This window comes from Shinella sp. 20P9.1.1, from assembly GCF_057798995.1.
In genome coordinates, this window is sequence record NZ_JBYOLC010000002.1 from 54,500 (window position 1) to 110,102 (window position 55,603).

Below are 55,603 nucleotides of genomic sequence, written 5' to 3' on the forward strand. Positions count from 1 at the left end.
CGACCTGATCACCTGCCGGATCGACGGCTTCTCCTGAAAGATGACCGATGCTTAAAATGCGACGGATTGTTTGAACGGCGCCGTTACCGGTTTCGCGTAAGGCTTCCTCCTAAGATGTAAGGGGGATGAAATGGTCCTGAAACTGATGCTTCTCACCATGGTCGGTGCCGCCATGCGCTCGCGCACCTTCGAAGAGAAGGCGCCGCGTCCGCTGATCGCCGCCGCGCTCGATAATCTCGAAATGGTACCGAAGCCGATCGAGCCGTCGTGGGTACTCGCCGGCAATCCGCAGGCGCGGCTCTCGCTGCATTCGCGCGCCTATGACGACCAAGCCACCACGGCGATCTGGGATTGCACGGCCGGCACCTTCCGCTGGTATTTCGGCTGGGACGAAACGGTAATGATCCTCGAAGGCGAGGTCCACATCACCGCCGAAGACGGCAGCCAGCGCACGCTGAAGGCCGGCGACATCGCCTATTTCCCCGGCAAGAGCTGGGCGACGTGGCACATCGATACCTATGTGCGCAAGATCGCCTTCTGCCGCAAGGAATTCCCCGCGCCCGTCAATCTGGCGCTGAAGCTGCGCGACCGCCTGCGCGGCACTCAATCCTCCGGCGGCCTCGCGGCCTGATCCCGCAGATACGGAATTCATCGACGGGCGTCGCGTGAAAGCGCGGCGCCCGTTGTCGTTGAGCCCGTTGCCATTGCGCGTGGCGCATCCTACATGTGTCGGGCATTCCTGAGGGGACTTTCATGGCTAAGATCAAGAACGTCGCGGTCCAGATGGACCACGTGTCGACCATCAACATCGCGGGCGATTCCACCTTCGCCATGAGCCTCGAGGCACAAAGCCGCGGCTACAAGCTCTTTCATTATACGCCGGATCGCCTGAGCCTGCGCGACGGCACGGTCTATGCCTCCGTCGAGCCGATGGAGCTGCGCGACGTCAAGGGCGATCACTACACGCTGGGTGCGCCCGAGCGCGTCGATCTCTCGACGATGGACGTGGTGCTGCTGCGCCAGGATCCGCCCTTCGACATGTCCTACATCACCTCCACGCATCTTCTGGAGCGCATTCATCCCAAGACCCTCGTCGTCAACGATCCGGCCTGGGTGCGCAATTCGCCGGAAAAGATCTTCGTCACCGAATTCGCCGATCTGATGCCGAAGACGTTGATCACCCGCGATCCCGCTGAAATCCGCCGCTTCCGCGACGAGATGGGCGACATGATCCTGAAGCCGCTCTACGGCAATGGCGGTGCCGGCGTCTTCCATTCCACCAAGGACGACCGCAACCTTTCCTCGCTTCTGGAAATGTTCGGCCAGATGTTCCGCGAGCCCTTTATCGCCCAGCAATACCTGCCTGACGTCCGCAAGGGCGACAAGCGCATCCTGCTGGTCGACGGCGATCCGGTCGGCGCGATCAACCGCGTGCCGGCCGAACACGATGCCCGCTCCAACATGCATGCCGGTGGCCGCCCGGAGCCGACGGAGCTGACGGCGCGCGAAAAGGAGATTTGCGCTCGCATCGGCCCGGCACTCCGCGAACGCGGCTTCCTGCTCGTCGGCATCGACGTCATCGGCGACTACATGACCGAGATCAACGTGACCTCGCCGACCGGCCTGCGCGAGGTGAAGAAATTCGGCGGCGCCGACATCGCAGCCCTGCTGTGGGACGCGATCGAACGCAAGCGCTGACGCCGTTTCCGGCCTTGCCGGGGCGTTCCGTTCGCGAACGTCCCGGCTTCGTTCCGCAAATACAACCCGATGCAACCGGCGCGCGGAAAATCGTGCGGCGAGTTCTATAATTGTTCTTGTTTCATTCCATGTTTCATGCCAGATTTGCAGCTGCAACCCAAGGGCGGGTGAGCGGACTGTTTTCGGCATAAAAGTGTTGCGGCATCATCGTGCTTTGAGCGCGTCGCCGCAGGACAGGCGGGGCGATCATGGTGGCACGCGTTGGTACGATTGCGTTTCAAGGCATCGAGGGCGTGCCTGTCGATGTGCAGGTCATGGTGGCGCCCGGCAAGATGGGCATGCAGATCGTCGGTCTGGCCGACAAGGCCGTAGCGGAAAGCCGCGAGCGGGTGCAGGCCGCTCTTCACGCCTCCGGCCTTTCGCTGCCGCCCAAGCGCGTGACAGTCAATCTCGCACCGGCAGACCTGCCCAAGGAAGGATCCCGGAAGCCACATTGGCGATCATATTCGTGGTAAATCGACAAAACTTTACAACACGTTATCGTCACTGTTTTTACGAATATGGATATTGGTAACCGAGCGCGGGAGATGCCCGAGGCTGGTCGAACCGCGGATGTCCATAGACCCGCATCCCGATACCGCAATCAGCCTCTTGTGTCGGTGAGCTTCGTAGCGTTCGAACCTGCTGATCGATGCCATCTGCGATACAATCCGTAACGGTGCCTGCAGGATCGCCGTCAGGGCTGTTTTTGCAAATCTGTCGTCGTCTGCAGTCGCGGGCCCTCGGCTTGCCTGCCTAGCGCGATGGCGTACTGTATGCTTCCACCATCATCAGGTCGCTGCGCGGCCGGCAACTAACCGACGGCGAGTTGGCACTGTCTCTCGACGCCGGCTGGGAGCATTTGCGCATCCTGCCGATTGGCGACGTCGCAATCGCTAACCGCGACGTTGCCGTACAGTCGATCAGGAAAGTCTTCCTCAGCCAAATCTCGAGCGGTGCAACTTGCCCTCAGCGCCCCATCGCGAAACACAAGTACATCTCGTCGATCAAAAATTTACCGATCGACAAATTGACTCTGTTTGTATAAGAGAATCAATAATTCTCACAACCAGGCAGAGGATAATGCATTGTCACACTTCGTAGAGTCTTGAATTATTCTGAAGATAAAAGTCTTGTTGTTCAATTGATAGTCGAAAAGTCGCTTAAAAGCAAGACTTCAACTTAATAATTATTTCTGAAAATCAAGACGCCAGATCGCTATTTATTCAGACTGGTGGGGAGCCGTCGTTGATTGAAATTGAAGACTTCGGGATCACCGAATATAGCTTCTCGATAAGCGGGCATCGCAAGCGCTATAATTTGACCACAGTGCTGCATCTGTTCGGTGAAAAGTTTTGTAGAGGCTTAGAAGCGGCATGGCGCAGGGCCGCCACCTTTAAGGCCGGTGATACGGCGCACGGGTACTTCAAGAAGCTCCGTCTTCTCCTGCAGGGTCTTGGGGCAGCAGGATCGCTAGGAAAGGACGAGGTCGCCACGCGGGTATTTCAAACCCTTCAGGGCGGCAGGACGCCGACACAAAAAGACTGGCAACACGTCACTAACGAGTTTCTTCGTGTGATGGGCGATGTCGACGACCGATCGCTCACCATCTCCACGAAACGCAAGGTACGTGACAAGTATGTCGAGGCCGCCCGCAGTGCGCTCAATTGGCTGGTCGATGCAGGGTTTCTCCCCGCCGTTCAGATGAGGCAGAGAACAGCGTCAAAATTCAGTACTGAATCCGGTACGGACTCGCTCGCGAGCCTTCTCTACAAAGCGGGACGGCTTGACCTCACAAACAAAACCGAACTCGAAGCTTCGAATGAGTTCATCGCAACGAACGCAAAGGCCCTGGCGGAGCTACGCAGTTGCTACGTTGCAGAATTCCTATCCGAATATGAGAACTTTCAGAGTGGTCAGGTATTCCTGGGCGAGCAGTATAAGATGTCTATCGATAAGTTTGAAGAAATAATATTGCGCAGACCCGGCGACCGGATTGGAAATCCGATATTTGGCGTCGAAATCGGCCTAAGTGACGGCGATTTATTCTCAGTTATCATCAGATATTACAAAGATGTATATCACAATAGTCGTGATATTGTGTTTGGCTTGAAAAAATTTCAAAAGCTCGTCGCGTGGGCGGGCGGTCACGCACACCTCCAATCCTTCATTGAAGCCACGACCAAAGCGCTCAATGCCGCATTTCATATTGTCTTGATCGACACGGGATTGAATGCGCAGCCGACAAAGGACCTCGGGGAGGACCCATACGTCGGGACTTCTAGGCGTGGAAGGCGACAGATCGCCACGATTGCCGAAAAGAAGAACCGAGCCGGCGGCAAGGAGGTTAAGGGGCGATTGCGTGAAGACGAAGTCGGCGAAGTCTCCGTAAAAGTAAAGGGTGAGGTTTCCGGTTTCCGCGTCATCGAGATGTTTAGGGAAATGTCCAAACCGATGAGGCCTGTAGACGGCCCATTGGCCGAAAGGCTGTGGATATACAGGCGTCCAGGTGAATACACCGTGAGGCACAACTTAGGTCAGATCGACAGAGACTGGCACTATGGTTTTTTGGATCGCCATAAAGACAATGCCCTGTTCGGAGGTTTGAGTGTCACGAAAAGGGTTATTCGTCGAAGCTTCATGAACGCCAAACGGGCCGATGGTTCCTTCGATGTGAACTTGGCTATGGCGATCGCGGGGCAATCGACACCCGAGATGGCGTATCACTATCTCGACTTGCAGGGTGTCAAAGCCATCCTGCAGGAGATGATCCGGAAATTCCTCAACGCTTGGGAGGCGGTATCGGCCTCTTCGCTTGACGACGCCGCAGCAAAAATCGGTGTCGATCCATCAGACTTCGAAAGAAGAAAGGAGCTTGGGCTAAAGAACGGGCTTCATTTTGCGCTTTTTGGGGATCGAAGTAAATCGAAGAAAGACACGAAGATAGAAGAGGAAGCGCTTCTGTCCAATTCTGCTCGGAGATTTACCGTACGGGAAAATACAATGCGGGATTTATGTTTGGCAAAGGTCGCCATGTACAAGCAGATGGAGAAGATTTTGTATCTGAACCCGAAGCGGTTCATCCGAAAATGGATACCTTTCCTCGGTATTGTGGAAGGATACATTATTAAGATCAAAGAAAGTAGGTTCGCTTCCCAATTCGCTATTGTCCAATCGGATGTCGAGGGGCGGATAGCTTCCGGCGACATTGCTGTCCCGGTTATTTGGTGAGGCGATGTCAGTAGCCCTACTTAACGCCAATGTTACCACACCAAGCCTCCATGACCAGATTATCGGAGCCCTTCCAGTCCGATATTGGTTCAAGGACGGTACTACCCCCCTCAGCAATAAATGGGTCATTGGCACGGAGAGTGTCGCTGTTCGGAAAAATCCGACGGTCACGATCGATTTCGATCAGTATCTGACCGCGTTTCCGAGCTCGATCAATCTGCTGGACCCTGAGTGCGAGCGCGACCTAATTACGATAAAACTCGTAGTTTACCACAGCCTCGATGACGGGCCAGTAGGGTGGAATAAATCCGCGGCAGGGGCCGCCATCACTTTTCGATTTCACTTGCTGTTCTTGAAATGGCGAATTCAAAACGGAATAGAGAGCTATGCGAAGCTCAACGCTGCCTGGCATCGGCAATTCATAAGAGCGCTCAGCTCAGGTGGCCGCGATGCACTGTTGTCGATGCCGGCGCGAGTCATATCATTGTGCGGTGCATGGGATACAGGCGACGTCGAGCCCTACTTCAACCAGCGTGGTGAGGTAGACGCCAATTTCGTTGCGCACATGTTGGGCCTGCAAGACGCGCGTTCATTAACATCATCCACGCGCGCGACGATGTTTCAGTACATCACTCAGAAGGGTCTCAGATATGCCAGAACTTACAAGATTCCCGAAAAGCCAATCTCGCAAGAAAAAATTGCCGAAGGTTCGGCGCTAGATTTTTTGAAGCCGTGGACCCAGCTTTGGAACCTGCGAGAACTTCTAAGCCACGATCCTATTGGATATCGAGCTCACTTGAACGAACGTGATAGAAGCAGTCAGGTTAAGTGGGCCAAAGCCCGGAAGCGAACCAAAGACGCTCCAGAATACCAGACCAGCTGGCTGATCGATGCTTGTTTGAAACTGGTACACGACGACCTTGTCAAAGAGCTGTTCGATATCGTTGAGAACGGACTAGATCAAACTGGACGCCCGACGGACTTGCAAAGGTTTAAGAAGGTGAACGACCGTTTGCGTCACCTCGGATTTCCAGAGCTCAAGCCGATATACAATATTTCAAGGCGCAGGGGCGACCAACCACACCATCTGGTCACTATACGTACCTTCCTACTTGTTTTTCTCCCAATCTTTTGTTCGGTCGTCATATGTGCGTTTACCGCCAGACGCGATGACGAGCGCAACTGCCTGAAGAAGGACTGCGTCGAAATCGACGCAAACGGGAACATGTGGTTGAACTGTCTTATTGCGAAGAATATCCGCGACGTGGACCGGATACCGATCCCCTCGTCCGTCAAAGCTGCAGTCGACATCGTGCGTCGTCTTCATTCTTATAACAGATTTCGCGAGGACGAGTGGCTTTTCAATATAGCCTGCCCGTTAACGGGCAGGCCAGCCTTGGTTAGTCTCGCAAAAAATCTTAAACGGTCATGTAACTGGCTAGGTGTTCCGCCGCTCGCTAACGGAGAGGCGTGGGTCTTCACCCCCCATCAGTTCCGGAAGTTCTTCGGAACGACATACTTCCATCGTTGGATGTTCCCGAACCTGACCGCGCTATCCTTCCACTACAGACACTTCAACCCGGACACCACCAGAGGATACTTGAAAATGAGGGCAGCGACGGCGTTGCGTTTGGGAGAGGATAAACTGGCAAGGGCCGAAGTCGCGAAAAGAAACATTGAGCGTGAACGCGATACAAACGATGGCAAGTGGCAACTGGTCAGGCACATCATGCAAACGGCGCTCGACGGCGCGAAGTTGGCCGGGTCGGCGGGGCAGCGGATCACCCTGCAGGTCAACGAGTTGAAAGAGAGGTTCCTTCCAGAACTCGAGATAACCAAGGGAGGCTACGACGAACCTGGTTTCGAAGCGGCGTTGGAAAAATTGGTCAGAGCAACGCCGATGCAAGTTCACCCTGAGGGTCACAGCGTATGCCTGTGCAACAACTCGAATGATGACAAGTCGAAGTCGAAGTGCCTTGCCTTGAAGCAGATGCTAACCGGCATGCTCCCAAGCGATAACGCAGAAGTCGACTTCGATTTTGCCGATGACGAGACCTGCCTGTCATGCCCGCACTCAGCTCGTGTTCCTGCCATTTCTCCGTATTGGGAAAACGCTCTGGCGGAAGTGCGGCTGATTGTCAAACTGACCACTGGCGAGCAGAGGGAAGCGATCGAAAGGCGCATCGCGGCTATCGAGGCGTATGCGTAATGGGCCGCCGCAGGAAAGTTCCGAGCGAGACCCAACCCGAGGCGGGAGCGAAGCGCCTCCGGCGAGAAGATCGATCTGATTTTGTCGCCGCCTCCTTCGACGCCAAGCTCAAGGAAATGCGAGCCATTATGAAGGGGTGGCGGAGCGATGGCCGCTCTGCGGAAGCATTTTGGCCGGACAGCAAGGTCGCTTTACGCGAGTGGCACCATCCAGAGAAGGGTATCTTCAGATGGGGCAGCCCCAACATGGACAGCCCTGGCGGCCCACATGAGGATATGGTGAAAGAATGGGTCCGCCTGCTCCAGGAAGCATCGAGTATCCAGATCGGGGTGACTGACCTCAAGGCAGAGAACGACCAGCTGAAGAAGATCAATCGAAAGCTTGGCGAACAACTCGCAACCCGAACTTATCAGGTAATGGAACTGCTGGACGCCGTTGCCACTCTCGACGGCAGCCATCACCTCCTATCAACATACAGTTTAAGAACATGAACGCGTTTGTCTCGACAACGAAGATCGACCATGCGTCGACCGATTTCACAATTGACGAGATTCCGCTTCCCAAGTTCTCCCTTCCCATGAATGATCGGATTGGATGCTCGATGTTCATCCTTCCCTTTCTCCTGGAGAAGGGCATCAGATATAACTCGAAATGGCGATCATTGGAAAAGGCCGCCCTGAATCTCGCAGTCTGGGAAGATTACCTGCATCTACAAGGCGTCGATCCGTTCGACGCAGACGAGCGCCATCTCAAACGGTTCCTTTTGCGCGGCGGCCGGCGGACCGGAAACATTATACCGTTCAACGATTCCGAGTTAACAATCGACGCGACGAACGTGCGGAAACTTTACACAATATTGGCATGCTACGACTTCTGGGAGCGCAAGCGCGGCTTTGTACTAAAAAGATACGCGGGAAGTACCTTGGGGTCGCTCGCCGACAGCCTGTTCACCCGAAAGTCGGGCACGCTCTCCACGACGCCATTCAAGTTTAGCCGGGCACAGGAGAGCAAGACCAAGAAAACGCGAAAGACACCGTCCGATCCCGAGGCGAAGCGGATCATCGCGAAGGCGAACTCGGACAGCGCAAGCGAGAACCGACGTGAAACTTGGTTCCTGATAGCGTCACTGATGCGACATTCTGGTTTACGGGCGGGTGGTTGCGCCAATCTGACCATTGCGGCAATCCTAAACGCCTTTCGTGAGGAAGGTGAGTTTCTGGAAATTCCAGAATACGAAACCGTGTTGCGACGTCACTATCTTCCCGAGAACCGCAAGCTGATCCTCAAAGCGCTCAAGAATTTGGCCGCGCGGGGCATAAAATATCTCTTCTTCGTGGTGACCGAGAAGACGGGGGCAAGGGAAGCCCCGATTTCTATAAATTTGCTCGAGGACATACTTGACTATATATGGACCACGAGAGCGGATTTCGTAAAAAAGCGTTTCAAAATTAGGCAGCACAAGGCACCCGACGAAGTCTTTTTGTCGTATAAGAACAGGGCATTCTCTCAAGAGAGCATCAGCAATAAACTAGGTAAGATTTTTGCGGATTGCTTCATTCCCGGAAGCGGGCACAAGCTGAGGGCGGCTTTTTGCCAAGCTATAGTGAAGGATGTTTACCTTCGTCATCGAAGTATACATGGAAGGGCTTGGCAGGCGAGCATGGTATTGGAAAGAGCCAGGCAGCTGATGGGGCATCGGAACGTCGAAACCCTGCAGCCATACCTCGATGACGTGCTCGCCGAAGAGGCTGAACTCGAAGGCGAGCCGGTGGTAATCCGCGATCCCTCAGACGCTGCTGACATACGGGGAATATCCGAGTCGCTCGACGAGGGTAACGAGTCGTTAAAAGCTGATTTGAAGGCAGTCATGGAAAAACACAACGTGTCTCCGATCGCCGAGCCCGCCAGCGAATATGCGGTCATTTGACTGGGTATTCGCTACGCCGAAATCGCAACCTAGACTACGTGTTCTTTGTATTGCGCGGTTTAAATGCTCAATCATCCGCCGAACCTTGTTTCCGGCAAGCCGCGCACTCCTGCTTGCGAATAGGCCTCCCGCTAAGATGTCGCCGCACTTTCATAAACGGCCACCAACGACACTTCTGGATGACTTGATTGCTCCAGAACGGACATTGAAAGGATAGCCACCTGTTGACAAAGACAATATATCCATTAGTCTGGATATATGGATAGCAATACAGCAATCGCGGCGCTTGCCGCACTCGCTCAGACCACCAGGCTGGAAACGTTCCGGCTTCTCGTCCGCCACGAGCCCGATGGGGTGCCTGCTGGGGAGCTCGCCCGGCTACTCGATGTCCCGCAGAACACCATGTCGGCGCACCTTGCGACGCTGTCACGTGCGGGCTTGGTTTCAAGCGAGCGGCAGAGCCGTTCGATCATCTACCGGGCGGACCTTCAAGGGCTGCGCGACCTGACTCTTTTCATGCTGAAAGACTGCTGCGGCGGCTCGGCGGAACTCTGCGCGCCGCTCATCGCAGAACTCACACCCTGCTGTGCTCCCGAGGTGAAGCTGTCATGAGCGACATCAGGCTGGAGCCAATCCCGGGGAGCGATCCCGAACTGAAACTGGCGCTATCGGTTTCCGGTCTTCCAACCGAAGACCTCGAAGACGCTGGGCGCTCTTTTTTCAGGGCGGTTTGCTCCGATGGCGGCACGGTTGGCTATGCTGGCATCGAGGTGTGCGGCGATGCGGTCCTCCTCCGGTCGATGATCATCTTGCCCGAGCATCGTGGCAAGGCGCTTGGAAAATCGCTGACCGGGGAAACGCTGAAGGCCGTCAATGTGAACTCTGCAGTCTTCCTGGCGACGTCCTCCGCCGCACCGTTCTTCGAAAGCCTTGGCTTCGCTGTGATCGAGCGCGCCGATGTGCCGCCCGCCGTTCTCGCGACCCGTCAGCTGTCGGGCATCTGTCCGGCATCGGCAACGATCATGAAACTCGACAGACCTCCTACCTAACCACGGAAAACGACCATGGCCGACAAGACCTACAACGTGCTCTTCTTGTGCACGGGCAACTCCGCACGTTCTATTCTCGCCGAATCCATCCTCAACAAGGAGGGCGGCGGACGCTTCCGGGCCTTCTCCGCGGGCAGCCAGCCCAAGGGTGACGTCAATCCACATGCCCTGAAGGAATTGGACGTTCTCGGCTATCCGGCATCTGGTTTCTCGTCGAAGAGCTGGGATGTCTTTGCCGAACCGGGCGCGCCCGAAATGGATTTCATCTTTACCGTCTGTGACAGCGCGCACGGCGAAGCCTGCCCGGTATGGATCGGTCATCCGATGACGGCGCATTGGGGTGTCGAAGACCCGGCCGGGGTCGTTGGCTCCGACACTGAAATCCAGCGCGCGTTCGCGACGGCCGCCCGTTTCCTCAAGAACCGCATCATGGCCTTCGTTAGCCTTCCGCTGTCATCGATCGACCGTCTGGCGCTCGAAACGAAGCTCAGCCAGATCGGTGCGATGGAAGGCTCGACGGGAACTCAGGGAAAGACGGCCTGATGTCCACGTTTGAACGCTACCTCACCATCTGGGTCTTCCTTTGCATCGTCGTCGGCGTGGCCCTCGGCCATCTGATGCCCGGCGTTTTCCAGGTCATCGGCGCGGCGGAGGTCGCGAAGGTGAACCTGCCCGTCGCCATCCTGATCTGGCTGATGATCATACCGATGCTCGTCAAGATCGACTTCCGTTCGCTGGCGCAGGTGAGCACCTACTGGCGTGGCATTGGCGTGACCCTGTTCATCAACTGGGCCGTCAAGCCGTTCTCGATGGCGCTGCTCGGATGGCTGTTCGTTGGCTGGCTGTTCCGCCCCTATCTGCCGGCCGACCAGATCGACTCCTACATTGCAGGCCTGATCATCCTGGCCGCTGCGCCATGTACTGCGATGGTGTTCGTCTGGAGCAACCTGACCCGCGGCGAGCCGTTGTTCACGCTTTCCCAGGTCGCCCTCAACGATGCGATCATGGTCGTTGCCTTCGCTCCGATCGTCGCGCTGTTGCTTGGGCTGTCGGCCATCACAGTGCCGTGGGACACCCTCGTACTGTCAGTCGTCCTCTATATCGTCGTCCCGGTCATCATCGCCCAGGTCCTGAGGGGGCGGCTTACCGCGGACGGAACGACAGGGGCGCTGGACGCCATGCTGGCGAGACTTCAGCCGCTTTCGCTGGTCGCGCTGCTCGCGACGCTCGTCCTTCTCTTCGGCTTCCAGGGCGACCAGATCATCGCGCAGCCGACGATCATTGCCCTGTTAGCCGTCCCCATCCTGATCCAGGTCTATTTCAATTCAGGGCTGGCCTATCTTTTGAACCGGATGTCGGGGGAGCGCCATTGCGTCGCCGGGCCTTCGGCGCTGATCGGGGCCAGCAACTTCTTCGAACTCGCGGTCGCGGCCGCCATCAGCCTCTTCGGCTTCCAGTCCGGCGCGGCTCTGGCGACGGTCGTCGGCGTGCTCATCGAAGTCCCGGTGATGCTGTCGGTCGTCTGGATCGTGAACCGTAGCAAGGGCTGGTACGAGGCCGCGCCCGCCGTCTCCCGAAATACTATTACTGAAAGGACATGAGAATGGACGTCACCATCTATCACAACCCCGCCTGCGGCACCTCCCGCAACACTCTGGAGATGATCCGTGCCGCTGGGATCGAACCGACCGTCATCGAGTACGTACAGTCCCCGCCGTCGCGGGACGAGTTGGCAAGGATGATCAATGACGCCGGATTGACCGTCCGCCAGGCGATCCGCAATAAGGGCACGCCTTACGCGGAGTTGAGCCTCGACGATCCGAAGCTGACGGACGACCAGTTGCTCGACGCCATGCTGAAGGACCCGATCCTCATCAACCGTCCGTTCGTCGTCACGCCGCTCGGCACCAGGCTCGCCCGGCCCTCCGAAGTCGTGCTCGACATCTTGCCGGATGCTTTCAAGGGAGAGTTCTTCAAGGAAGACGGCGAGCAGGTTCTCGATGAGGAGGGCAAGCGCATTGTCTGAGACCTTCCCCGCCTTGCAGGAACGGCATCTTCGTCAGCCTGACCTCGACGCGTTGCGTCCAGCGTTCTCGACGCACAAGCCGCGCATCCTGATCCTATACGGCTCGCTCCGGGAGGTGTCCTACAGCCGCCTGTTGGCGCACGAAGCCAGACGTCTTCTCGAGCGCATGGGGTGCGAGGTGCGGATGTTCGATCCGAAGGGGCTGCCGCTTCCTGACGAGGCTCCGGCCAGCGATCCGAAAGTGCAGGAACTGCGCGACCTCTCCCAGTGGTCGGAGGGCCAGGTGTGGGTCAGCCCAGAGCGCCACGGTGCAATGACCGGGATCATGAAATCCCAGATCGACTGGATTCCTCTGTCGCTCGGATCGATCCGCCCGACGCAAGGAAAGACACTGGCGATCATGGAAGTTTCCGGTGGCAGCCAGTCCTTCAACGCCCTGAACCAGATGCGCGTGCTCGGCCGCTGGATGCGGATGATCACCATCCCGAACCAGTCGTCGGTCGCCAAGGCCTACCAGGAGTTCGACGCCGTCGGCAGGATGAAACCGTCATCCTACTACGACCGCGTTGTGGACGTCTGCGAGGAACTGGTGAAGTTCACGCTACTGACACGAGACGCCTCGGCTCATCTGACGGATCGCTACGGCGAGCGGAAGGAACAGGCGGCCGAACTCGAAAAGCGGGTGTCGCTGAGGTCGATTTAGTCACGCCTTTGGCCTTCTGATCGCCAACTATTTGGATGAATGAACCAAGCCCGTCAATGATTTGCCAATAGCGGTCATCGCGCAATCGCAAAGGTCGCTATTGGCAAAAATAACATTCCAAATCCTAGTCCGTTCTTGGACCCTTTGCGGACGTGGCGTAGGCTCACCACGTGTCGTGGCGACTACTTAGATCGTGTTTCCTAAATGGTCTCCGCCTTGGGAGGCTTTTCGAACGCAGCGCGCCTCTCTTCGTTTGCTTTCCTGCGTTTGGCCACTTCCGTACGGAACTCCTCAATCGCGTCGAGATCGCTCTTCATTTCGAGAAGCGTTGGAGCCTGGAGAACTTTCCCGGCGGCCATGTCGTGCCCCGAACGTTCGGAAACGCGCTTCATAGCCCAATACACGCGTTTATAATCCTCGTCCTCCACTGAGACGACCTTTAGGCTTTGGGTTCTCACGTCAGTGTTGAACCGTTCGACGACCTTACCGAGAAGTACTTCCTCCACGAGGCGTTCCCAGCTCTCGCGAAGGTCGGTGTAGAAATCCTTTGCCAGCCGCCTCCATGACTCGTCCGTCTGGTTGTCAATGTCATTGAATGTCTTCAAGCGGTCCCGGAGATTCGCGATCCGCTTGGTGACAGGCTGTGCGATCCATGGTTCGTCGGTCTCACTGATAATCCCGAATCCCGACGCTTCGTTCTTGCTTATATAGTTCCGCACGATCGGAACCGGGGGCATGCTCTGAGCGGCCGCATCCACGATCTCGTTGAAAAAGAGAAGGTTATGCGTAAAAATGATCACCTGTCTTCCGTTTGCGGCTTCACCCACCAATCGGGAAGCCACCTTTCGCACACGCAAGTGGTCTAGCGAAGAGACCGGGTCGTCGATGATCAGACCATGGTGAGATGCATCGCCACCTGCCTCGGCAAGGAAGCAGGCCAAAGCCAGGGCTCGCTGCTCGCCTTCGCTTAGCACGCGGTTGTTTGCCGTGGCCTTCGGTGCCGCAAGCCCAACCTCGAAGTAGCTTTGGCCATCCTGACTACGGTCATTCACCGAGAACGGGATGTGCGAGAGGCCTAGCGCCTGAATCTCATCGAGGATTCTCTTTTCGAGGTCTTCCATAACCAGACTCCGTCGAAGCGCGGTCATCTGCCGCGAGACTGAGCCTGTCTCGACGGCCTCACAACACTTCAAAAGCTTGAGCCGCTCTTCCAGATCGTCCAAACGAAGAAGGACAATGGCCAAATCAGCGGCAAGTTTCTTTCGGTCAGTCAGTTCGTCGCGCCGTTTCCTCGTTGCGGCGCGAGTGGTGTCGTCTTTTGCTGCGTTGTCATCATCGCTGGCTTCAGCAGCCAATTGAGCACATTGCTCGTTGATTGCCGCGGCAAGGGAGGGGGCGAGCGGCACTTCCGGAGCAGCCGAAGCGATAAACGACGATCGGCGGTTCGCCGCTATGGCAAAGTAATCGATGACAACACCAATCACCTCTTTCCTTGCAGGTGAGAGATCGCCGAACTCGCCCAACGCTGCCCGGATTTCGTCGCCATTGGGAATGTTGAGGTCAACAATGGCCTTCTGCGATGCGTTGAGCGTTGTCGCTGCCTGTTGGGCTGCCAAATTCGCCGCTCCTGTCACGAAGGCATTAAAGGACGATATCCGCTCGGCTGCCTTTGCAGTCAAGGGTTCCTGGCAGAGCAGGCAGAGGTCGCCTTCCTTGGATGGTACGTGTTCGTGGTCACCCCCGAGAGTCGCGGCATAGGCACGGGCATAATCGAACATTAGTCGCCACGGTGCTTGCCCCACGTCGGCAAGCGGTAACTTCTCGAACGCCGATGCTGCGGCAAGCTTGGCTGCAGATGCCGTTGATCCCGCCGCCGCGATCTGTTCTGTCAACATCGCCCAAGCACTGTCCGAGAGGCGCGCTTCGACTAGAAGAGCAACGACAGCTATCTTTTCTAACGCGGCCTTCGCTCGACGACGCTTGGCAGCCATTGTAGATGGGTCGCTGGCCAACAGAATTGCCAGCTGTCCGAGTTCCATATTGTCGGCGTCTGAAAATTCGGCTTGAGCTTCGATTTGAGATTTGGAAGGTAGCGCCATCTTCGACTTGGGATCAAGACGTGCGAGGAGAGCGGCCACCGTTCCCGTTGGCGAATATCCTCCAGGTAGCGGGGTCTTTAGTTTGGCTTCGAGCGCCTTTATCTCGGTACGAAACTCGGCCTCCAATTCGCCGCGGTGAGTGCCATGCCGCTCAAGAATAGCGATGTCAGCGGGAAGAAACCCTATCCGGTTCTGTTTGTCGACGTACAAACGTGCGTTAGCGGAGTCGAACACTGATATTCGTGAAATAGGCTGCGGCGTTGGCGTGCCGTCGATCCAGTCGACTTCCTGTGGTTCTGCAGCGCCTTCTTCGATGAATCGGACCTGAACCTCAGCCGGCGGCTTCGTGCCGGCTTCGAATACGTTTCCTAACAGTTCGTCCGACGTCAGACTCCGACAGAGTTTTTTAGTTATCCGGCAGTACCCGCTCTTGCCGCTTCCATTGTCACCGTAAATTAAAGTCAAGCCGTTCAGCGCAAACTTTAGCTTCTGCCCGTCTGCAAGGCGGTTTAAATTTCGGACCGGCCCTAAGGAGCAAAGGATTGCGCGCGATTCCTTCGCAGCTGCCGATTTCAGATGGCTGGAATCAAGCGCTTCATAATCTGGAACAGGGTCCAAAGCGTATCCTGAAGCGAGACGAACGCCTGTGCGGACGTGCTTTTTGTATTCATCATTCAACGAGAACCCTGCTTGTTGAGCATGTCTTCTGAGCGCGTCACGAACCCATGCGGCCTGCTTGTCCGCCCAATCCAACAATCCGTCCGCCATGTCCCCTCCCGATCTTTCGCAACTCCTGCCCCCTTGAGCTGCAATTGCACGCATTGGTTTTGATTATCAGGCGAATCGCGGCATCGCCATACGCTCGTCTCGGGTAGCGGTAGGGATAGTGTGATTGTCAACAGAAGCATTGCTCTAGCCAACATGAGATCGGCAATGTCTGTGTGACCAGCCTCGGTTCACTACTCAGACTTTGTAGCGCTCCGTGTAGACGCAGCCACTGCGATGAACGCACCGATGCCGACTATGCCAAGAAGTGCATTGACGAACAGAGCCGTGGCGATGCCGAGATTCTCCATCGCCGTGGCAAACACGAATGGTGCGGCGGCACCAATCGCCAGCCTTGCCGCAGCCATCTTGCCCGTGATCGCGCCGTAGCCAGCCGACCCGAAGAGATAGAGCGGGAGGCTCCCCTGAGCGACGCTGTTGATCCCTGACCCAAGGCCAAGACAGATGGCGAAAGCCACCGCACCGGGCAGCCAATCACCCGACACCCCGAGTATCACCGCACCGGCGACCATGAGAGCGGCAGAGACAATCGCAAGCGCGGGCACTTCTTCCTAGTGACTACGGACGTGGCAGCCGACCAGTTGCATCGTATTACCCAGCCTAATCGCCCGACGGGACTTTTCGTAGAACTCGAAAGAGGGAAGGTTTGGGTGAAAAGATGGGGCGAAGTCCTTCGAGAAGCCGAAGGACGCCTGAAATTCGTCGGAGACATTCTTGATGTCGAAGTCTCCGACGAGGAGATTGATCAGCGCTTTGCGACCCTCAAAGCATCTATTCTGCGACAAAGGAAAGACCCGGAAACCGATGCCGTGTGATGGCTGCATTGGCTTGGCATGAAGTAAGTATTGAAAACGTCCTTTAGCGTTTTCGCCGGTGGGTAGAGTTCATTGCAGCCACGCAGTCCCCCAACCACCATCCATTCCACAAAATGTCAGGGCCCCAGCAACCAATCGCTCATGGCATTCTGATCCATTGCAACGGCACGGTATAATGCCTTGGACCACCCGTTGATTGGTTCTCCAACCAAAGAACTCTGAATTTTGTGATCGAGCGTTCTTCTGACAGTTACCACGTTATGCCCAGCCAAGTCCTCCTTTAGAGCAGTCAGACTATTCTGCGCGCGCGTAGCATATCGTTCGGGGAGTCCCAATCTAACAAAGTGGCGTTTCAATTGCGCCTTCTCATCGTCTGGGACATCTGCATTGTCGTCTATCGAATACTTTGCAACCACGGCCCGGGGCGCGTAGCGAAGAGTTACCGTGAGAACCGAATGAAGCGAAGTCGGTTCGTGTGCAGGGTGCATAAAGAGTCTGTGTCCTTCAGGAACTGATTTAAAGTACTTCGACTTCTTGCGGTTACACGTTGTGCAGATGTAAATCAGGTTTCGACCATGCAACGCGAACTCGGGGAACTCCTCTTTTGGGAGATAGTGGTCGAGATCAGGATTAGTGTCCAAGGTGCAGTATGGGCACAGATCGGCGTGTCGGCGTGGTAGCGAGTTCGTCATCTCCGCAAGAAGGCGGTTCATGGCGACGGTGCGGTTTTCGAAGGCGTCGATCAACGCATCCTTCGCGGCCTCCGCAAGGCCGATAGGCGCGCGAGCATGAACGTCTGGGGAAGCTTGGTCATAGGCTTCGCACGCAGGAACTATCGTTGCCGAAAGAGGAGTTAGCGTTTGCCGCCTACTAGGTGTGGTCGCGGCAACAAGTCGGTCGTACGATGGCACTCGCTCAGCCACGTAATGTCCAGTTTTCCGCACTTAGTTTGCCTCGTCTTCTTGCTCGATCTCGCGGGCAAACAGATGAGATTGCGCTGGAATGCCTAGCGGATATGGGAAAAGGTCGGCGACGCCCTGCGCGGAGTTGTGGACGTCGAATAAATCATCCAGTACGTGCTTGAAGTCGCGTTCCGCGCCCGACAAATCAAGAACCTTGCGGGTAAGCTCCCCCAAGTCTTCTCCGAAACTTTCGAAAGAAAGAGGATTAACGGCTGGTCTGTTGAGGTTGTCGCGCGTAACTACCCTTACATATCGACTTGGTATTTGCTGCAGCAGAATGGGAGAATGCGTCGCTATGATCGCATAGGAGTCGTATTCCTCCAGTACCCGGGTAAGCGCATCGACGACACTGCTGAGCAGGCCGGGATGTAGGTTCGTTTCAGGCTCGTCAATGAGAAGAAGCGATCCTTCTTCTATGAAGCCGACGATATTGCTAAAAATCGCCGCGACAAGGCGCTGCCCAGCACTCAGCTGCTTTACCGCCTGTTTGCGAGTTTGATCATCCTCCGAAGTCAAGGCCACTGCTTGTTGCTCGTCGAACAATGTCGCGAGCACCAATTCAAGGCGTTCCATGCGATCCGATGCAGCTACTGGCTCTAGCGCCTCGGCCAGCATTTTGTCGACCTCGTTGGCATTAATCGTGCCATCGCGCGTTCGCAGCCCGCAGTACTTGTAGGACGCTCGCGATCGGTACGCGACACCACGCGGTCGTCGTGTCCTTGTCTCTTTGGGAAGAGGAAACTCGTCGAATACATTATAAGAGATTGTGATTACGCGACTGAGCTTGAGATCAGCTGATATCTCCGCCTTAGGCATCGATTTGATCGTTTCTTCATCAAAGACTTCCGCCGCCATGCTTTCGAAAGCCACGCTAGAGAGCAACTGTGTCTTTCCGGTACCGTTGCGGCCAACGAGAAGCATCGTACGATTCGGAAGACCGCCTTGCCCGGTGAAGTCGAAGGTAACTTCGTGCCGACCTGCTGCTCCCGGGAGCTGCATACTAAAGTCGAAATTTGGCGGCTCGACCTCCACAAAGGGAGCTCCAACGTAATAGCCGCCGCGATCCAAGGCATGCCGGGACGATACCTCGCGCATGAAGCTTTTTTCCCAGAGCTCCTGGTTGGTGATAAGAAAGCGGCGCTCCGGGTCGTAGACAATGTCCCCGACCGCCGTCAGATACGCCAGCTGAAGTTCAGGGCTAAGGTCCTCAATGCGGCGGTAATATGCGATTGACTCTCCAAGAGACGCAACGTTGTTGGGTAAAATTTCGAAGAAAGCAGGAGTACTCGCGCGAAATCCGTCGTTGTCCTGCGCAATCTTTACCGGACCTAAATCTACCGCCTCATCGGCGCTGATATGCAGAGTTGCGACGAACCGACAGCGCCATCCGAAGTCGTTCCAGTTATCTTGGTAGAGACCTGCGAACGGATAGTTAATTCTGGCCGATACAGGAGGCTTGGCGGCTTTGTGTACGACGAATTGCATCAAAGACTCGTTTTAAACATTCCTGGTGGGCACGATAGCAGCGCCCAACTCAGATCAATAGCCGCGTGAGTCGTTCTCCACTGTGATTGTATGTTCGCAAACACAGAACTCACGAGAAGATACAGCTTTTGCCCCGACATATTTGACGACCTTGCCCGATAGTTTTCCATCCACGATACGAGCAGGATCGGACTCGAGTAGCGCTTGTCGTCTCATTTCGAAGAGGACAGCCATAACGCGCGGTGTGATTGCCCGTTGATAGAGTTCACAACGGGTCGTCCGATGACGTGACATAGACGGGCGTCTCCGCTTCTCCGTTGTCGGGAGCGCAACTGCCATCTGTGTTTCCTCGAACAATCCCCCCGCCAACGATTATTCGGCGGCCCAACGGCTTAAAACCGACTTCGTCGAGCGCCGCGCCAACAGATTTTCTTGCCTCCCTGGCGGCTACAGATTCCGCTGGTGGTAGCCGTCGGGGACCTGAAGTCTTTCGGCGTCGGTGTCTTTTGACCATCACATCCCCGCTCGCCGAGGCATCTTGGCGAGGCTGACCCAAGATGTCCGATGCCTCTTAACGATATCCCTTACCTCTTCCCCCGACAGTTCCTTGGCGAGCATTAACTGCTCGACGAGCTGGTCCAGTACGGCGCGCTGTCTCCGAACAATGGACCGCGCTCTCTCGAATTGCTGCTCAATGACATCATGAATTCTTTTCCGAAGTTCCGGATTTGAATCGCGCAGCTGTTCAAGCCGTCGCGGTCGGCAATCTTCAACCGCCAGCGTGTGTCCCATTCCAAGGCCGCTCTCGAGGATGGTTGCCAACCGCGTGACTATACTTAGATCAGCGGCCTCGGGACCGGCCGCACCGCAATCGAAAGAATCGAAGACCTCAGTCTCCGCCGCGACCCCGCCGAGAAACACAGCAATCTCATCCAGGAATTCCGAACGCGTTCTTCGTCTCACCGAAGGAAATGCGTAGCGAGTGTACCCAAGTTGAGACTGACCATTGAAGACCCCATGAGACGTGACGGAAACCTTAACCAATTCCCCAAACTTCAACTCCGCTGCGACCAGTGAATGCCCTGCCTCATGGACCGCCGTCGCATAGATATGCTCCTCAGGCAGCGCTACCACAGGGCGCAGATGCTCCATTATGTGCGACGCGGCTAAATTTGCGCATTGTCGCCGTGCCGTCCTCTCCGCGTCATTTATGAGCAGCTTGATGTCGGCTCCTGCAAACCCTTCCGTGGCCAGATCGAACACGATCGCCTGTTCTGCGTCGAGTTCGACGCCGCTGTAATATCGGACGATTGATCGCCTAGCCGGGGCGTCGGGAAGCGGAACCTGGAGGTGTCTATTAAGGCGTCCCGCGCGACGTATGGCAGGGTCGACACGGTCAGGATAATTGCACGCCCCCAGCACGACCACACCGACACGTCGTTCGAAACCGTCAAGCAATTGCAGGAGACCGGTGATGACACCCGTCATGTAACTCTGGTGGTGATCCCCGGTGTTTCGATCACCGAACGCATCGAGTTCGTCTAAGAACAGGATGGACGGTGCCTTGGAAGCGGCATCGTCAAACGCATTACGCATCTCTTTCAAGAGCGCATCCATGGAGCCTTTCTCCTGCCATGAGGCAAAGGAGCCATAAACGATTGGCACATCGCAAGTGTTCGCCAGCGCGCGCGCGAATAGCGTCTTACCGGTGCCCGGCGGTCCTGACAGCAAAGCGCCGCTATCGACGCGATCCCAAGCGATATTGCCGGCCTTGTAGTCGGCGAGATCGGTTGCCAATTCCGTCCCCCACGCGACCGCGGGACCGAGACCGTGCAAATCCGAAAGCTTGGACCCGCCCGTATTGGGCGTGGGAGTGGCACCCGATGTCGATATCGTCGAAACGCGCTGCAGTCTATCGAATGCGATCAACGGCGATCGACGCAATTGGAACGCTCTCTCTAGCCGCGTCCAAGACTCAGTGAGAAGCAGATCGACGTACCTGTTATCGAGAGGCACGTTGAACCGGCGAAGCGCCGCCTCCGCGTGCCTCCGGGTCCTGATGGGCACGTCTAAGATGGCATCGGCGGAAAGCTTTTCCTCATCGGTAGCCTTGTACCCAACAGGTTTGAAATAAACGACTCGCTCGCGTTCGGACACCAGTCCTTGTTGTCGTTGCCAGCGTTTCGATAGCTCGTGCACAAAGGGGCGATCCTCGTCGCCCAAACGTCCGACGAAAATTCTGCCCGCAGTTTGAAAGACCTCAAAGTCGTAGTCTTCATGCGGACACAGTATGACGTTGAAACCCGCACAGTCCCTATTCCATGGCCGGAGGACAGCCGCAATCGCGCAGTACGCCATATAGACGGGTATGGTAATTTCCGAGGCGTCGGTCCACGGTACGCGATGCGATTTTCCGGAGCGCTTTGTCATTTATCATTCCAGTGTGGCAACACCGAGCCCAGCAACATTGTTCGATCGATAATCGCTGGCGTTACGCTTTCACTAAAGCTCCGGATTTCATCGACCTGTGCGTCCCGAGGCGATACCAGCGCGATCTAGTGCGCGCGAACTCACCGCACTCATCAATGTGGAAAAGCTCGCTCGTGTGAATCAGGCTGTGATCTTCGAGTTTCGGGTGGCCGAGAACTCTTCCAACTAGGCACGGCACTTCTCGTGTGGTGCGCATCCATGAATTTATCATGACAGCGGGTGAGCTCTCCGCTGGGGCAGGAGCGGCATCTTCGAGATCGTCCGCGAGACGCCGAAGGTCTGCAGCGAGCTTTAGACGGGACATTACCCGCCATGCCGAATCATCGTAGCTCATTGACCCTCCGAATCATTCTGGATCGTTTTTGATCCATCAAGGTATTTATAGAAGCCTCCTTGGAATATGGAAGACCCCAGAGGGTATATCGTTGACATTTTTTTCGGTGACCGGCTTGTCGGACCGATGAGAATTCCAGCCCCAGCTGACGCACTACGAGCTGCCCGCGCACTCCTGAACCTGACGCAGGAATCTGCGGCTGACCGCGCTGGCGTTTTGCGACGGTCACTTTCAACGGTCGAGACGTCCGAGCGGATGCCGGAAACGAACCTCAAAATGGTTGATTTCTACGTTGCGCAAGGAATCGAGTTCCTCGGAGATGCAAAGATCGGGGGGGAGATCACCCGATCGGGCGCGAAGTGGTCTGCTCCGACCACTACCGACTTGTCAGGTAGAGCCATGACTGGTGATTTCCATACAGAGACAATTCCCGTTTCCTTGAGAGCAGCTCGCGCCCTTTGCAACAAAGAGCAGGCCGAGATTGCTGAACAGGCTAAAATGGCTCGGGAAACAGTGAAAGCGGCGGAGAAAGGGAATTGGTGGACCCCATCTCATCGAGCGCTCCAAGATTACTACGAAAGCGAGGGTATTGAATTTACCGGTTGGGGGGAAACAGCCACTGGGAAGTTCTATGGGGTCGGCGTGCGATGGAAATCGGCCGGGTCAAGTCCGGAAGACGAGCATGCTGCACTACCGTCAGACCCCGGCCTAAGTCGCCCTTAGAGAGCTCGACTGACAGTAATCGCGTGGCGGAGTAGCCTTGCTGCGTGATTGGAGTGGCTATCTCTCCCTCGATAGCCAACCGCTGATGTGGCATGCTGTCTCCTCCAAACACAAAAAACGGAGTGCATGGAAGCCGGTCTTATGACCGTCTTCCATGCACACTTTTGTTTGTTTTCCGCCCGGTGGTTCCATGGTGCCATGAACGGGATCGCTGTCAACAGGTGAGCCGAGACGAGCTCGGTTCACCTGTCCTTCGCATTCGCTACGGCCTCCGGTGACAACAATACCTTATCATGGCTATCCGGAAGCATCGGGACGGGGAACATCGCTCCGTGCGGATGTTCGATCCTCCAGAAGGATCGAACAGGGAACTGAGGGATATCGGTCGACAAATGCATCTCGATCGCGAATGCTCGTTTATCTACGAATAAGCTTTTAGGAATGTGGCAGACGCAGCCACTACGATCTCGCCATCGCGCTCGGCCTGATGATGGCGCTCGGTGCCGTGCCGGCGGATGCGCTGGAGGATTTCCTCGTCATCGGCGAGCTCAATCTCGACGGCACGATCGCTGCCGTCGCCGGTGCGCTTCCCGCCGCCATGGGCGCCAATGCGCTCGGCAAGGGCCTCATTTGCCCGGCGGAAAATGGCGCGGAAGCGGCTTGGGCCGGCGGTGGGCTCGAAATCCTTGCTCCGCGCAGCCTGATCGCACTCGCCAACCATTTCAAAGGGACACAAGCCTTGGGTCGCCCGGTGCCGGCGATCCGCGCAACGCCGGGAGACCTGCCCGATCTCGCGGATATCCGTGGACAGGAGAGCGCCAAGCGCGCGCTGGAAGTGGCAGCCGCGGGCAGCCACAATCTCCTGATGGTCGGCCCGCCCGGCTCGGGAAAGTCCATGCTCGCCGCGCGTCTGGCGGCCATCCTGCCGCCGCTCGCTCCGGCCGAACTGCTGGAAGTGTCGATGATCCATTCCATTGCCGGCCAGCTTTCCGGCGGGCGCCTTTCGGATCGCCGCCCGTTCCGCACGCCGCACCATTCCGCCACCATGGCAGCCCTGGTGGGCGGTGGGCCGCGGGCGCGGCCCGGTGAAGTGTCGCTCGCCCATAACGGCGTGCTCTTCCTCGATGAATTGCCCGAATTCACGCCACAGGCGCTCGACGCGCTGCGCCAGCCGCTCGAAACCGGCGAGTGCATCATTGCGCGCGCCAACCACCGTGTCAGCTATCCCGCCGCCGTCCAGCTCGTCGCGGCCATGAATCCGTGCCGCTGTGGCATGGCGGGTGAGCCCGGCCGCAGCTGCGCGCGCGGTCCCCGCTGCATGAGCGACTACCAGGCCCGCGTCTCCGGCCCGCTGATGGATCGCATCGATATCCGCATCGACGTGCCCGCCGTCTCCGCGACGGACCTTATCCGCCCGATGGCCGGAGAACCGAGTGCCGTGGTGGCAAAGCGTGTCGCCCAAGCGCGCGCCCTGCAGGCCGATCGCTTCGCCCGCCTCGGCATGGCTTCGGTGACCAGCAATGCACGGGCCTCGACCGCCCTCGTGGAGAAAGTCGCCGAACCCGACCCCGCCGGTCTCCAGTTGCTGCGTGACGCTGCGGAGAAGATGCGCTTTTCCGCCCGCGGCTATCACCGCGTCCTCAAGGTTGCCCGCACCCTTGCCGATCTCGACGAAACCGCTATCGTCGGTCGCATCCACCTCGCGGAAGCGATTTCCTACCGGATCGCCGGCGAGCGCCTCGTCACCACCTGATTGATCGGCGCGGCCGCGACAAGGCGGGCGCGGGGGCCGGCCGGTGGTCCCTTGAGGCTTGCAGACCAATCGAACCATGCCGGAAGCCACGGCTATCGCGCGCGCCGAAACGCGGCGTGTTTTTGAGTGTGTGATCCCCGGGGCGGCGAGAGGCGTCCTTTGCGGGCCGCCATGGCTGGACTGTTGGGCCGGTCTGGCGCATGCAGCTCGTGCTCTGTTTAAGCGTACCGCCTCGCGTCTTCGAGAGACCGATTCCGCCGATTCAGCGGTACCGCACGGTTATCTGTTTGGTGAAGGTGCCCGCCGGTCCGCTGCCTCTGGCATCACGCCGGTCCTTTGAAGACCGCCTCGATATGGCCCGTCCGGATCGATGACGAAGGCCGCATAATAATGCTGGCCGTAATTCAGGCGAAGGCCGGGTGGGCCGTTATCGACGCCGCCGGCGGTGATTGCTGCCGCGTGGAAGGCATCGACGGCCACGCGGCTCGGTGCGGCAAACGCGATGTGGAAGCCGGGGCCGGGCGCGCGGGCATCGGCATAGGCCTTGATGGCGAGCTTGTCACCGCCGCCGGGCGGCCCGTAACCGATGGCCTGACCCGTTTCGCCGGGGCGGAGGTCGGACCAGACGCGTGTATAGCCGAGCGGTGCGAGCGCGGCATCGTAGAAGGCGGCTGCACGGTCGATGGCGCGAGCGCCGAGGGAGAGGTGGTGGAGCATGGCGCGAGGGAGAGCCGGTCCGGTGGGGAGATGCCGCATGGCCGGGCCATGCGGCGGTCACGTCTCAGCTTGCGAGTCCTTCGAAGAGCGCGGTCGAGAGATAACGCTCGGCGAAGGAGGGGATGATGACGACGATGGTCTTGCCGGCGTTTTCCGGGCGGCTGCCGACCTTCGCGGCGGCGGTGAGGGCAGCACCGGAGGAAATGCCGACCGGTACGCCTTCGAGCCGTGCGACGAGGCGGGCATTGGCGAAGGCTTCGTCATTGCTGACGGTCACGACCTCGTCATAGACGTCCTTGTCGAGGATGGCGGGTGCAAAGCCGGCACCGATGCCCTGGATCTTGTGCGGGCCGGGATTGCCGCCCGAGAGAACCGGGCTGTCGGCGGGTTCCACCGCTACGACCTGGAAGCCGGACTTGCGTGCCTTCAGCACCTGGCCCACGCCGGTGATGGTGCCGCCCGTGCCGATGCCGGAGACGAGGATGTCGACCGCGCCGTCGGTGTCGTTCCAGATTTCCTCGGCCGTCGTCTTGCGATGGATCTCGGGGTTGGCCGGGTTTTCAAACTGCTGCGGAATGACGGCGCCGGGAATGGTGCTGGCCAGTTCCTCGGCCATGGCGATGGCGCCCTTCATGCCCTTCGGCCCCTCGGTCAGCACCAGCTCAGCGCCCAGCAGGGCGAGCATCTTGCGCCGCTCGATCGACATGGTTTCCGGCATGGTCAGGATGAGGCGATAACCCTTGGCGGCGGCGGCGAAGGCGAGCGCGATGCCGGTATTGCCCGAAGTCGGCTCGACCAGCGTCGATTTGCCGGGCGTGATCTTGCCGTCGGCCTCCAGCGCTTCGATCATCGCCACCCCGATGCGGTCCTTCACCGAGGCGATCGGATTGAAGAATTCGAGCTTGGCCAGAAGGTTGGCGACGACGCCCTTTTCCTTGGCAAACTTGTCGAGCCGCACGATCGGCGTGTCGCCGATGGTCTCGGTGATGGAGGCGTAGATACGGCCGCGGCCGGGTTTGCGGGGTTCGCTCATCGGGGTCTCCTCGTTATTATCGCAGAGAAGATAGGAGGGAACGCGGCGGGAGACGAGTCCGGATTTCGCGGTAAAACGGTTTCAAACGGAATAATCGGGTTGCCGGTAGCCTAAAGCCTAAGAAATCGTCATGCCGCGCGGGTGGCGATATAGGCCGCAGTGCCCGCGAGAATGCCGGCGGCAACGCGGTTCAGCCGCTGCAAGGCTTTCGGCTGCCTGAGCAGGATGCGGGCGCGCGAGGCGAGCGCGATATAGGGCACGACCACGATGAGCAGCACCACGAAGGTGGCGGCCAGCAGCACGCCGTAATCTTTCAGGCCGATCGAGCCGAGATCGACCAGCGTCGGCACGAGCGCGACATAGAACAGCATGGTCTTCGGATTGCCGAGCGTCACGAACAGGCCGGACAGGAACGACATGGTCATGCTGGTGGAGCGCTGCTCCTCGATGTTCTGCGGCAGCAGCCCGCCCGTCCAGAGCTTCCAGGCGATGTAGCCAAGATAGAGCGCCCCGGCGATCTTGATCAGCATGAAGGCTGTGGTGAAGGTCTGGGCGATGAAGGCGAGGCCGAGGATGACCGCTGTCAGATAGACCATGTCGCCGAGGATAAGGCCAAGTCCCATGAAAAAGGTCGGCCGGAAACCGGAGCCGAGCGCGCGCGCAACGATTGCCGTGATGCCGGGACCGGGAATGATGGCGGCAATGAACAAGGCACCGCTATAGGCGATGAGGACGGCGAGGGTCATCGGGAAACTCCTTGGATGCCTCTCTTTTACGCCCGGCGGTGTTTTCCGGCAATGGCCGGCCTCGCAGCGGACAGCGGGTACTCTTGTCACCGGGACAAGTGCGATCCTTGCGGCGGCAGGGGGCGAGGAATACTCCTCTTTCGTCCATCCAGGGGAGATGCATCCGTGCCCGAATTGACCAGCCTTGCCGCTTTCGCCCTCATTGCGCTCGGCATGGTGCTGACGCCGGGGCCGAACATGCTCTATCTCGTCTCCCGTTCGATCTGCCAGGGGCCGGCGGCGGGGCTCATCTCGCTCGGCGGCGTGGCGCTCGGTTTCGTGTTCTATCTGTTTGCCGCAGCCCTCGGCATCACCGCGCTTTTGATGGCGGTGCCCTATGCCTATGATGCGCTGCGTTTTGCCGGCGCGCTCTATCTCGCCTGGCTGGCCTGGCAGGCGCTGCGTCCCGGCGGGCGTTCGCCCTTCGCGGTGAAGACCCTGCCGCGCGACGGCAACCGCAAACTCTTCCTCATGGGGCTTCTGACCAATCTGCTGAACCCCAAGGTGGCCGTGCTCTATCTCTCGCTGCTGCCGCAGTTCATCGATCCGGCAAGGGGCCATGTCTTCCTGCAGGCGCTGGTGCTGGGCGGCACGCAGATCGTCATCGCCGTCAGCATCAACGGGCTGATCGCCGTGTCCGCGGGCTCCGTGGCCGCCCTTCTCGCCACCCGCCCGCGCTGGGCGCTCGTGCAGCGTTGGCTGATGGGCACCATGCTGGCGGGGCTGGCGCTGCGCATGGCGACGGACGCGGGACGCTGATCAGAACTCTGCCATCGGCGGCAGCGCGAAGGGTTTTTGCGGCAGCAGGCCTTCCGCCCCGCGGAGCATGAGCGCCATATCGCCTTCGTCGGCGATGGCCTCGCCGGTCCAGTCCAGATGATCGGGCGCAAAGTGCACGCGGATTTTTGACGGCGTGATCTGCAGGCTTGCTAGGATATCGGTAAGAGCAGGGATTTGCGCGCCAGCCACATCGAACAGTTCGAAGGTTCCGTCTTCACCCTGTTGCCAGGCAATGACGGCGCCGTCTTCTTCCATGACGTCGAGCCGGAGATCCGGCATCAGCGCGGCGTTGAACAGAAACATCTCGACCTGCCGCAGCGGTGCAAAACGATCGGAAACCGGGCGACGACCATTCAAGAGTCGGCGAAGCAACGTCACATCCGCATCGTTGGCCATATCGAGCTGCCGTGTTGCGCCAGCCCGGCCGCCTGTCGGTGCCGGGCCTGCAAAACGATGCTGCGCCAGCGCCCGGAAGCCGTAACGCTCGTAGAGGGTGGGCTTGTCGGTCAGCAGCGCCACGGCTTCAAAACCCTCGCCGTCGCAATAGTCGAGGGCTGCCTCCATGACGGAGCGGAACAGGCCGCGCTTGCGAAAATCCGGCCGCACCGCGCCCGATTGCAGCGCCGCGGCGCGCGTGAAATTGCCGTTGATGACCAGCGGCATCGAGAAGGCGCTGATATTGGCGATGCAGGTGCCGGATGCGTCGAACCAGGCGAAGGGCACGCCGGTCGGGTCCGGCCCGCCAAGCCGGTCGAGGATCGTCACATCGATGCCGAACGTGTCGTCGAGCAGGGCAGCAAGTGCCTGCGAGGCTACTGGATCGCCGAAATAGTTCGCGCCGAAAACGAGTTCGGGGTGGCCCGTCATCGTCTCAGCGCACGCCGGTCGAGCCGAAGCCGCCGGCGCCGCGCGCGGTCTCGCTGGCGTCCGTCGCCTCGCGCACGGCGACCTGCGTGACGGGAGCGATCACCATCTGGGCGATGCGCATGCCGCGCTCGATGGTGAACGGCTCTTCGCCGAGATTGACGAGCAGCACCTTCACCTCGCCGCGATAATCGCTGTCAATGGTGCCGGGCGTGTTGAGGCAGGTGACGCCGTTCTTGAAGGCAAGGCCGGAGCGCGGACGGATCTGCGCCTCATAGCCGAAGGGCACTTCGAAGACGAAGCCGGTCGGCACCAGCGTGCGCTTGCCCGGTGCGAGCGTCAGCGGTGCATCGGCTTCCACGGCGGCGCGCAGGTCCATGCCGGCGGCGCCCGGCGTCTCATAGGCGGGAAGCTCGATGCCCTCGCCATGCGGCAGGCGGACGAGCGAAAGCTGAGCGGGGGCGTGTGCGGTCATGCGGCCATAAGCCGGCCGTGGCGGCAGCGCGTCAATTGCATCTTTGAGGCGGAGCCTGTAAAGACGCCGGCAACTCACAGGATATTGCAGAAAATGGCTGAAACCCTCGCCGAGGCGGTCTCCCGCCGCCGCACCTTCGCGATCATCGCGCACCCGGACGCCGGTAAAACCACGCTCACCGAAAAGCTGCTGCTGTTCGGCGGCGCCATCCAGCTCGCCGGTGAAGTGAAAGCCAAGAAGGACCGCATCCAGACCCGGTCGGACTGGATGAAGATCGAGCGTGAACGCGGCATCTCCGTCGTGACCTCGGTCATGACCTTCGAATATGACGGCAACGTCTTCAACATCCTCGATACGCCCGGCCACGAGGATTTCGCCGACGATACCTACCGCACGCTGACGGCCGTCGATGCGGCCATCATGGTCATCGATGCCGCCAAGGGTATCGAGCCGCGCACGCTGAAACTCTTCGAAGTCTGCCGCCTGCGCGATATCCCGATCATCACCTTCGTCAACAAGATGGACCGCGAAAGCCGCGACCCCTTCGAGATTCTCGATGAGGTGGAAGAGAAGCTGGCGCTCGATACCGCGCCGGTCACCTGGCCCGTCGGCCGCTCCAAGTCCTTCTGCGGCTCCTATCACCTTGCCGACCGCACCTATCGCGGCTCGGATACGCAGGTGCAGCCGACGAAAATGGACGATATCGCCGAAGTCGCCAAAAACCTGCCGGAAAACGAGCGCGAAGCCTTCACCGAGGAGCTGGAGCTGGCCCGCGAGGCCTGCCGTCCGTTCGACCGCGAAGCCTTCCTCGAAGGCCATATGACGCCGGTCTTCTTCGGTTCGGCATTGCGCAATTTCGGTGTGCGCGATCTCATCAACGCGCTCGGCGCCTTCGCGCCGCCGCCGCGTGACCAGATCGCCGATGTGCGCAAGGTCCATGCCGCCGAAGACAAAATGACGGCCTTCGTCTTCAAGATCCAGGCCAACATGGATCCGAACCATCGCGACCGCATCGCCTTTGCTCGCGTCTGCTCGGGCATGCTGGAGCGCGGCATGAAGGTGCGCCTTGCCCGCACCGGCAAGACCATCGGCCTCTCGGCGCCGCAGTTCTTCTTCGCCTCGCAGCGCCAGCTCGCCGACACGGCCTATGCCGGCGATGTGGTGGGCATCCCCAACCACGGCACGCTCCGCATCGGCGATACGCTGACGGAAGGCGAGGCGCTGGTCTTCGAGGGCGTGCCGAACTTCGCGCCGGAAATCCTGCGCCGCGTGCGGCTCGAAGATGCCATGAAGGCCAAGAAGCTAAAGGAAGCCCTGCAGCAGATGGCGGAAGAGGGCGTCGTGCAGCTCTTCTCGCCGGAAGACGGCTCGCCCGCCATCGTCGGCGTCGTCGGCGCGCTGCAGCTCGACGTTCTGAAGGAGCGGCTGCAGGGGGAATACGGTCTGCCGGTCTCCTTCGAAATGTCGCGCTTCTCCGTCTGCCGCTGGGTTTCCTCCGACAATGCGGCGGAGCTCGAAAAATTCGTCACCCAGCGCCGCGGCGATATCGCCCGCGACCTCGATGGCGATCCGGTGTTTTTGGCGCAGGACAGCTTCTCTCTGCGCTACGAGGCGGAGCGCTATCCCGCGATCAAGATGGTCGCCATCAAGGAATATCACGTCACCAAGGCGTAACGCACGCCTGCCATTTTGCCGCCTGTCACTTTCAAGATGACAGGCGGCTTTTCATTTGCGAAAAGCACTGCCTGGACAGGGGCGTCCGCCGCAAGGCGGGCTGAGAAGCACCCTTTGAACCTGAACCGGATCATGCCGGCGGAGGGAGTCGAACGGGCGCCGTATCGCTGCGCGTCCCACGGCCGCCTCCGTCGCAAGGAGGCTTAATGGCCGAGACGACCATCGCAAACATCCTTTCCATCGCGGGTTCCGACCCCTCGGGCGGCGCCGGCATCCAGGCCGATCTCAAGACCTTCGCGGCGCGCGGCACCTATGGCATGGCGGTGCTGACGGCGCTGACGGCGCAGAACACGCAAGGCGTGTCCGGCGTGCATCTCGTGCCGCCGGCCTTCGTGGCGGCGCAGATCCGGGAGGTGTTGGCCGATGTGCGGGTCCATGCGGTGAAGATCGGCATGATCGCTTCGGCTGACATTGCCGAAGCGGTGGCCAATGCGCTCGCCACCCATCGGAGCACGCCGCTCGTGCTCGATCCCGTCATGGTGGCCAAGGGTGGCGCCTCGCTTCTGGCGCGCGAGGCCGTCGAGGCCCTGACCTGCCGCCTGCTGCCGCTCGCCACCGTGCTGACGCCGAACCTGCCGGAGGCGGCCGCCCTGCTCGGGGAGGCGGAGGCGACCGACCGGGAGACGATGGCGGATCAGGCGAACCGCCTGCTGGCGCTTGGCCCCAGGGCGGTGCTGCTGAAGGGCGGGCATCTGCCTGGCAACCAGAGCCCGGATGTCCTGGCGACGCGGGATCGGCTGCGCTGGTTCGAGGGCGTGCGCGTCCTGACGCGCAACACCCATGGCACGGGCTGCTCGCTGTCGAGCGCCATTGCGGCCGAACTCGGCAAGGGCAAGGCGTTGCCGGATGCCGTGGCGGCGGCAAAGAGCTACATTGCCGGCGCCGTGCGCGGCTCGGATGCGCTGGCCGTCGGCTCCGGTCACGGCCCGCTGCATCATTTTCACGCGCTCTGGAACTAGAGTATTTCCGCTTTTCTTCGAAACGCGAAAACGCTCTAGCTCTTTGTTTCTAGGCAATTCCGGACGCAAAACCGCTTCGCACTTTTGCTGGAATTGCTCTAGCGATCCGCGAGCGCCAGCCGCAGACCCATCAGACCGAGCGCGGCGGCAAAACTGCGCTGTGTCCAGACCATGATCTTCGGACGGCTCAGCACCTGCTGGCGCAGGCCTGCGGCAAGGGCTGCATAGAGCGCGAAGAGGAGGAAGGTCATGATCATGAAGACGGCGCCGAGGATGAGCATGCGCGCGGTCACGTCAGGCGCCTGCGCCGGCACGAATTGCGGCAGAAAAGCCAGGAAGAACAGCGAGAGTTTCGGGTTGAAGATATTGGTGAGGATGCCTTTCCGCACGATGCGTGGCGCCCGTTCTGCCGGCTGATCCGGCCCGAGATCGAGCGCGCGCGAATCTTTCAAAAGGCTCCAGGCGATGAAGAGCAGATAGGCGACGCCGACATACCGCAGCACCTCGAACGCGAGCGCGCTGGCATGCAGCACGGCGGCAAGGCCGACGACGCTGGCGAGGATGTGCGGGATGATGCCGAGCGTGCAGCCGAAGGCGGCAAGCAGACCGGCGCGAAAACCGCCGCTGATACCGAGCGCCAGCGTATAGATGACGCCCGTACCCGGCAGCAGGATGACGACGAGTGAGGTGATGAGGAATTCGGTGGTCATGTGATGTTCCCATGCTGAGGAGCGGGCAGGAAACACCGGAGCGGCAAGCGTGGTCTTGAACGAAATTGCGAGGTCAGGCGAGGGCGGCGTGGTAGGCGCCGGGCGTATAGCCGTAGCGGCGGGTGAAATTGCGCGTCATATGGCTCTGGTCGGCAAAGCCTGCTTCCGCCGCGGCTTCGGCGAGCGGCTTTCCCGTCGCGATCAATCGACGGGAAAGCTCGGTGCGGCGCTGGAGCAGGTAGGCGTGCGGTGTCAGCCCGGTCACGCGGGCGAAGTCACGCACCAGCCGGAAACGGCCAAGCCCGCTTTCTTCCGCAAGGTCTTCAAGGGTGATGGCGGCATCGGGCATGCTGTCGAGTTTTTCACGGGCACGGGCGACGCCCGATGTTGCGATGCCGGAACGTTTTGCCGGCCGTTCGCGCAGCACGGCCGCCAGCAACAGCAGCAGCCGTTCCTCGTGGCCAAGCTGTGTGGCCTGGGCGTCCAGCAAGGCCGCAAGGGCCGCTGACGCGAGAGCACTGACGCGCCTATCCGCCAGAACAGGCGCATAAAACTCGTCGCGCGGCCGGCCCTCGAAAATATCCTCCGCGGCAGACGCGACGATCTTCGGCTGCAGATACAGCATGCGCCAGGCGCGCGGCGTATCACCGATCGGTACACCGTCATGCACTTCGCCGGGATTGACCGTGATGGTGTTGCCGGCCTCCGCCTCGACCCGGCCACGTCCGCTCGCCGAGGTTTGCGCACCGCGCTCGATCATGCCGATGCCATAGGTGTCGTGGCTGTGGCGCGCGAAGGTGTGGCTGCTGTCGGCGACGACGGCCTCGATGCCGTCGATGGCCGTGCGCAGGATCTGGAAGCGCCCGGCGGCCATGCCTCTACTCCTGCGGCGTGCCGGGAAGGGCGGTCGTTTCGCCGAACCAGTCGGTGGCGGAGGAACACCAGATTTGCCGCGCCGGTCTCAGGTCGGCGCGCTGGTTGATGCTGCCCCAGCGGATGCCCCAGGTCGCCGCGGCCTCTCCCGTTCCCGTCGAGAAAAGCGGTGTGCCGCATTCTGGGCAGAAGGACAGCATGCGTGGGCGGCCGCTTCCGGCGATCTTGGTGTAGATTTTCGGCGAATTGCCGGTCAGGCGCACGGCCTCGCGTGCTGCCCGCACGGTGACGCGATAGGGCGAGCCAGTCAGCCGCTGGCAATCCGTGCAATGGCAGATCAGCACCGCGCCGGGATCGATCTCGGCCTCATAGGTCACGAAGCCGCAATGGCATTGCCCGTCGATGCGCATGAACAATCCTTCCGCCGTGGTACGACGGAAGGATAGGGTTTCACGGGCCGGCGTCAATGCGCCGGCTTGATGAAGGTGCCGTTGCGCAGCTCGCGCATCGCCTGTTCCAGCTCGGCCTGCGTGTTCATCACGATCGGGCCGTGCCAGGCGACGGGCTCCTGGATCGGCTTGCCCGAGACGAGCAGGAAGCGGATGCCCTTCTCGCCAGCCTGCACCGTCACCTCGTCGCCGGTATCGAACACGACGAGCGTGCGGTTGCCGGAGAGGTCGCGGATGTTCAGTTCTTCGCCCTGGAACTCCTTCTCCACCTTCACGCCGAAGGGTTTGGAGGCATCGCGGAACGTGCCGGAACCGGCAAAGATATAGGCGAAGGCCGAGCGGTAGGTATCGACCGGCAGGCGCTTCGTCTGGCCCGGAGGTACGGAGATGTCGAGATAGACGGGCTCGGCGGCGATGCCGTCGACCGGGCCGGTCTTGCCCCAGAAGCTGCCGGCGATGACGCGGGCCACCGTGCCGTCGTCATCGACGACGACGGGGATGTCGCCGGACTTGATGTCCTGGTAGCGCGGCGCGGTCATCTTCAGCGACGAGGGCAGGTTGGCCCAGAGCTGGAAGCCGTGCATCTTGCCGGCGAAATCGCCGCGCGGCATTTCCTGGTGCAGGATGCCGCTGCCGGCGGTCATCCACTGAACGTCGCCCGCACCCATCACGCCGTGATTGCCGAGGCTGTCGCCGTGTTCGACGGAGCCGGCGAGCACATAGGTGATGGTCTCGATGCCGCGATGCGGATGCCAGGGGAAGCCGCGGATATAATCCTGCGGATCGTCGTTGCGGAAATCGTCCATCATCAGGAAGGGATCGGTCATCGACGGATCACCGAAACCGAAGACGCGGTGCAGTTTCACGCCGGCGCCTTCCATGGCGGGGCGGCCGATGCTTTCGTGTTTGACGGGGCGTATGGACATGGGGAAGTCCTTTCGTTTGGGGTGTTGAAGCCTTTATACGCCGCACCCATCGTTCACGAAATCTGGCGGGCGCAGAACGGACTGTTCACAAAATCCTGTTCCTCCGGAAACTGCCGCTTGAGACGCCTGTCATCACAATGACACGCATGGTTTCGCCCCGTTTACATTCGTTAACGCATTTTTACCCATTTGCGTTGAAAATCCGGGCAGTGCCATGGTTAATGCGTCGTATCTCACACCGGTTCGCACCGGTCCAAACAAGCGGGAAATGTCATGTGCCGTTGGGCAGCCTATCGCGGAGAGCCGCTTTTCCTTGAGGAACTGGTGTCCTCGCCCGCGCACTCGCTGATCGAGCAATCCCACTGCGCCACCCGCGCCAAGACGGCCACCAATGGCGACGGCTTCGGCATCGCCTGGTATGGCGAGCGTCCGGAGCCCGGCCGTTACCGCGATATCCTGCCGGCGTGGTCGGACTGCAACCTGCGCAGCATCGCAAGTCAGGTCCGCTCGCCGCTGTTCCTCGCCCATGTGCGCGCGGCGACCGGCGGCGGCACGCGGCGCGACAATTGCCATCCCTTCGTGCACGGCATCTGGTCCTTCATGCACAATGGCCAGATCGCCGATTTCGAGTATCTGCGCCGGCCGCTCGAAACCATGCTTGACAACGACCTTTACCATGCCCGCACCGGCTCGACGGATTCCGAGCTGCTGTTCCTGCTGGCGCTGCAATTCGGCCTGGCGCGCGATCCGCTCGGCGCCATGGCCGAGACTATCGCCTTCGTCGAGCGTCTCGCGGCGCATCTGGAACGTCACGTGCTCGTGCGCTTCACTGCCGCCTTCACGGATGGCAAGCAGCTCTATGCCGTGCGCTACGCGACGGACTACAAGGCCCCGACGCTGTATGCCGCGCCGATGGGCGAGACGGGCGGCTACTGCCTCGTCTCCGAGCCCTTGAACGACGACACGGAAGCCTGGGTGGAAATCCCCGATGGCAGCGCCGTCGTGCTCGGCGAAAACGGCGTCGATGTGCGCATTTTCTCGCCCGCCGGCCGCCCGGCAAGCGCCATGGAAGCGAAACTCAGCCTCGTCAGGTAAGCCGCGCGGCGATCCAGCCGGCGAGGCGGTCCGCGACATCGTCCTTGGACAGTTCCGGCCAGGCCTCGATGCCATCGCTGGTGATCAGCTTTACGCTGTTCCTCGTGCCGCCCATGATACCGGTCTCCGGCGAGACGTCATTGGCGACGATCAGATCGGTACCCTTCTTCTGAAGCTTGACGCGGCCGTTGCTTTCCACGTCCTGCGTTTCGGCCGCAAAGCCGACGACGACCTTCGGGCGCTTGTCACTGTGGCCGACGGTCTTCAGGATATCGGGGTTTTCCGCCAGCATCAGCGGCGGCGGGCCTTCGCCCGGCTGTTTCTTGATCTTTTCATTGTTCGGCGTGGCCACGCGCCAGTCGGCGACGGCGGCGACCATCACGGCGATATCGGCGGGCAGTCTGGCCAGCACGGCGTCCAGCATCTCGGCTGCCTGCTCGACATGGATAACCTTCACGCCCTTGGGATCGGGAATCGTGACCGGGCCGGAAACGAGCGTCACGTCCGCACCAAGCCGGGCAAGGGCTGCGGCAATGGCATGGCCCTGCCGGCCGGAGGAGCGGTTGGCGATGTAGCGCACGGGGTCGATCGGCTCATGCGTCGGGCCCGATGTGACCACGGCCGTGCGACCGGCGAGCGGCTTTGCGCCGCCGTCGAGCAGGCGCTCTACCGCCGCGACGATCTCCAGCGGCTCCGCCATGCGCCCGAAGCCGGCTTCACCGCTTTCGGCCATTTCGCCGGCATTGGGGCCGATGAAGGCGATGCCATCTTTGCGTAGGGTCTCGACATTGCGGCGCGTTGCGGCATGTATCCACATTTTCGGGTTCATGGCCGGCGCCACCAGTACGGGGCGATCGGTGGCCAGAAGCACGGTGGAGGCAAGGTCGTCGGCAAGGCCGTTCGCCATCTTTGCCATCAGGTCGGCGGTGGCCGGCGCGACGACGATCAGGTCGCAATCGCGCGCCAGCCGGATATGCCCGATATCCTGCTCGTCCTCGCGGGAAAACAGCTCCGTATAGACACGGCCCGACGACAGCGCGCCGACGGCAAGCGGCGTCACGAATTGCTGCGCCCCCGCCGTCATGACCGGCCGCACCTCCGCGCCACGCTCGCGCAGGCGACGGATGAGGTCGAGGCTCTTATAGGCGGCGATGCCGCCGGAGATGACGAGAAGGATGCGTTTTCCTGCAAGCGGCATGGCGGGTCCCGGGCTCAAGAGGCGCAAGACCGCCCCCGGAGAGGACGGTCATCCCGTCCTACCCCGTTGCCGCGGCATTTCCAAGTCTTGGCAGGTGACTGACGCCCTAATGGCAGACCTTCACCTTCTTGATGATGAGGTTGCCGTAATAGTCGTATTTCTTGATCTTCTTCCAGAAGCACTTCGGCTTGTGCCCGTAGTAGTGGGTGACGAGCTCGACGGCCCCGGTGGTCTGGAGACCCGATCCGTCCGGCATCCTGCCGGCAAAGGCGGGTGCGGCGAAGCTGCTGAAAGACAAGACGGCAATGGCGGAAACAAACATGATCTTGCGCATGGGACGCTCCCCTTTTGGCCCCTGGAGAATACGGTCTTGCACTGCACGGCGCCGGTTGTTCCGGTCTTGCTAAAGTAACACCTTCGCGCATTCCCGCAAGCCATCGCGACGGGCCAAGACGGGGTGCTTCCCCGCTCAGGCGCCTTCGTCGGGAATGTTGAGCACGTGGCCGCAGGCCTTGCAGTGCACGGCATCGGTATCGTGGCGCGACAGGCCACATTCGGGGCAGGGGAAGGTCACCTTGTAGGGCCGGACGATGGCCTGTGCGAGGCGCACGAAAAGCGAGATGCCGACGATCATCGTGATGATCGAGGTGAGCTTTCCAAGCGTGCCGGGCAGCGTTATGTCGCCGAAACCGGTCGTCGTAACCGTCGCGACGGAGAAGTAGAGCGCATCGACGAAACCTTCAAAACCACCGGCGCCGTAGAAGAAGTTGGCATAGACGAAGCCTGTGACGAGGAAGAGGAAGACGAGAAAATTCACGCAGGCCTGGATGACGTCTTCCAGATAGCCATAACCGGTGCGGCGCAAAAGCACCGTCACCAGCTTGCTCTGGCTGATCGCCCAGATGCGCAGGACGCGCAGGAACGCGAAATTGTGCAGATGGCTGGGAAACAGCAGCGTGCCGAGAATGACGATATCCACCCAGGTCATCGGCCGCAGCAGCCAGTAGCGCAGGTTGGGCGCAATCAGCGCCCGTGCGGCAAGCTCGAAGGCGATGACCGCCGCAATCGCATAGTCGATGATGACATAGGCCGAGCCGGTGCGCAGATAGGGCCCGGCGATGAAGAAAACCAGCACCGCGATGTCGATGAACAGCATCGCCAGCTGAAACCGCACCGCCTCCCGGTCCCGCCCGAAATAAAGCCCGCGCAACTGCCGGCGCGCCCGTTCGAGAAAGGGTCGCGGTTCGGTCACGCTCAGCGGTTCGTCGGTCATGGCGGAAAGACTAGCGCCGGGCTGGCGCCGGTCAAGCTCAGCCGAGCGTCCATGCGATATAGACCAGCGTTGCGGCAATGACCCAGAGCGCGATGCGTCCCGAGCGGCCGTGGCGAGCCTCCGAGCGGCCGATGGCTTCGGCGGTCTCGGCGTCGAAACGCAGGCCCTTTTCGGCCATGGACGTCAGGTCCTGCGAGAGCTTTTCCGTCTTGGCGGCGATCTCGGGCGCGGCTTCGGCGAGACGCAGCGCGGCGTGGGCAGCGTCGCGCAGGTCGGTCAGCAGGCGTTTCGGGCCGAGATTGTCGCGGATCCAGTCGCCGACGACGCCCTCGGAGGCCTTCCACATGTTGAAGCGGGGGTTCAGCGTGCGCGACACGCCTTCCACGACGACCATGGTCTTCTGCAACATGACGAGTTCAGTGCGGGTCTCCATGTCGAAGAGTTCCGTCACCTCGAAGAGCAGGGTGAGGAGCTTGGCCATCGAGATCGTTTCGGCCGGCTGGCCGTGGATCGGCTCGCCGATGGCGCGGATCGCCTGCGCAAAGCTCGCCGTGTCGTGGTGCGAGGGCACGTAGCCGGCTTCGAAATGCACGTCGGCGACGCGCTGGTAGTCGCGCGTGATGAAGCCGTAGAGGATTTCGGCGAGGAAGCGGCGTTCCTTCTTGCCGAGCCGCCCGACAATGCCCATGTCGACCGCGACGACGACGCCCTGAGGATCGACGAAAAGGTTGCCCTGGTGCATGTCGGCATGGAAGAAGCCGTCGCGCAGCGTGTGGCGCAGGAAGGACTGGATGAGCGTGTCGGCGAGCGCGTTCAGGTCGTGGCCGGCGGCGCGCAGGCCCTCGACATCCGACATCTTGATGCCGTCGATCCACTCCATCGTGACGACGTCGCGGCCGGTGCGCTCCCAGTCGACCTTTGGCACGCGGAAGCCGGGATCGTCCTTGGTGTTCTCGCCGAGTTCGGAAAGGGCTGCCGCCTCAAGGCGCAGATCCATCTCGATCTTGGTCGTCTGTTCCAGCGTGCGCGTCACCTCGACGGGTTTCAGCCGGCGCGTGTTGGGCAGGATCTTTTCCTGAAGGCGGGCGGCCGCATACATGGCTTCGAGGTCATGCGCGAAGCGCTGGCGCACGCCGGGACGGATGACCTTCACCGCCACCTTGCGTTCGCCATCGGCATCGCGCACCGTCGCTGGATGGACCTGTGCGATGGAGGCGGCGGCAACCGGATCGCCGAAATCCACATAGAGATCGTCGAGCGTGCGGCCGAGCGAACCCTCGACAGTCGCGACGGCCGCTTCACGCGGAAACGTCGCCATGCGGTCCTGCAAAGCGGAAAGCTCCACCGCAATCTCGGCGCCGACCACGTCGGGGCGTGTCGCCAGGAACTGACCCATCTTCACATAGGAGGGGCCTAGGCGCTCGATGGCGCGGGCCAGCCGGTCGCCGCGGTCTTCGCGCGACGCCTTGCGGCGCTCCAAAAGGCCGGCGAGTGCATGCGCAGTGCGGGCAAGCGGCGGCATGCCCTCGGTCGGCAGCGCCGAGACGACGCCCTCGCGCACGAGAACCCAGCCCACGCGGGCAAGGCGAAGATAGGCGCCGATGACACTCATGCGGAACGATACTGCTTGGAGGAGAGGCGGGCCATGCTCAGAGCTTCCAGCCCGAATGCAGCGCGGCGATGCCGCCCGTATAGTTGGTATAATTCACGCGCGAAAAACCGGCGGTGCGGATCATCGCGGCGAAGTCTTCCTGGTTGGGGAACTTGCGGATCGATTCCACGAGATACTGGTAGGGCTCGGCGTCGCCGGTGATCATCTTGCCGAATTGCGGGATCGCGTTGAACGACCAGGCGTCATAGACCTTGTCGAGCAGCGGCATCTCCACTTCGGAAAATTCCAGCACCAGAAGGCGCCCGCCGCGCTTCAGCACGCGATAGGCTTCCGACAACGCAACATCGATGCGCGGCACGTTGCGGATGCCGAAGGCGATCGTATAGGCGTCAAAGCTGTTTGCCTCGAAGGGCAGGTCTTCGGCATTGGCCTCGACGAAGTCGAGATTGGCGGATAGGCCCTTCTTCGCCGCACGGTCGGCGCCGACACCGAGCATCGAGCCGTTGATGTCGAGCACGGTGGAATGCGCCAGGCGATCGGAGGCCTCGATGATGCGGAAGGCGATGTCGCCGGTGCCACCGGCAACGTCCAATGTCTTGTAGGAGGCGTCTTTGCGCGGGTTGAGGCTTGCGATCATCGCGTCCTTCCAGGCCCGGTGCAGGCCGGCGGACATGACGTCGTTCATGATATCGTAGCGTTTGGCGACCTTGTGGAAGACGTCGTTGACGAGCGCCTGCTTTTCGCCTTCGCGAACCTCGCGAAAGCCGTAGGAGGTTGCCATGCCGCCGTCCGCGGATGTGCGCTGTTCCGTCATCGTCGTCTCCATGGGCCGGTCTGTCGCAGCTTTATCGCCACTTAGACCATAGCGAATTGGCTTTGGCCGCGCTATCTGAACGCTTCGCCGGGTATATAGGACATAGATTGCCGAGAGGGAAATGCCGGAGCGCGGCAAATGCGCCCAAGGTTAAATCCCGTTCAAGGAGACGAACATGCCGGAACTGCCGGAAGTGGAAACGGTCAAGCGCGGCCTGGCCCCCGTCATGGAAGGGTCGAAAATCCGCCGGGCGGAGCTGCGCCGTCCGGATTTGCGCTTTCCCTTTCCGCCCGCCTTCGCCGAAAAGCTGGAGGGACGGCGTGTCACCTCGCTTGGCCGGCGTGCCAAATATCTGCTGATCGATCTCGAGGGCGGCGATGTCGTCATCGCGCATCTCGGCATGTCCGGCTCGTTCCGGGTGGAGGGGGCGGAGGCCGTCGAGACACCCGGCGATTTCCACATGCCGCGCAGCAAGGACACGCGCCACGACCACGTCGTCTTCCATCTGGAGACGCCGGAGGGCGAGCGCCGCGTCGTCTATAACGACCCGCGCCGCTTCGGCTTCATGGATCTGGCAAAGCGCGAGGACATCGCCGCCCACGCCTTCTTCCGTGATCTCGGCGCCGAACCGACCGGCAACACGCTCGATGCCGATTATATCGCCGCGAAGTTTCGTGGCCGGCAGACGCCGCTGAAGGCGGCGCTGCTCGACCAGAAGAACATCGCCGGTCTCGGCAACATCTATGTCTGCGAGGCGTTGTGGCGGTCGCATCTTTCGCCGGAGCGCCATGCCGGCACGCTGGTGACGGCGGCGGGCAAGCCGAAGACGGAGCTTCTCGCGCTGACGGACGCAATCCGAAAGGTCATCGCGGACGCTATCGAAGCCGGCGGCTCGACCTTGCGCGACCATATCCGCGCCGACGGCTCGCTCGGCTACTTCCAGCATTCCTTTTCCGCCTATGATCGTGCGGGAGAGCCTTGCCGGACACCCGGCTGCGCGGGCACGATCGGCCGTATCGTGCAGAGCGGGCGATCGACGTTCTATTGTGCCGATTGCCAGAAATAGAGCCAATGCCAGGAAAAGTGTGAAGCGGTTTTCCGTTCGGCAGAGCGTAACAAAAAAGGAGAGAGACGATGGCCTATGAAACCTTGCTGGTGGAGACGCGCGGACGCGTCGGCCTCATCACGCTCAACCGGCCGCAGGCGCTGAATGCGCTGAACCGCAAGCTGCTGGAGGAGCTGAAGAGCGTGTTATCGGGCTTCGAGGCGGATGCCGGCATCGGCGCCATCGTGCTCACAGGCTCGGAAAAGGCCTTTGCCGCCGGTGCCGATATCAAGGAAATGCAGCCCTACGGCTTTGCCGAAGCGGTCGTGGAAGATCTTGCCGCCGGCTGGGACGAGGTGGCAGCCTGCCGCAAGCCGATGATCGCCGCCGTCAGCGGTTTTGCGCTGGGTGGCGGCTGCGAGGTCGCCATGATGTGCGATTTCATCATCGCCTCGGAGACGGCGAAATTCGGCCAGCCGGAAATCACGCTCGGCATCATCCCCGGCATGGGCGGCACGCAGCGCCTGACACGCGCGCTCGGCAAGTCGAAGGCGATGGACCTGATCCTGACGGGCCGAATGATGGATGCGGCAGAGGCCGAGCGCTGCGGCCTGGTGGCCCGCGTCGTCGCGCCGGAAAAGCTGATGGACGAGGCGCTGGCGGCGGCGGAAAAGATCGCGGGCTTCTCGCTGCCCTCGACCATGATGGCCAAGGAGGCGGTGAGCCGCGCCTACGAGACGGTGTTGTCGGAAGGCATGCGCGCGGAGCGCCGGCTGTTCCATGCGCTCTTCGCCACGGAAGACCAGAAGGAGGGCATGACGGCCTTCATCGAGAAGCGCAAGCCTGTGTTCGGCAACCGATGAATCATCCAGGCCGGCGTTTCTTGCAGAATCCGCGTTGACGACCCCGCGGTTTCCAGCTATACGCCGCCCACAGTTTGGAAAGCCGAATTCTGAGGTTTTCCGATATTGCTCCCGAATTGCTTGGATGACAGGTCGCAGTGACCCGGCACGGCGAAGGTGGAGTTCGTGTCAGATTTCTGAAGAGAGGCATACATGGCCAATACAAGCTCGGCAAAGAAGGCGACCCGCAAGATCGCCGCGCGCACTGCAGTCAACAAGTCGCGCCGTTCGCGCGTTCGCAACTTCATCCGCAAGGTCGAGGAAGCCATCGCTTCCGGCGACCAGGCTTCGGCCGCTGCCGCCCTCAAGGCTGCACAGCCGGAACTGATGCGCGCTGCCACCAAGGGCGTGCTTCATTCCAACACGGCTTCTCGCAAGGTTTCGCGTCTCGCAAACCGCGTCAAGACGATGACGGCAGCCTGATCAGCTCCACCTGAGCTATGCAATATTAGTAAAAGCCCGGCGCCTGCGCCGGGCTTTTTGTTTTGTTTTTCGGGCTTGCTATGGTTAACGTGCACGGCTCGATCGTGTCAAAAGAGTGACGAAGAAAACTCTTTAAATTCAGTTACTTGTGGGAGGTTATCCCGCCTCGGCACCCCTTTCGTAGCGGGAGTTTGACAGCAATTTGAGTCAAGCGAATTTTTATTTTTTTCGTTTTTCCAGCGCTGCGAAACCCACCCGAAAACAAAGCCATTGATTCCTAACGGATTCTGTTGAGAGGGGGGCTTTCCGAGTCAAAAACGCTCTTCCGAGTCAACGCCTGCCCCTTAATTTTGCGTAAAATTCGTGATTGATCTTGGGGCATGATCCTGCCTAAATGCTTTCCACAGGGGGCGCGGACATATCCCGAAAATAATCGCCGGCAAGACTGTCTTACAAGGCAGCGGTGGTTGTTTGTTCTCTGTAACGGAGCGGCCCACGCTTCGTAAAATCATCAAACCGGCAGAGCTTGCCCCAGGTGCCCCTGGCACACTGGCAGGACTTTTTGCGACTTCGGTCGCGCCGGGCGAAAGCCGCGAGGACGGCCGTGATGAACGCGGGCATGCCTGCCGGACGCTCAACGAGGGAGCGGATGGTGTGGCTCACAAACGGACCAAGCGGATCGGGCATGACGCCGGATCTTTCGAGGCCCGACTTGTGTTTGACAAACAGGACCGTGCTGAAGGTAGGGGGTCGGCACTGTCAGGGACACCATAACCCGTTCGGGCGATTGGCTCGACACGGACGGGCGATGGCAAACATGGAAGGCGTCGGCAGAACTGCCGGCGTGGCGAAGAAGCATGAAAGAAGGCGGCAAGATGCAAATGAATACGGCCAGGACGACTGGTGCATTCGCGAACGGGGAAAATGCACTCAAGGCGCTTCCGAAAGAAGAAGTGCGCGCGGCGGGGGTTCCATCCGATATGAAGCAGGACGCGATTTTCGAGCGGGTCAGCGCGCGTCTTAAAGCGCAGGTCGGTCCGGACGTCTTCGCAAGCTGGTTCGGTCGGCTGAAGATCCACTCGGTCTCCAAGAGCGTCGTGCGCCTGTCTGTGCCCACGACCTTCCTGAAGTCCTGGATCAACAACCGCTATCTCGATCTCATCACCAGCCTGTTCCAGCAGGAGGATGCCGAAATCCTCAAGGTGGAAATCCTGGTGCGCACCGCCACTCGCGGCGTGCGTCCCGGCAGCCTCGACGAGGCCGTTGCCGTTGCCGAACCCGCGCCGCAGGTCCAGCCGCGCCGCACCGCCGGCGGCCCGCAGCCCGTCGCCAATGCCATTGCTTCGATTGCGCCTGCCGCCCAGCCGCGCGCCCAGCACACCGGCCCGCTCTTCGGCTCCCCGCTCGATCAGCGCTACACGTTCGATGCCTTCGTCGAGGGCACGTCGAACCGCGTCGCCCTTGCCGCCGCCCGCACCATCGCGGAAGCCGGTGCCGGCGCCGTGCGCTTCAACCCGCTCTTCGTCCATTCCAGCGTCGGCCTCGGCAAGACGCATCTTCTGCAGGCCATCGCGCTCGGTGCGCTTTCCAGCGCCCGCAATCCGCGCGTCGTCTATCTGACGGCCGAATATTTCATGTGGCGCTTCGCGACCGCGATCCGCGACAATGACGCGCTCTCGCTGAAGGAGACGCTGCGCAACATCGATCTCCTGATCATCGACGACATGCAGTTCCTGCAGGGGAATTCGATCCAGAACGAGTTCTGCCATCTGCTCAACATGCTGCTCGATTCCGCCAAGCAGGTCGTCGTCGCCGCCGACCGCGCACCGTGGGAACTGGAATCGCTCGATCCGCGCGTGCGTTCGCGCCTCCAGGGTGGCGTCGCCATCGAGATGGAAGCGCCCGACTACGAGATGCGCCTCGAAATCCTCAAGCGCCGCCTGGCCGCAGCCCAGCAGGAAGACGGCTCGCTCGATATCTCGCCTGAAATCCTGAGCCACGTCGCCCGCAACATCACGGCCAGCGGTCGCGAGTTGGAAGGCGCCTTCAATCAGCTGCTGTTTCGCCGCTCCTTCGAGCCGAACCTGACAATCGAGCGCGTCGACGAACTGCTCGGCCATCTCGTCGCCGCCGGCGAGCCGCGCCGCGTGCGCATCGAGGACATCCAGCGCGTCGTTGCCAAGCATTACAACGTCTCGCGCCAGGAACTGGTCTCGAACCGACGCACCCGCGTCATCGTCAAGCCGCGCCAGATCGCCATGTATCTGTCGAAGACGCTGACGCCGCGCTCCTTCCCGGAAATCGGCCGCCGTTTTGGCGGACGCGACCACACGACCGTGCTGCATGCCGTGCGCAAGATCGAGGAACTGATCTCGGGCGATACCAAGCTCAGCCACGAGATCGAGCTCCTGAAGCGCCTGATCAACGAATAGGCCCTTTGCCTTTTAGCGCGACGCCGTGCCGTCCTCTGGACGCGCACGGCGTTTCTCTTTGAGAGACCGGCATGCGACTGCTCGTCACCTATATGGACCTGCGTGAACCGCCGGCGAACCGTCCGGCTCTGCCAGTGCCGGCCGTCAATCTCGCGTTTCAGCCGGAACGCCTCTCAATCGAAGACTATCTGGCTCTCTACCGGGAGATCGGCACGCCGCTCACCTGGGATTCCCGCCTGCACATGCCGCAGGCAGCGCTGGCGGCCTTCCTGTCCGCGCCTTCGACGGCGACCTTCGTCCTGCGCGAGGAGGGGCGGGCGATCGGCCTCTGCGAATTCGATGCCATCGATACCGAGGATATCGAACTTACGCATTTCGGTCTCATCCCGGCCGCCTATGGCCGGCGCATCGGCCCCTGGCTGCTCGACACGGCGCTGCGGGCCGTCTGGCGTGAGGGGACGCGGCGGATCTGGCTGCATACCGATACCAACGACCACCCGAAGGCGCAGGTGACCTACAGGCGGGCAGGGTTCGAGATTTACAAAGAGCAGATGGAAGATTTTCCGGATTAGCTGCCGCGCACCGCACGGGCCTCTTCCGTCAGCCATTGCCGGAGGCTGGCGACGGCCGGGCGATCCAGCGCGCCGGGCGGATAGACGATGTAGTAGGCGAGCCCTGTCGCGACCCCTCTCGAGAAGGGCGCAACCAGCCGCCGTTCCTGGATTTCCCGCGCCACCAGCGAGAGCCGCACCAGCACCACGCCATCGCCCGCCTTCGCCGCTTCGATCGCGCCGTTGCTATCGGTGAAGACGGGACCGCGCTGGGCGTCGATCTCGGTGATGCCGTTGGATTCCAGCCAGAGCCGCCAGTCCTGCCGGTGCACATCGTGGATCAGCACATGCTTGCCGAGGTCGCTAGGCTCGACGAGCGGTATCCGCTCGCGCAGGGAAGGGGCGATGACGGGCACAAGATCGTCGTCCAGCAGCCTTTCGCTCACCAAGCCCTCATAGCGGCCGAAACCGTGGCGGATCGCGATATCGACGCCGTCGCGGGCGAAATCGACGAGCCGGTTGGAGGCGCTGATGCGGATATCGGCGCCCGGCAGGCGCTCCTCGAATTTCGGCAGGCGCGGCACCAGCCATTGCGCGGCGAAGGTCGGCGTGCAGCTGATCAGCAGCGTGGACGGCGAGCGTGCGCGGATCAGCAGTTCCTCCGTCGCCTCGCGCATCAGCCGGAAGGCCGAGCGCATGGCCTTGAAGTAGCCTTCGCCATCGTCCGTCAGGAGAAGCCGGCGCGGCTTGCGCTCGAAGAGCCGAACGCCGAGCGCCTCTTCCAGGTCACGGATTTGTAGGCTGACGGCGCCGGGCGTGACCGAAAGCTCGTCGGCGGCAAGTGTGACGGAGAGGTGGCGGGCCGTCGCCTCGAAGGCGCGCAGGCCGGACAGGGAGGGGAGGCGACCGTTCATGATTTAGTTTTCCTCGCTGATATCGGGAAATATGATCGTTTGTCTCAGGCGGAAATTACCGGAATGATAGCGCAAATTCCGGTGCTTCACATCCGGCCCTTTCATCCGGTTTAGAAAAAATCTCTGAGGATACCATCATGTCAAACCGTCCCATGACGACGATCGAATGGGGCCTGCTCATTGCGCTTTCCGCGCTCTGGGGCGGCTCTTTCCTGTTCAACGGCATTCTCGTGCGCGAGCTGCCGCCGCTCACCATCGTCGCCGCCCGCGTGGCGTTGGCGGCAATCGCGCTCTGGACCATCGTGCGCCTGTCCGGCCACGCCGTTCCGCGCAGCCGCGAGGTCTGGCTCGCCTTTCTCGGTATGGGCGTGCTGAACAATGTCATCCCCTTCTCGCTGATCGTCTGGGGCCAGACGCATATTGCCAGCGGCCTCGCCTCGATCCTCAATGCCACGACGCCGCTCTTCGCCGTCATCGTTGCCCATGTGCTGACCGAGGATGAGAAGATGACGGGCGGCCGGCTGGTGGGCGTGCTCGTCGGCTTTGCCGGCGTGGCGCTGATGATCGGCCCTTCGGTACTGTCGGATCTCGGCACGAATGTGCTGGCGCAGCTGGCCGTACTGGGGGCTGCCGTGTCCTATGCCTTTGCCGGTATCTGGGGCCGTTTCCGCCGCATGGGCCTGCCGCCGCTGCTGCCGGCCGCAGGGCAGGTGACGGCCTCCGCGCTGATCATGCTGCCCGTGGCGCTGGTCGTCGATCGTCCCTGGACGCTGGCCATGCCCTCGCACGAGGCCTGGTTGGCGCTGTTCGGTCTTGCCGTGCTCGCCACAGCCCTCGCCTATGTCATTTTCTTTCGCATCCTTGCGACGGCGGGGGCGACGAACCTGATGCTGGTGACCTTCCTCATCCCCGTCAGCGCCATCCTGCTCGGCGCGCTAGTGCTCGGTGAGGTGTTGGCGCCCAAGCATTTTGCCGGCATGGCGCTGATCGCCGTCGGCCTTGCAGCCATCGACGGGCGGGTGTTCAAGATGTTTGCGGACAAGCGCCGGTCGGCAGACGCCTAACAGGCGAGGTCGGCCACCACGGCATCGAGGATCAGCATGCCCGCCGGCGTACAGCGCAGGCGGGAATTGCCGAGGCGCTCGATGAAGCCGTGCTCGATGAGGAACTGTTCGCGATCCGGGTCCGGCTCGCGGCCGGACAGGGCCTGCCAGCGCACGAGATCGATGCCTTCCTTGAGGCGCAGGCCCATCAGCAGCAACTCGTCGGCCTGCGCCTCGCGCTCCAGCAGCTCCTGGTCGACCATGCCGTGGCCCTCGGCCTCGACGAGGCTCAGCCAGCCCTCCGGCTTGCGCTCCGTCGCGGTCGCGATCTTCGCGCCGCCGGTCGTCAACCGGCCATGCGCGCCGGGGCCGATGCCGACATAGTCGCCGTAACGCCAGTAGGTGAGGTTGTGGCGGCTCTCGGAGCCGGGACGGGCATGATTGGAGACCTCGTAGGCCGGCATGCCCTCGCGCTCGGTGATCTCCTGCGTCGCTTCGTAGAGCACGGCGGATTGCTCGCCGTCCGGCACGATCAGCTTGCCGGCCTTGTGCAGGCCGTAGAAGGGCGTGCCCTCCTCGATGGTGAGCTGGTAGAGCGAGAGATGGTCGACGGCGTAGGAGACGGCCTCCCTCAGCTCGCGGTCCCATTCCTCCACGGTCTGGTTGGGGCGGGCATAGATGAGGTCGAAGGACATGCGCGGGAAGATGTCGCGTGCCAGGCGGATGGCTTTCAGCGCATCGGCAACGTCATGCAGCCGCCCGAGGAATTTCAGGTCCCGGTCGTTCAGCGCCTGAACGCCGAGCGAGACGCGGTTGACGCCGGCCGCCCGGTAGCCGCGGAAGCGCTCGGCCTCCACGCTGGAGGGGTTGGCCTCCATGGTGATCTCGATACCATCGGGCACATGCCAGTGACGGGCGATGCCGTTCAGGATCGCATCCACCGTCTCCGGCGCCATCAGCGATGGCGTGCCGCCGCCCATGAAGATGCTGGTGACGGTGCGCGAACCGGTGAGCCGGCGCATCGTCGCCATTTCCTTCAGGAAGGCCTGCACGAAGCGCGGCTGGTCGACCGGCTGGTGGCGCACATGGCTGTTGAAGTCGCAATAGGGGCATTTGGCGGCACAGAACGGCCAGTGCACATAGATGCCGAAGCCGGGATCGGAGAGATCCGCTGCCGAACTCGGCCGCATGTCGAAGGGCACTGCCGTCATGGATCGCTCAAGCCTTCAGGCAGGTTTCGACGAAGATCTTGAAGGCGCGCGCCCGGTGCGACAGCGCCGTGGCATCGCCGGGCTTCCAGCCGTGTTTTTCCTCCGCGCTCATCTCGCCAAAGGTCGTCGCGTAACCCTCGGGCTGGAACACCGGGTCATAGCCGAAACCCTTCTCGCCGCGCGGCGGCCAGACGACGGTGCCTTCGACCTCGCCACGGAAGAGTTCGGTGTGACCATCGGGCCAGGCGAGGCAGAGCACGGAAACGAAGCGCGCGGTGCGGTCCTTCGCCTCGGTCGCGCCCTTGTCGGAAAGCGCCTTCTCGACCTTCTCCATGGCCATGGCGAAATCGCGCGTGCCATCTGCCTTTTCCGCCCAATTGGCGGTGTAAACGCCCGGCGCGCCGTCGAGCGCGTCGATCACGAGGCCGGAATCGTCCGAAAGGGCGGGCAGGCCGGAGGCTTTGGCGGAGGCGAGCGCCTTGATGGCGGCATTTTCCTCGAAGGTCGTGCCGGTTTCATCCGGCTCGTCGAATTTCAGTTCGGCGGCGGATTTGGCGGAAAAGCCCAAGGGGCCGATCAGGTCCTCGATCTCGCGGATTTTTCCCGCATTGTGGCTGGCGACGACGATCGTCTTGGTGTCGAGCTTGCGCATAAGGGTTCCTAGGCGATGTTCCAGAGACCCGGCTCGGCACATTCGAGGCTGTTGCCGGCGGGGTCGCGGAAATAGATGGAGCGGGCGCCGTTCGGCCAGCAAAAGTCCGCTTCGATGGTGATGCCGGCTTCTATGAGCTTTTTTGCCCAGAAATCAAGCGCTGAGCCTGGAACACGGAAACAGGCGTGGCCGGCACCCGTCGCCCCGTGCACCGGCACGGGGAAGGCGTGCGGTGGTGGCGGCTGGACGGTCTCCTTCGGGTTGAAGATCAGGAGAACGCCCGGGCCGCAGCGGAAGAAGACGTGGCGGTCGGCCTGCCGGGTGATCTTTTCAAGCCCCAATATGCCGCCATAGAAGGCTTCCGCCGCGTCGAGGTCGTCAGCATAGAGCGCTGTTTCGAGAATGCCTTCGATCGCGGCGGTCATGGTCGGGCCTTATCCGGCGATCGCCTGCTTCTGCAGGGTGACGAGTTCGGCAATGCCGTTGCGGGCAAGCGTCATCAGGCTGGAGAATTCCTCCTCGGAGAACGGCTTGCCTTCGGCGGTGCCCTGGATTTCGACGATGCCGCCCGAGCCGGTCATGACGAAATTGGCGTCGGTCTCGGCGGCAGAATCCTCGAGATAGTCGAGGTCGATCACCGACTGGCTGGCGAAGATGCCGCAAGAGATCGCGGCGACATGATCCTTCAGGACCTTTTCGGTCTTGATCATGTTGCGCGCTTCCATCCACTTCAGGCAGTCGTGCAGGGCGATGAAGGCGCCGGTGATCGAGGCCGTGCGGGTTCCGCCATCGGCCTGGATGACGTCGCAGTCGATGGTGATCTGGCGTTCGCCGAGTGCTTCGAGATCGACGATGGCGCGGAGCGACCGGCCGATCAGGCGCTGAATTTCCTGCGTGCGACCGCCCTGCTTGCCGGTGGCGGCTTCGCGCCTCATGCGGTCGCCGGTGGCGCGCGGCAGCATGCCGTATTCGGCCGTCACCCAGCCCTTGCCGCTGTTGCGCAGCCACGGCGGCGTCTTGTCTTCCAGGCTTGCCGTGACCAGCACATGCGTATCGCCGAACTTGACGAGACAGGATCCCTCGGCATGTTTGGAAACGTTGCGCTCGAAGGAAACCTTGCGCATCTGATCGGTTTTTCTGCCGGACGGCCGCATGACGAACTCCTGTCTCATGATATATTGGAAGGTGCTTTAGACCAGTTCGCCGGATGAGGGAATGGCGCGGCGGAAAGCCAGGCGATTTCTTGGCGATGCTGCGCCGCGAAAATCCGTTTTGCGATGATCGCCTAAATCACTATATTCCCCTGAGTAACAAGGTTGTTGGCGAAAGATGGTTTTGCGATCCCCCGGTCCGGACATTCAGTCGGCGCTCGACGAGCGGTCGGGCGAAATCTTCCGTCGTATCGTGGAAAGCTATCTGGAAAGCGGCGAGCCGCTCGGCTCGCGTAACCTGTCGCGCATCCTGCCCATGTCGCTGTCGCCTGCCTCCGTGCGCAATGTGATGAGCGATCTGGAGGAGTTGGGCCTCATCTATTCGCCGCATATCAGCGCCGGCCGCCTGCCGACGCAGCTGGGGCTCCGCTTCTTCGTCGATGCCTTCATGCAGATCGGCAACATCTCGGCGGAGGACCGCGCCTCGATCGAGCGGCATGTGCGTCCGCACGGCCAGAAGCATACGGCCGTCGAGACCATGATGAACGAGGCGAGCCAGGCGCTATCAGGCATGTCGCGTGGCGCCGGCCTCGTCATCACCACGAAGAACGACGCGGTCTTGAAACATGTCGAGTTCATCCGGCTGGAGCCGACCAAAGCGCTGGTCGTGCTCGTCGGCGATCACGACCAGGTGGAAAACCGTATCATCGAGCTGCCGGCCGGCGTGACGGGCTCGCAGCTCACAGAGGCCGCGAATTTCCTCAATGCCCATCTTGCCGGCAACACGCTGGTCGAGGCGCGCTCGCAGCTGGAGCGCCTGCGCGGCGAGATCAGCGGCGAGCTGGACAAGCTGTCGCAGGATCTCGTCGAGCGTGGACTTGCCGTCTGGTCCGGCGGCTTCGAGGCGGGCAAGCCGACGCGGCTCATCGTGCGCGGCCGGGCGAACCTGCTCGAAGGCCTTGCGGGCGCCGACGATATCGACCGCCTGCGTATGCTGTTCGACGATCTTGAACGCAAGGACGGCCTGATCGAGCTCCTGAACCTTGCGGAAACCGGGCCGGGCGTGCGCATCTTCATCGGCTCGGAGAACAAGCTGTTCTCGCTGTCCGGCTCCTCGCTCATCGTCGCACCCTATCGCGACAGCGACGAGAAGATCGTCGGTGCCGTCGGCGTCATCGGCCCCACGAGGCTCAACTATTCGCGGATCGTGCCGATGGTGGACTATACGGCGCAGCTGATGTCGCGGCTTTCGCGTTGAATTGCCCATCCACCCTTGATTTTTCGGGCTCAAAGCTCGATATCGGGCCCAACCTCAGGACACATGCAATTCGGAGTACGTCATGACCGACGAGAGCAAGAAACACGGACCTGACGACGTGGTGGATATCAGTCTGGCTGCGGATGCAGCGGCAGACGCCGCCGTCGAGGCCGACACCCCGTCCGAGCCGGATCCGCTCGACGTGCTGCGCGCGGAAAATTCGGACCTGCGCGACAGGTACCTGCGCCTTGCCGCCGAGATGGACAACCTGCGCCGCCGCACCGAGCGCGACGTGAAGGATGCAAAATCCTATTCCGTTGCCGGTTTCGCCCGCGACATGCTGGCCGTCTCTGACAACCTGCGCCGCGCGCTCGATGCGATCCCGGCCGACGCGCTGGCAAACGACGAGAGCGTCAAGACGTTGGCCGAGGGCGTCGAGATGACCGAGCGCTCGATGCTCGCGGCCCTCGAACGCCACGGCGTACGCAAGCTCGAGCCCATCGGTGAGAAATTCGACCCGAATTTCCACCAGGCGATGTTCGAAGTGCCGAACGCCGAGGTTCCCAACAACACCGTGGTTCAGGTCGTACAGGACGGCTATGTCATCGGCGAGCGCGTGCTGCGCCCGGCGATGGTCGGCGTCGCCAAGGGCGGCCCGAAGGCAGCGGCCGGCGAGGCGGGCGCCACCCAGGCCTGATCGAAGGCTTTTACGAACACAGAAAAACCGGCGGTCGCAAAACCGCCGGTTTTTTCATGCGAATTCGAAAGCCTCAGGCCGCGTTCGACGCGTGTTCTTCACTGAGGCAGGCATAGATCGCGCTTTCGCTGTCGGAAGCGCGCAGCTTTGCTACCATGGCCGGATCGCGCAGCACGCGGGCGATGCGCGAAAGGGCCTTCAGGTGGTCGGCGCCAGCACCCTCGGGCGCAAGCAGCAGGAAGACGAGGTCGACCGGCTGGTCGTCCAGGGCCTCGAAGTCCACGGGGGTTTCAAGCCTCGCGAAGAGGCCGGTGATCTGCGAAAGCTCTTTCAGCTTGCCGTGCGGGATGGCGATGCCATTGCCCACGCCGGTCGAACCGAGCCGCTCGCGCTGAAGGATGACGTCGAAGATCTCGCGTTCCGGAATCCCGGTGATCTTTGCCGCTTTTACCGCCAGCTCCTGAAGCAGCTGCTTCTTGGAATTGGCCTTCATCGCCGGAATAATCGCACTCTGCTGCAGTAGACCTGCCAATGCCATGCTTTTGTCCTCGTGCGCTGGGTGAAGGGTTGAAGAAGCGTGGTGCCCGTCCCGGCACCACGCTTCCATCACTCAGCTTTTGATATTGGCTGCATCAATCCAGCCAATATTGCCGTCGTTGCGTCGGTAGACGATATTGAGCTGCTCCGACCCGGCGCTGCGGAACAGAAGAACCGGATCGTCCGTCATGTCGAGCGCCATGACGGCGCCTGCGACGGACATGGTCCGCAGTTTCTTCGTGCTTTCCGCAACGATGGTCGGTGCATAGTCCTCGGGAAGCTCGTCGTCTTCGTCGGGGACCGAATCCATCACCGTGTAGGCCACTTCTGCAAAGGCGTCGTGACCGTTGCCATTGTGGTGGGCCTTGAGTTTGCGCTTGTACCGACGCAGGCGCTTCTCGATCCGTTCCGAGGCCGATTGAAAGGCCACGAGGGGATCGTTTGCTTCGCCATTGGCTTGCAACGCCATCCCTGTATCGAGATGGACCTTGCAGTCGGCACTATACCGCGATCCCGCTTTTTCCACGGTGACCTGGCTCGAATATCCTCCGTCAAAATATTTGGTTACGGCCTCTTCCACCTGCTCTTCAATGCGTTGGCGGAAGCTGTCACCGATTTCCATATGTTTACCGGACACACGCACACTCATGGAGGCTACCTCTCTTTCATGATTTGCGCGCACCAGTCTATTCCAACCTCATCTGTGTTCCAAGCTTTTCACGCATGCGCTGTTTGCTGCACCGCACGCTAGAGAAAACCGGGGATATGTTTGGAAGTCCGGTATTTCTTCCCTTCGGAATTGGGGCGCGCATTAGCCCTTCCCGTTTGCGAAGTCAATTGGCGGATTCAGCCATTGTTAACGTCCGTCAACCGGAAGTGCCGGTTTTCCAGCGTTTTCGTCAGGAGGCGGCGGCCCTGGCGAGCGCCCGCTTTTCCCGCCGGCGCTGCACGGAGGAGGGAATGTTCATCGCCTCGCGATATTTTGCGACCGTGCGGCGGGCAAGCTCCACACCGCCCTTGCGAAGGATATCGACGATGTCGTCGTCTGAAAGGACGGCGTCCGGTAATTCCTGCGTGATCATTGTGCGGATGCGGTGGCGCACACTCTCGGCGGAATGAGAATCACCCCCCTCCGCCGAGCCGATCGAGACGGTGAAAAAATATTTGAGTTCGAACAGGCCGCGCGGCGTCAGCATGTATTTGTTCGAGGTGACGCGGCTCACCGTCGATTCATGCATCTTGATCGCCTCAGCGACCGTTTTCAGGTTCAGCGGCCGCAGGTGATCGACGCCATGCATCAGGAAAGCATCCTGCTGGCGCACGATCTCGCTCGCCACCTTCATGATGGTGCGGGCGCGCTGGTCGAGGCTGCGCGTCAGCCAGTTGGCTGTTTGCAGGCATTCGTTGAGGAATGTGTAATCCTGGCTGTTGCGGCCCGTGTGGCGCGAGACGCTGGCATGGTAGTCGCGATTGACCAGGACGCGCGGCAGCGTGTCGGGATTGAGCTCCACCTGCCAGCTGCCGTCGGGCGCCGCGCGTACCACGATGTCGGGCGTCACAGCTTCCGAAGCGCTCGTCTCGTAGCGCGTGCCGGGCTTGGGGTCGAGCTTGCGGATTTCCGCGAGCATATCGAGCAGATCCTCCTCGCCGACGCCGCAGAGCTTCTTCAGTGTGGCGAAATCGCGCCGGGCGAGCAGTTCGAGATTGTCGATGAGCATGGCCATGGCCGGGTCCAGCCGGTCGCGCGCCTTGAGCTGGATGGCCAGGCATTCGCTGAGCGAGCGGGCGAAGACGCCGGGCGGGTCGAGTTCCTGCAGGCGGGCCAGCACGCGCTCGATCTCGGTGACGGGCTTGCCGAGCCTCAGCGCCGTCTCGGCGGTGCTGCCCTGGAGGTAGCCGGCCTCGTCGAGCTGGTCGACGAGATGCTGGGCGATCAGCCGGTCGATCGGGGCGGGGAGCACGAAGGGGATCTGCTCGTTGAGCACGTCGGCGAGCGTCTTGCGGCTCGCCACGAAGTCGTCGAGGTCGTAGGCCTCCCCATCCTCGCCGCCGCCGGGCATGGATTTCCACTGGCCGAGCAGTTCCGGCGCATCCGCACCGCGCGGGCCGGCATCGTCGGGGAAGACATTGTCGAGGCCACCGTCGAAGGCCTCCGGCGCGC

53 protein-coding genes, 3 pseudogenes and 1 riboswitch (2 of these 57 cut by a window edge) are annotated in these 55,603 nt (G+C 60.9%); of the genes and pseudogenes, 28 read left to right on the top strand and 28 right to left on the bottom strand.

Annotated features, from left to right (window positions below; genetic code table 11):
- From AC27VQ_RS03850 to arsH, 14 genes and pseudogenes are all read left to right on the top strand, one after another.
- Window positions 1-37 carry the final stretch of an endonuclease/exonuclease/phosphatase family protein gene (locus AC27VQ_RS03850; RefSeq protein WP_488715561.1) on the top strand. Its footprint begins 956 nt before the window's first position, so 37 of the gene's 993 nt are visible here — the last part of the coding sequence; its start codon lies beyond the left edge, outside the window; it ends in the stop codon at window positions 35-37.
- Between the two features lie 93 nt (window positions 38-130).
- Window positions 131-631: a cupin domain-containing protein gene (locus AC27VQ_RS03855; RefSeq protein WP_488715295.1), complete on the top strand. Its 501-nt coding sequence runs from the start codon at window positions 131-133 to the stop codon at window positions 629-631.
- Window positions 632-753: 122 nt separating this feature from the next.
- Window positions 754-1,698: a glutathione synthase gene (gshB, locus tag AC27VQ_RS03860; RefSeq protein WP_313531976.1), complete on the top strand. Its 945-nt coding sequence runs from the start codon at window positions 754-756 to the stop codon at window positions 1,696-1,698.
- A 248-nt stretch (window positions 1,699-1,946) separates the two neighbouring features.
- A pseudogene (locus AC27VQ_RS03865) lies at window positions 1,947-2,180 on the top strand (magnesium chelatase domain-containing protein); the annotation flags it as partial.
- 805 nt (window positions 2,181-2,985) lie between these two features.
- The gene (locus AC27VQ_RS03870; protein WP_488715296.1) at window positions 2,986-4,968 is read left to right on the top strand and encodes a hypothetical protein; all 1,983 of its coding nucleotides are present in this window, start codon (window positions 2,986-2,988) and stop codon (window positions 4,966-4,968) included.
- Window positions 4,969-4,972: 4 nt separating this feature from the next.
- Window positions 4,973-7,177 (top strand): hypothetical protein, encoded by a 2,205-nt coding sequence (locus AC27VQ_RS03875; protein ID WP_488715297.1) that lies wholly within the window; start codon window positions 4,973-4,975, stop codon window positions 7,175-7,177.
- The gene (locus AC27VQ_RS03880; protein ID WP_130521195.1) at window positions 7,177-7,668 is read left to right on the top strand and encodes a hypothetical protein; all 492 of its coding nucleotides are present in this window, start codon (window positions 7,177-7,179) and stop codon (window positions 7,666-7,668) included. The genes AC27VQ_RS03875 and AC27VQ_RS03880 overlap by 1 nt, the downstream gene beginning before the upstream one ends.
- A complete protein-coding gene (locus tag AC27VQ_RS03885; RefSeq protein ID WP_488715298.1) occupies window positions 7,665-9,104 on the top strand; it encodes a hypothetical protein in 1,440 nt (479 codons plus the stop codon). The genes AC27VQ_RS03880 and AC27VQ_RS03885 overlap by 4 nt, the downstream gene beginning before the upstream one ends.
- A gap of 258 nt (window positions 9,105-9,362) precedes the next feature.
- Window positions 9,363-9,716, top strand: coding sequence for an ArsR/SmtB family transcription factor (locus tag AC27VQ_RS03890; RefSeq protein ID WP_488715299.1), 354 nt, complete (start codon window positions 9,363-9,365; stop codon window positions 9,714-9,716).
- Entirely contained in the window at window positions 9,713-10,153 is a 441-nt protein-coding gene (gene arsN2 / locus AC27VQ_RS03895) for an arsenic resistance N-acetyltransferase ArsN2 (protein WP_488715300.1), read from the top strand. The genes AC27VQ_RS03890 and arsN2 overlap by 4 nt, the downstream gene beginning before the upstream one ends.
- Window positions 10,154-10,168: 15 nt before the next feature.
- Window positions 10,169-10,696: an arsenate reductase ArsC gene (locus AC27VQ_RS03900; RefSeq protein WP_130521187.1), complete on the top strand. Its 528-nt coding sequence runs from the start codon at window positions 10,169-10,171 to the stop codon at window positions 10,694-10,696.
- On the top strand, window positions 10,696-11,754 hold the full coding sequence (arsB, locus tag AC27VQ_RS03905; RefSeq protein WP_130521185.1) for an ACR3 family arsenite efflux transporter: 1,059 nt from the start codon (window positions 10,696-10,698) through the stop codon (window positions 11,752-11,754). Before AC27VQ_RS03900 ends, arsB begins: the two co-directional genes overlap by 1 nt.
- 2 nt (window positions 11,755-11,756) lie before the next feature.
- On the top strand, window positions 11,757-12,179 hold the full coding sequence (gene arsC / locus AC27VQ_RS03910; protein ID WP_130521183.1) for an arsenate reductase (glutaredoxin): 423 nt from the start codon (window positions 11,757-11,759) through the stop codon (window positions 12,177-12,179).
- Window positions 12,154-12,882, top strand: a complete 729-nt coding sequence (gene arsH, locus AC27VQ_RS03915; protein WP_488715301.1) for an arsenical resistance protein ArsH — start codon at window positions 12,154-12,156, stop codon at window positions 12,880-12,882. The genes arsC and arsH overlap by 26 nt, the downstream gene beginning before the upstream one ends.
- Window positions 12,883-13,082: 200 nt before the next feature.
- Here arsH and AC27VQ_RS03920 read toward each other — a convergent pair whose 3' ends face one another.
- Together AC27VQ_RS03920 and AC27VQ_RS03925 are read right to left on the bottom strand one after the other, a co-directional pair.
- Window positions 13,083-15,749 (bottom strand): AAA family ATPase, encoded by a 2,667-nt coding sequence (locus tag AC27VQ_RS03920; protein ID WP_488715302.1) that lies wholly within the window; start codon window positions 15,747-15,749, stop codon window positions 13,083-13,085.
- Window positions 15,750-15,940: 191 nt separating this feature from the next.
- Window positions 15,941-16,309 (bottom strand): annotated as a pseudogene (locus tag AC27VQ_RS03925) (arsenite efflux MFS transporter ArsK); the annotation flags it as partial.
- 24 nt (window positions 16,310-16,333) lie between these two features.
- Here AC27VQ_RS03925 and AC27VQ_RS03930 point away from each other — a divergent pair.
- Window positions 16,334-16,582, top strand: a complete 249-nt coding sequence (locus AC27VQ_RS03930) for a hypothetical protein (RefSeq protein ID WP_488715303.1) — start codon at window positions 16,334-16,336, stop codon at window positions 16,580-16,582.
- A gap of 116 nt (window positions 16,583-16,698) precedes the next feature.
- On the opposite strand, the gene AC27VQ_RS03935 is transcribed toward AC27VQ_RS03930, so the two are convergent.
- The 4 genes from AC27VQ_RS03935 to AC27VQ_RS03950 form a co-directional block, all read right to left on the bottom strand.
- On the bottom strand, window positions 16,699-17,328 hold the full coding sequence (locus AC27VQ_RS03935; protein WP_130521171.1) for a hypothetical protein: 630 nt from the start codon (window positions 17,326-17,328) through the stop codon (window positions 16,699-16,701).
- Between the two features lie 198 nt (window positions 17,329-17,526).
- Window positions 17,527-19,029, bottom strand: a complete 1,503-nt coding sequence (locus AC27VQ_RS03940) for an AAA family ATPase (RefSeq protein ID WP_488715304.1) — start codon at window positions 19,027-19,029, stop codon at window positions 17,527-17,529.
- A 513-nt stretch (window positions 19,030-19,542) separates the two neighbouring features.
- Entirely contained in the window at window positions 19,543-21,459 is a 1,917-nt protein-coding gene (locus AC27VQ_RS03945; RefSeq protein ID WP_488715305.1) for an AAA family ATPase, read from the bottom strand.
- 61 nt (window positions 21,460-21,520) lie between these two features.
- Entirely contained in the window at window positions 21,521-21,853 is a 333-nt protein-coding gene (locus AC27VQ_RS03950) for a DUF6634 family protein (protein ID WP_488715306.1), read from the bottom strand.
- A 1,177-nt stretch (window positions 21,854-23,030) separates the two neighbouring features.
- On the opposite strand from AC27VQ_RS03950, the pseudogene AC27VQ_RS03955 reads away from it, so the two are divergent.
- A pseudogene (locus tag AC27VQ_RS03955) lies at window positions 23,031-24,329 on the top strand (YifB family Mg chelatase-like AAA ATPase); the annotation flags it as partial.
- A gap of 279 nt (window positions 24,330-24,608) precedes the next feature.
- Here the strand turns inward: AC27VQ_RS03955 and AC27VQ_RS03960 are convergent.
- The 3 genes from AC27VQ_RS03960 to AC27VQ_RS03970 all read right to left on the bottom strand — a co-directional run bounded on the left by AC27VQ_RS03960 (window position 24,609) and on the right by AC27VQ_RS03970 (window position 26,825).
- On the bottom strand, window positions 24,609-25,046 hold the full coding sequence (locus AC27VQ_RS03960) for a VOC family protein (protein ID WP_488715307.1): 438 nt from the start codon (window positions 25,044-25,046) through the stop codon (window positions 24,609-24,611).
- Between the two features lie 64 nt (window positions 25,047-25,110).
- The gene (gene cysK, locus AC27VQ_RS03965) at window positions 25,111-26,079 is read right to left on the bottom strand and encodes a cysteine synthase A (RefSeq protein ID WP_488715308.1); all 969 of its coding nucleotides are present in this window, start codon (window positions 26,077-26,079) and stop codon (window positions 25,111-25,113) included.
- A gap of 128 nt (window positions 26,080-26,207) precedes the next feature.
- On the bottom strand, window positions 26,208-26,825 hold the full coding sequence (locus tag AC27VQ_RS03970) for a LysE family translocator (RefSeq protein WP_488715309.1): 618 nt from the start codon (window positions 26,823-26,825) through the stop codon (window positions 26,208-26,210).
- Window positions 26,826-26,990: 165 nt separating this feature from the next.
- Here AC27VQ_RS03970 and AC27VQ_RS03975 point away from each other — a divergent pair, with 165 nt between their 5' ends.
- The gene (locus AC27VQ_RS03975; RefSeq protein WP_488715310.1) at window positions 26,991-27,623 is read left to right on the top strand and encodes a LysE family translocator; all 633 of its coding nucleotides are present in this window, start codon (window positions 26,991-26,993) and stop codon (window positions 27,621-27,623) included.
- Here the strand turns inward: AC27VQ_RS03975 and AC27VQ_RS03980 are convergent, their stop codons facing one another.
- Complete coding sequence (locus tag AC27VQ_RS03980) at window positions 27,624-28,511, bottom strand: GNAT family N-acetyltransferase (protein WP_488715311.1); 888 nt, start codon at window positions 28,509-28,511, stop codon at window positions 27,624-27,626.
- Window positions 28,512-28,515: 4 nt separating this feature from the next.
- Window positions 28,516-28,983 carry a dUTP diphosphatase gene (gene dut, locus AC27VQ_RS03985; RefSeq protein ID WP_488715312.1) on the bottom strand — a complete coding sequence of 156 codons (468 nt, stop codon included), beginning with the start codon at window positions 28,981-28,983 and terminating at the stop codon, window positions 28,516-28,518.
- A gap of 93 nt (window positions 28,984-29,076) precedes the next feature.
- Between dut and AC27VQ_RS03990 the strand changes: the two genes are divergently transcribed.
- Window positions 29,077-30,657 (top strand): peptide chain release factor 3, encoded by a 1,581-nt coding sequence (locus AC27VQ_RS03990; protein WP_488715313.1) that lies wholly within the window; start codon window positions 29,077-29,079, stop codon window positions 30,655-30,657.
- A gap of 67 nt (window positions 30,658-30,724) precedes the next feature.
- Window positions 30,725-30,821, top strand: a riboswitch (TPP riboswitch).
- 42 nt (window positions 30,822-30,863) lie between these two features.
- On the top strand, window positions 30,864-31,676 hold the full coding sequence (gene thiD / locus AC27VQ_RS03995) for a bifunctional hydroxymethylpyrimidine kinase/phosphomethylpyrimidine kinase (protein ID WP_488715314.1): 813 nt from the start codon (window positions 30,864-30,866) through the stop codon (window positions 31,674-31,676).
- A 98-nt stretch (window positions 31,677-31,774) separates the two neighbouring features.
- Here the strand turns inward: thiD and AC27VQ_RS04000 are convergent, their stop codons facing one another.
- The 4 genes from AC27VQ_RS04000 to AC27VQ_RS04015 all read right to left on the bottom strand — a co-directional run bounded on the left by AC27VQ_RS04000 (window position 31,775) and on the right by AC27VQ_RS04015 (window position 34,634).
- The gene (locus AC27VQ_RS04000) at window positions 31,775-32,386 is read right to left on the bottom strand and encodes a LysE family translocator (RefSeq protein WP_488715315.1); all 612 of its coding nucleotides are present in this window, start codon (window positions 32,384-32,386) and stop codon (window positions 31,775-31,777) included.
- A gap of 73 nt (window positions 32,387-32,459) precedes the next feature.
- A complete protein-coding gene (locus tag AC27VQ_RS04005) occupies window positions 32,460-33,260 on the bottom strand; it encodes an AraC family transcriptional regulator (protein ID WP_488715316.1) in 801 nt (266 codons plus the stop codon).
- Window positions 33,261-33,264: 4 nt separating this feature from the next.
- Window positions 33,265-33,669: a GFA family protein gene (locus AC27VQ_RS04010; RefSeq protein WP_488715317.1), complete on the bottom strand. Its 405-nt coding sequence runs from the start codon at window positions 33,667-33,669 to the stop codon at window positions 33,265-33,267.
- Between the two features lie 53 nt (window positions 33,670-33,722).
- Window positions 33,723-34,634: a pirin family protein gene (locus tag AC27VQ_RS04015; RefSeq protein ID WP_488715318.1), complete on the bottom strand. Its 912-nt coding sequence runs from the start codon at window positions 34,632-34,634 to the stop codon at window positions 33,723-33,725.
- 273 nt (window positions 34,635-34,907) lie between these two features.
- On the opposite strand from AC27VQ_RS04015, the gene AC27VQ_RS04020 reads away from it, so the two are divergent.
- Window positions 34,908-35,729 (top strand): class II glutamine amidotransferase, encoded by an 822-nt coding sequence (locus AC27VQ_RS04020; RefSeq protein WP_488715319.1) that lies wholly within the window; start codon window positions 34,908-34,910, stop codon window positions 35,727-35,729.
- Here the strand turns inward: AC27VQ_RS04020 and coaBC are convergent.
- The 5 genes from coaBC to ubiE form a co-directional block, all read right to left on the bottom strand.
- Window positions 35,722-36,927 (bottom strand): bifunctional phosphopantothenoylcysteine decarboxylase/phosphopantothenate--cysteine ligase CoaBC, encoded by a 1,206-nt coding sequence (coaBC, locus tag AC27VQ_RS04025; RefSeq protein ID WP_488715320.1) that lies wholly within the window; start codon window positions 36,925-36,927, stop codon window positions 35,722-35,724. The two genes, AC27VQ_RS04020 and coaBC, sit on opposite strands and share 8 nt — an antisense overlap.
- A 106-nt stretch (window positions 36,928-37,033) precedes the next feature.
- Complete coding sequence (locus AC27VQ_RS04030; protein WP_313532118.1) at window positions 37,034-37,261, bottom strand: hypothetical protein; 228 nt, start codon at window positions 37,259-37,261, stop codon at window positions 37,034-37,036.
- Between the two features lie 135 nt (window positions 37,262-37,396).
- Window positions 37,397-38,200 carry an ion channel gene (locus AC27VQ_RS04035; protein WP_488715321.1) on the bottom strand — a complete coding sequence of 268 codons (804 nt, stop codon included), beginning with the start codon at window positions 38,198-38,200 and terminating at the stop codon, window positions 37,397-37,399.
- A gap of 37 nt (window positions 38,201-38,237) precedes the next feature.
- Window positions 38,238-39,812: a 2-polyprenylphenol 6-hydroxylase gene (gene ubiB, locus AC27VQ_RS04040; protein ID WP_488715322.1), complete on the bottom strand. Its 1,575-nt coding sequence runs from the start codon at window positions 39,810-39,812 to the stop codon at window positions 38,238-38,240.
- Between the two features lie 37 nt (window positions 39,813-39,849).
- A complete protein-coding gene (gene ubiE, locus AC27VQ_RS04045; RefSeq protein WP_488715323.1) occupies window positions 39,850-40,626 on the bottom strand; it encodes a bifunctional demethylmenaquinone methyltransferase/2-methoxy-6-polyprenyl-1,4-benzoquinol methylase UbiE in 777 nt (258 codons plus the stop codon).
- A 175-nt stretch (window positions 40,627-40,801) separates the two neighbouring features.
- On the opposite strand from ubiE, the gene mutM reads away from it, so the two are divergent.
- From mutM to AC27VQ_RS04070, 5 genes are all read left to right on the top strand, one after another.
- Complete coding sequence (gene mutM, locus AC27VQ_RS04050) at window positions 40,802-41,692, top strand: bifunctional DNA-formamidopyrimidine glycosylase/DNA-(apurinic or apyrimidinic site) lyase (RefSeq protein WP_488715324.1); 891 nt, start codon at window positions 40,802-40,804, stop codon at window positions 41,690-41,692.
- 68 nt (window positions 41,693-41,760) lie between these two features.
- Window positions 41,761-42,534, top strand: coding sequence for an enoyl-CoA hydratase (locus tag AC27VQ_RS04055; protein WP_313532124.1), 774 nt, complete (start codon window positions 41,761-41,763; stop codon window positions 42,532-42,534).
- 192 nt (window positions 42,535-42,726) lie between these two features.
- Window positions 42,727-42,996, top strand: coding sequence for a 30S ribosomal protein S20 (gene rpsT / locus AC27VQ_RS04060; protein WP_117367657.1), 270 nt, complete (start codon window positions 42,727-42,729; stop codon window positions 42,994-42,996).
- Between the two features lie 980 nt (window positions 42,997-43,976).
- Entirely contained in the window at window positions 43,977-45,428 is a 1,452-nt protein-coding gene (dnaA, locus tag AC27VQ_RS04065; RefSeq protein ID WP_488715325.1) for a chromosomal replication initiator protein DnaA, read from the top strand.
- A 71-nt stretch (window positions 45,429-45,499) separates the two neighbouring features.
- Window positions 45,500-46,000 (top strand): GNAT family N-acetyltransferase, encoded by a 501-nt coding sequence (locus tag AC27VQ_RS04070; protein WP_488715326.1) that lies wholly within the window; start codon window positions 45,500-45,502, stop codon window positions 45,998-46,000.
- Here the strand turns inward: AC27VQ_RS04070 and gcvA are convergent.
- A complete protein-coding gene (gcvA, locus tag AC27VQ_RS04075; protein WP_488715327.1) occupies window positions 45,997-46,893 on the bottom strand; it encodes a transcriptional regulator GcvA in 897 nt (298 codons plus the stop codon). The two genes, AC27VQ_RS04070 and gcvA, sit on opposite strands and share 4 nt — an antisense overlap.
- Window positions 46,894-47,030: 137 nt before the next feature.
- On the opposite strand from gcvA, the gene AC27VQ_RS04080 reads away from it, so the two are divergent.
- Window positions 47,031-47,957: a DMT family transporter gene (locus tag AC27VQ_RS04080; RefSeq protein ID WP_488715328.1), complete on the top strand. Its 927-nt coding sequence runs from the start codon at window positions 47,031-47,033 to the stop codon at window positions 47,955-47,957.
- Here AC27VQ_RS04080 and hemW read toward each other — a convergent pair.
- From hemW to rph, 4 genes are read right to left on the bottom strand one after another with little or no spacing between them, the layout of a single operon-like run.
- Window positions 47,954-49,147 carry a radical SAM family heme chaperone HemW gene (hemW, locus tag AC27VQ_RS04085; RefSeq protein ID WP_409530389.1) on the bottom strand — a complete coding sequence of 398 codons (1,194 nt, stop codon included), beginning with the start codon at window positions 49,145-49,147 and terminating at the stop codon, window positions 47,954-47,956. The genes AC27VQ_RS04080 and hemW overlap by 4 nt on opposite strands.
- A gap of 7 nt (window positions 49,148-49,154) precedes the next feature.
- Window positions 49,155-49,799 carry an RdgB/HAM1 family non-canonical purine NTP pyrophosphatase gene (rdgB, locus tag AC27VQ_RS04090; RefSeq protein WP_488715329.1) on the bottom strand — a complete coding sequence of 215 codons (645 nt, stop codon included), beginning with the start codon at window positions 49,797-49,799 and terminating at the stop codon, window positions 49,155-49,157.
- An 8-nt stretch (window positions 49,800-49,807) separates the two neighbouring features.
- On the bottom strand, window positions 49,808-50,224 hold the full coding sequence (locus AC27VQ_RS04095; protein WP_488715330.1) for a VOC family protein: 417 nt from the start codon (window positions 50,222-50,224) through the stop codon (window positions 49,808-49,810).
- 9 nt (window positions 50,225-50,233) lie between these two features.
- Window positions 50,234-50,953 (bottom strand): ribonuclease PH, encoded by a 720-nt coding sequence (rph, locus tag AC27VQ_RS04100; protein ID WP_488715331.1) that lies wholly within the window; start codon window positions 50,951-50,953, stop codon window positions 50,234-50,236.
- A gap of 175 nt (window positions 50,954-51,128) precedes the next feature.
- On the opposite strand from rph, the gene hrcA reads away from it, so the two are divergent.
- Together hrcA and grpE are read left to right on the top strand one after the other, a co-directional pair.
- Window positions 51,129-52,208: a heat-inducible transcriptional repressor HrcA gene (gene hrcA / locus AC27VQ_RS04105; RefSeq protein ID WP_313529814.1), complete on the top strand. Its 1,080-nt coding sequence runs from the start codon at window positions 51,129-51,131 to the stop codon at window positions 52,206-52,208.
- 82 nt (window positions 52,209-52,290) lie between these two features.
- Window positions 52,291-52,905, top strand: coding sequence for a nucleotide exchange factor GrpE (gene grpE, locus AC27VQ_RS04110; protein WP_488715332.1), 615 nt, complete (start codon window positions 52,291-52,293; stop codon window positions 52,903-52,905).
- A 73-nt stretch (window positions 52,906-52,978) separates the two neighbouring features.
- On the opposite strand, the gene ptsN is transcribed toward grpE, so the two are convergent.
- From ptsN to rpoN, 3 genes are all read right to left on the bottom strand, one after another.
- Window positions 52,979-53,443 carry a PTS IIA-like nitrogen regulatory protein PtsN gene (ptsN, locus tag AC27VQ_RS04115; protein WP_298100574.1) on the bottom strand — a complete coding sequence of 155 codons (465 nt, stop codon included), beginning with the start codon at window positions 53,441-53,443 and terminating at the stop codon, window positions 52,979-52,981.
- A gap of 72 nt (window positions 53,444-53,515) precedes the next feature.
- Window positions 53,516-54,091, bottom strand: coding sequence for a ribosome hibernation-promoting factor, HPF/YfiA family (gene hpf / locus AC27VQ_RS04120; protein ID WP_117367673.1), 576 nt, complete (start codon window positions 54,089-54,091; stop codon window positions 53,516-53,518).
- A gap of 250 nt (window positions 54,092-54,341) precedes the next feature.
- A protein-coding gene (rpoN, locus tag AC27VQ_RS04125) for an RNA polymerase factor sigma-54 (protein ID WP_488715333.1) crosses the window boundary here: on the bottom strand, window positions 54,342-55,603 show its 3' portion. Its footprint extends 298 nt past the window's final position; the window shows 1,262 of its 1,560 coding nt (coding positions 299-1,560); its start codon lies off the right edge, out of view; its stop codon occupies window positions 54,342-54,344.

What these genes read in the sequence shown, in the direction of transcription:
- AC27VQ_RS03855 (WP_488715295.1), top strand. Translation starts at nt 131, where the DNA reads ATGGTCCTGAAACTGATGCTTCTCACCATGGTCGGTGCCGCCATGCGC.
- gshB (WP_313531976.1), top strand. Translation starts at nt 754, where the DNA reads ATGGCTAAGATCAAGAACGTCGCGGTCCAGATGGACCACGTGTCGACC.
- AC27VQ_RS03875 (WP_488715297.1), top strand. Translation starts at nt 4,973, where the DNA reads ATGTCAGTAGCCCTACTTAACGCCAATGTTACCACACCAAGCCTCCAT.
- AC27VQ_RS03880 (WP_130521195.1), top strand. Translation starts at nt 7,177, where the DNA reads ATGGGCCGCCGCAGGAAAGTTCCGAGCGAGACCCAACCCGAGGCGGGA.
- AC27VQ_RS03885 (WP_488715298.1), top strand. Translation starts at nt 7,665, where the DNA reads ATGAACGCGTTTGTCTCGACAACGAAGATCGACCATGCGTCGACCGAT.
- AC27VQ_RS03890 (WP_488715299.1), top strand. Translation starts at nt 9,363, where the DNA reads ATGGATAGCAATACAGCAATCGCGGCGCTTGCCGCACTCGCTCAGACC.
- arsN2 (WP_488715300.1), top strand. Translation starts at nt 9,713, where the DNA reads ATGAGCGACATCAGGCTGGAGCCAATCCCGGGGAGCGATCCCGAACTG.
- AC27VQ_RS03900 (WP_130521187.1), top strand. Translation starts at nt 10,169, where the DNA reads ATGGCCGACAAGACCTACAACGTGCTCTTCTTGTGCACGGGCAACTCC.
- arsB (WP_130521185.1), top strand. Translation starts at nt 10,696, where the DNA reads ATGTCCACGTTTGAACGCTACCTCACCATCTGGGTCTTCCTTTGCATC.
- arsC (WP_130521183.1), top strand. Translation starts at nt 11,757, where the DNA reads ATGGACGTCACCATCTATCACAACCCCGCCTGCGGCACCTCCCGCAAC.
- arsH (WP_488715301.1), top strand. Translation starts at nt 12,154, where the DNA reads ATGAGGAGGGCAAGCGCATTGTCTGAGACCTTCCCCGCCTTGCAGGAA.
- AC27VQ_RS03920 (WP_488715302.1), bottom strand. Translation starts at nt 15,749, where the DNA reads ATGGCGGACGGATTGTTGGATTGGGCGGACAAGCAGGCCGCATGGGTT.
- AC27VQ_RS03940 (WP_488715304.1), bottom strand. Translation starts at nt 19,029, where the DNA reads ATGCAATTCGTCGTACACAAAGCCGCCAAGCCTCCTGTATCGGCCAGA.
- AC27VQ_RS03945 (WP_488715305.1), bottom strand. Translation starts at nt 21,459, where the DNA reads ATGACAAAGCGCTCCGGAAAATCGCATCGCGTACCGTGGACCGACGCC.
- AC27VQ_RS03950 (WP_488715306.1), bottom strand. Translation starts at nt 21,853, where the DNA reads ATGAGCTACGATGATTCGGCATGGCGGGTAATGTCCCGTCTAAAGCTC.
- AC27VQ_RS03960 (WP_488715307.1), bottom strand. Translation starts at nt 25,046, where the DNA reads ATGCTCCACCACCTCTCCCTCGGCGCTCGCGCCATCGACCGTGCAGCC.
- cysK (WP_488715308.1), bottom strand. Translation starts at nt 26,079, where the DNA reads ATGAGCGAACCCCGCAAACCCGGCCGCGGCCGTATCTACGCCTCCATC.
- AC27VQ_RS03970 (WP_488715309.1), bottom strand. Translation starts at nt 26,825, where the DNA reads ATGACCCTCGCCGTCCTCATCGCCTATAGCGGTGCCTTGTTCATTGCC.
- AC27VQ_RS03980 (WP_488715311.1), bottom strand. Translation starts at nt 28,511, where the DNA reads ATGACGGGCCACCCCGAACTCGTTTTCGGCGCGAACTATTTCGGCGAT.
- dut (WP_488715312.1), bottom strand. Translation starts at nt 28,983, where the DNA reads ATGACCGCACACGCCCCCGCTCAGCTTTCGCTCGTCCGCCTGCCGCAT.
- AC27VQ_RS03990 (WP_488715313.1), top strand. Translation starts at nt 29,077, where the DNA reads ATGGCTGAAACCCTCGCCGAGGCGGTCTCCCGCCGCCGCACCTTCGCG.
- thiD (WP_488715314.1), top strand. Translation starts at nt 30,864, where the DNA reads ATGGCCGAGACGACCATCGCAAACATCCTTTCCATCGCGGGTTCCGAC.
- AC27VQ_RS04000 (WP_488715315.1), bottom strand. Translation starts at nt 32,386, where the DNA reads ATGACCACCGAATTCCTCATCACCTCACTCGTCGTCATCCTGCTGCCG.
- AC27VQ_RS04005 (WP_488715316.1), bottom strand. Translation starts at nt 33,260, where the DNA reads ATGGCCGCCGGGCGCTTCCAGATCCTGCGCACGGCCATCGACGGCATC.
- AC27VQ_RS04010 (WP_488715317.1), bottom strand. Translation starts at nt 33,669, where the DNA reads ATGCGCATCGACGGGCAATGCCATTGCGGCTTCGTGACCTATGAGGCC.
- AC27VQ_RS04015 (WP_488715318.1), bottom strand. Translation starts at nt 34,634, where the DNA reads ATGTCCATACGCCCCGTCAAACACGAAAGCATCGGCCGCCCCGCCATG.
- AC27VQ_RS04020 (WP_488715319.1), top strand. Translation starts at nt 34,908, where the DNA reads ATGTGCCGTTGGGCAGCCTATCGCGGAGAGCCGCTTTTCCTTGAGGAA.
- coaBC (WP_488715320.1), bottom strand. Translation starts at nt 36,927, where the DNA reads ATGCCGCTTGCAGGAAAACGCATCCTTCTCGTCATCTCCGGCGGCATC.
- AC27VQ_RS04030 (WP_313532118.1), bottom strand. Translation starts at nt 37,261, where the DNA reads ATGCGCAAGATCATGTTTGTTTCCGCCATTGCCGTCTTGTCTTTCAGC.
- AC27VQ_RS04035 (WP_488715321.1), bottom strand. Translation starts at nt 38,200, where the DNA reads ATGACCGACGAACCGCTGAGCGTGACCGAACCGCGACCCTTTCTCGAA.
- ubiB (WP_488715322.1), bottom strand. Translation starts at nt 39,812, where the DNA reads ATGAGTGTCATCGGCGCCTATCTTCGCCTTGCCCGCGTGGGCTGGGTT.
- ubiE (WP_488715323.1), bottom strand. Translation starts at nt 40,626, where the DNA reads ATGACGGAACAGCGCACATCCGCGGACGGCGGCATGGCAACCTCCTAC.
- mutM (WP_488715324.1), top strand. Translation starts at nt 40,802, where the DNA reads ATGCCGGAACTGCCGGAAGTGGAAACGGTCAAGCGCGGCCTGGCCCCC.
- AC27VQ_RS04055 (WP_313532124.1), top strand. Translation starts at nt 41,761, where the DNA reads ATGGCCTATGAAACCTTGCTGGTGGAGACGCGCGGACGCGTCGGCCTC.
- rpsT (WP_117367657.1), top strand. Translation starts at nt 42,727, where the DNA reads ATGGCCAATACAAGCTCGGCAAAGAAGGCGACCCGCAAGATCGCCGCG.
- dnaA (WP_488715325.1), top strand. Translation starts at nt 43,977, where the DNA reads ATGAAGCAGGACGCGATTTTCGAGCGGGTCAGCGCGCGTCTTAAAGCG.
- AC27VQ_RS04070 (WP_488715326.1), top strand. Translation starts at nt 45,500, where the DNA reads ATGCGACTGCTCGTCACCTATATGGACCTGCGTGAACCGCCGGCGAAC.
- gcvA (WP_488715327.1), bottom strand. Translation starts at nt 46,893, where the DNA reads ATGAACGGTCGCCTCCCCTCCCTGTCCGGCCTGCGCGCCTTCGAGGCG.
- AC27VQ_RS04080 (WP_488715328.1), top strand. Translation starts at nt 47,031, where the DNA reads ATGTCAAACCGTCCCATGACGACGATCGAATGGGGCCTGCTCATTGCG.
- hemW (WP_409530389.1), bottom strand. Translation starts at nt 49,147, where the DNA reads ATGACGGCAGTGCCCTTCGACATGCGGCCGAGTTCGGCAGCGGATCTC.
- rdgB (WP_488715329.1), bottom strand. Translation starts at nt 49,799, where the DNA reads ATGCGCAAGCTCGACACCAAGACGATCGTCGTCGCCAGCCACAATGCG.
- AC27VQ_RS04095 (WP_488715330.1), bottom strand. Translation starts at nt 50,224, where the DNA reads ATGACCGCCGCGATCGAAGGCATTCTCGAAACAGCGCTCTATGCTGAC.
- rph (WP_488715331.1), bottom strand. Translation starts at nt 50,953, where the DNA reads ATGCGGCCGTCCGGCAGAAAAACCGATCAGATGCGCAAGGTTTCCTTC.
- hrcA (WP_313529814.1), top strand. Translation starts at nt 51,129, where the DNA reads ATGGTTTTGCGATCCCCCGGTCCGGACATTCAGTCGGCGCTCGACGAG.
- grpE (WP_488715332.1), top strand. Translation starts at nt 52,291, where the DNA reads ATGACCGACGAGAGCAAGAAACACGGACCTGACGACGTGGTGGATATC.
- ptsN (WP_298100574.1), bottom strand. Translation starts at nt 53,443, where the DNA reads ATGGCATTGGCAGGTCTACTGCAGCAGAGTGCGATTATTCCGGCGATG.
- hpf (WP_117367673.1), bottom strand. Translation starts at nt 54,091, where the DNA reads ATGAGTGTGCGTGTGTCCGGTAAACATATGGAAATCGGTGACAGCTTC.